Genomic DNA, 41,975 nt, shown 5'->3' with positions numbered 1-41,975 from the left:
ATGTCAGCTTTAATTAAGTTCGTGAGGTAAGCTTCGAAGGATAATGGTGAGCTCAGTTTTCTAGTTTCCTTAGATAGGACCTTGACTGCTGTTGGTCTTAATAAGGAAAAAATATCAAATACGCGTCCACGCTTCGTAGAGATTAATGTGGATAAAAGTAGCAATGAAATCAAGATTGCGAGTGTATATACGACGCGTCTCTCTCGAGATAAAGAGTTAGCTGAATGGTGGGCGTCTCTACCTTCGAGTGGGAGGTATATTTCCGCGAGAAGTTTAATTTTTATGGGGATTCACTTAGTACGGATGAGCTTTATAAGATAGCGAATTTGGATTCACTCATCATCCGTGAAAACCCGTTAATAACTTCCTTAGCGCCTATTTCTGTTCTGCGAGAGCTGAAATACATCGACATGAGTCGTACGGAGATCGAAGATTTAGGCCCTATTAGTAATGTGACCTATCTGGAGTACTTAGATATTTCTGGAGCACAGGTGCGTGATCTTCAATTTTTAAAATACTCTGACCGATTAAAAGCGCTTAACATTTCGGATACGCGCGTAGACGATATTTCGGAGTTGGGAAATTTAAAGAATTTAGAGGTATTGCGTGCAGAGCGAACGCCTGTGGTGTCATTTTCTGTGCTGAATTCCTTTACCGCATTACGCAAGTTATACTTGCGTGAGTCAGGTTTCAATAACTTCGAGCACATTCAAGAGCTCAAGCAGCTTGAGATTTTAGACGCCGGGAAAAATTTTCTAATCAATTTTGATTTGATCGCGAGTTTAGAAGGCCTGCAGGAGTTGGATCTACGTGAAACCAATTTAGTGGATTTGGATCCTTTGCGTAATCTGGACAAGCTGCGTATTCTTATTATTAATGCAACTGACGTGGCCTCCCTCGATCCTATTTCAGGAAAGTCGAGCTTGCAGCGTGTTTATGCAGATAGAACACGTATTCCCGAGCGTGAGGCAGACGGATTCGTACGTAAAAACCGCAGAGTTCTACTGATTCATAATGTGGAGAATCTACAGAACTGGTGGGCTGAGCTTCCTTCGTCTTGGAGAAAGGTGCTTTCGGAGCGTTATGAAGGGTTAGATAGTGATATGCCAAGCGTAGAGCGTTTATCCAGCTTAGTGGGAATGGATTCCCTCAATCTCTCTGAGTCATCTCTCGCTGTTTTAAGCCCTATCACGCGCTTTAAAAAGCTAAACTATTTAAATATTAGTGGCACGCAGGTTGAAGATTTAAATCCAGTGGCGCAGTTGGGTACACTTACGCACTTGCTCGCTAATGATACAGAGGTTCGCACTATTCAAATGCTTATTAGTTTGGTTAATTTAGAGCATTTAGAGTTAAATCGCACTGCTGTCCGAAACATCAATTTCTTGTCGCGCTTAGAGAAGCTTAAGCGTATAGAGGCTGACGGCACTGAGGTTAGAGCAGAGGAGACGCCGACCTTTTATATGGAGCGGCCAGATGTCGATTTAATTTACCGTACGGAAGAGTTAACGGCCTGGTATGAGGGTTTGAGTAGTGAATGGAGAGGCTTACTTTTTCAGGGGGACGCTGTGCAGACCTTACCGTCTAGTACGCATTTGCATCGGATAACTGCGCAGCATAAGTTGCAGATCGAAAGAACGCGTGTAGAGGATTTAGCTCCTTTGGAGGTGTTTAATAATTTGCGTTCGCTGCATGTGTTTGATGCTCCTTTATATGATTTGAGTCATTTGCAGCATTTCACACTTTTAGAAGAGTTGCAGCTTTCTCAGGTGCCTTTGCAAGATTTAAGTCCCTTATTAAGTTTAGGTCGCTTAAAGTCTTTGGATCTGTCGAATACGGGGATCAGTGATCTTCGGGAGCTGACGGCTTTTCCTCAGCTGGAGAGGTTGAATATTTCGGGCACGAATGTCAAGAACTTGCGTGGAGTGGAGAGTTTGCTTGAATTACGTGAAATCGATTTGGCGAACACGACGGTACGTTCGATTAAGCAGTTGGAGAAGTTGCCGGAGTTAAGCAGTGTGATTTGTTTTAACACGAAGATTAGCAGTCGTGTGGTGGATCGCTTTAAGTCGAGCAATCCACAGATTACGGTGAGGTTTTTCTAGGATTTTCGTCATAAAAGGGGTAAATTTAAATTACCCCTTTTTTTATGGACCTTCATACCCGCATAACATCAGCTTCCTCCTACAAACTAACGTCAGAAGCCTGCTGCCCAGACTTTATCAGTAACTGCCGCAAGCTCTCACGCAGGATCTGACCCATATTCTGACATTTTAAAAAACGTGGTTCCTTATAATGCTTCGCCAGCTCGTCCCGAAGTGAATAAATGTTCGTCTGCGTACTAATTGTATCCGCCTCCATAGCCGCTAAAATATCCTCAATCTCAATCTTCGAACTCTTTACACGATTCGCAATCAACGCCCGCTCCTCACGCTGATACTGCACCATACTCTCTGGCGTCATGTATTTCATCCCCAACTGAATAAGCGCATTGTTCTGCTTAAAATACTGGGGCAGATAAATAGACTTCTTGCCCTCATACGACTGCTGATCAAAATCAATCGCCCGAATACGGTAATGCGTTTCCTCAAAATCAGGTGTGACGTCCACCACAAAGTTAGAAGAATGCATGTCGCCCAACAAGCGGACAAAACAGCGTTCATTAAACTTAACAAACTCCTTAGCCAGTCGAATCGGATTCAAATTAGGATCGTGAATATGCTGGCGCATGAACTGCTCGCCCGGAATTCCGGCGATGTGCTCCTCGATTAGCGTATTCTCATGGACGAGATAATTGATTCGATTAGGAGAAAGCAAATGCTCCAACTCCAACCCATACACACGTGAGGCATCCGCATGCTTCACATAATAATAATCGAAGTTGTCATTTATACGATTCACGATGCGTACCCGAAAGGGCTGCGTATTCCCATAAATGCAGAGATCGATCCGATCTACATACAAGTGGGACATCACACTCATATCGCCCTCAGCCTTCAGAAGCGCATATATTTTCTTAACATTATGGTGGATTTCCTCGCGATCTGACTCAGCAAAAAATACCGTCTCCCATAAAGTATCATTCCCCTTATAATCATATAAAGGAATGGATCCTGTGTACCGCAAGAGGTCACTGTAGTGAATCGGAAAGTTTACCTGACGCCCATATTTTATCAAATAGTTGCGCAACGGCTTCCCGATGGGATAGGTGATTTTCTTTTTGCTGATTAAGGCCATAGACAAAGGGCTATGCTTGTATAAATTCTTTTTCTTCCTGCGTCATATTGCGGTCGAAAATAAAAGGTCCAAAAGGCAGTAATGAAGCTACCAATGCGAAAAAAGTTTTCGAAAAGCTCCACTGCATAATACGCGCGGCAGGAAACACGACATAAATATAGGCCACAAACAGCACACCATGGGCCCAACCTACATATTTGACGGCCAAAGGCCAGTCCCATACATATTTTAAAGGCATCGCGATAAATAGGAGTAAAAGAAAGGAAATTCCTTCGGCGATACCCACTACCCGGAAGGTTTTTAATCGCTTGCTCTTTTTGCTGTCTACACTCATGAACTTATAAATTAAATTGCTCTTTTAAAACATTCCATAAAGAACGTTTAAGCGCCTTATCAAGTTCTAAATCTCGTAAATCATCCGCCCAGACATAGCTCGACAGGCTGTTGGTCACACGTTTGTATTTGGCCTCAAAGCCACCCAAATAGGGATGATTGATGCCAAAACTCAGAATGAATGCAGGGTTAAGCTTTTCCATGGCTTCTTTGCTGCTGGCAGCCAAATTATTCTCATCCAAAACCGCTACATCTTTAAGACTCAGCTGGCAGGCAGCGATGAGATTACGAAGCATCAAGTCCTCAGCATCCGAAAGCCTACCACCGCGATGAACGATAAGCACCTGCCGCTCAAATGCACCACGGTAGGAGGGAAGTAAGACCTCGGAAGGCCGCTCTTCTTCCATCTGCTGTTGAACCGCTACAGGTGGTGGGCTAGAAGTAGGTGTGGGAGCGATAGGGACCGTCTGCGAAGGTTTTGTCTGAGGAGTCGCGGCCTGGGGAGTCACGCTTTTGTCAGCAACAGGAACAGGTGCCACTTGTGCCGATTTAGGGGCGGTGGTTTCTGCTACTTGCGGCTGCGCCACATGCGCATATTTGGCCTGCAAGGCCTGAGCCTGAATCACTTGCTCGAATTTTGCGACATCCTCCTGTGTTAAAAAGAGCATGTCTTGTGCATACAAGGTGGCATGCGCCTGGGGAGATACTGCTTCCATATCCTTAAAAATCTTTAAAAATTGGGACAATAAAAAATAAAAAGGAGAGATTAACCCTCCTTTTCGTCTGTAAGATTGAAAATAGATTTTAGCTCCACCGCATCTTTTGGATCCATACGCTTGGCGAGGACAAGTCGCAACTGTCTTCTGCGTAGGCGCCTCGTAAAGCTCTACTTCCTCAGCTGTTTCGGGTTCTACTTCAGGAACCTCTATCGGACGACCGTTTTGATCCACCGCGACGAAAGTAAAAAATGCACGATGGGTCATTATTTTTTTATTGGCAGGAATATCCTCAGCCGATACCTCGATAAACACCTCCATAGAGCTATTAAAAGCACGCGTAACCTGCGCCTTTAGCGTGACGACATTTCCTAGTGCGATGGGATGCTTAAAAGAAATACTGTCCGCCGATGCCGTTACGACGATACGATTCGAATGCTTCTGTGCCGCGATCGCTGCCACGATATCCATCCAGTGCATCAACTTACCGCCCATTAAATTATGAAGCGTGTTGGTGTCGTTTGGCAGGACCATTTCAGTCATGACCACTGCACTGTCTTTAGCTTTCTTTTTTACTAACATACGTTTATTTTTAGCAAAAATACAAAACTTTTATCTAATCAACCTTAAAATATAGCCGTCAAAGCAAATATAATTTCAAAAATAGTGCGTTGACTTGCTTTATTCTGTGGCGCTTAAGCATAGCCTTTCAACATGCGCTGTATATACTTTCCGACGATATCAAATTCTAAATTGACTGTGTCTCCTTCGGCCAACTGATGAAAAACAGTATTTTCATAGGTATACGGAATGATGGCCACCCGAAAAGTCCCTGGCCCACTGTTAAAACAAGTTAGACTCGTTCCGTTTATCGTAATGCTGCCTTTTTCGACTGTTACATGTGCTGTGCTGGCGTCATACCGGAAGTCATACAACCAAGAGCCATCTTGTTCCTGAATCCGCTCCACAGTTCCCGTCAGATCCACGTGGCCCTGTACGATATGCCCATCGAAGCGGCCATTTGCGGGCATGCAGCGCTCCAAATTCACTTTGCGGCCCGGCCGCCAAGAGGCCAAATTCGTTTTTTCTAATGTCTCCTGAATGGCCGTGACCACATGCGTGTTTCCCGACACCTGCACCACCGTAAGACATACCCCATCATGGGCGAGGGACTGGTCGATTTTCAGCTCCGGACCGAGTGGCGAGCTGATATGAAAATGCAGATTCGTGCCCTCCGATTCGATGGCCGTAATCTCTCCTAAACATTCTATAATACCCGTAAACATGCGATTTTTATTGTTTATATATAACGTGTTATTTGCGAAATTAAGCTGATTTTAGGACTTTAGCAGGCTCATTTTTGCTCTAATTCCTTATGCCCACATTTACAGACAGCTACAAACATAAAGGCCTGCGCCGTGCACTTATTCGTTCCATTCGCGAACGGGGCATCCGTGATGAGCGTGTCTTGCAGGTAATGGCCGAAATACCGCGTCACCTCTTTTTAGACTCCGCTTTCGAGCTGCAGGCCTATGAGGACCGCCCTTTTCCCATCGGGGAGGGGCAGACCATTTCGCAGCCCTACACCGTGGCTTTTCAGACGAGCCTGCTGGAGGTCGAGGCGGGTCATAAAGTACTGGAAATCGGCACTGGCTCTGGTTATCAGGCTACGGTGCTTCAACTTATCGGTGCGGAAGTGCATAGCATCGAATACCAGAAGAAGCTGTACACACGCACCCGGCAGCTGCTCGCGCGCTTCGGTATCCATCCGCATTTGTATCAGGGCGATGGCTCTCTGGGCCTACCCGAGGAGGCACCCTTCGATCGGATTTTAGTGACTGCAGGGGCACCTGTGGTACCAGATGCGCTGCTGCGCCAGCTCGCCATCGGTGGGGTTTTAGTCATCCCCGTCGGCGATCGAGAGCGTCAGGAAATGCTGCGGCTGCGTCGCGTTTCGGCGCAGGAAATCGAGCGGGAGGCGTTTCCGTCCTTCTCCTTCGTCCCGCTAAAAGGGGCCTCCGGATGGGAACGGTAGGCGCTACACCTCACATAGGACTCGGGGACGGCGCAGATTGTTTTGGCCCCTGGCCAAAATATCCTAAAAGCAGCCATACCAAGCCAGCAGCCAGAACTCCGACTGCAGCGCCTACGATGATGTCTCCTAAATAATGGACACCCAGATACACGCGAGTATAGGAAAAAAAGGCCGCCCAGACCCACAGCAGGCGCATGAGACCTTGTTTTTTAGCGAAGCCAAAAATAAAGAAAGCTGCGATACCAAAGCTGTTCGAGGCATGAGAGGAGGCAAAGCCATACATGCCGCCACACTTGCCATAATTATGTAAAACGTCTACCCAGCGCTCGTCGTGGCAGGGTCGGAGCCGCTCGAAATAGGGCTTCATAAGCGAAGAGGTGCCCTGATCTGCTAGTGTGATGACCAGGGCTAAGCCTACAAAATATACCCAAGAACCTAGCCCATAGCTTCGAATTAGGTACCCGCTCAGCAGGACATACAGAGGGATCCAAGGCCACGTGTGGGTGGCGGTGAAAAGAATCGGGTCGAGCCACTCCTGGTGATACTGGTTCAGCCACAAGCTCGCCTGCTCGTCCCAAGCGATTAATTTTTCCATGACACTCTCCCTACTAGCCGACCCAGTCGATGCCTTTTTTCAGTAAAGATAGGGTCTCCGCTTCCCTAGAGCCGATTTCCACCGGGTGCATGTAGGCCCAGTTCGCCTCTGGTGGCATGCTCATCAAAATGCTTTCCGTGCGCCCGTTCGTGTCCAGGCCGAACTTGGTGCCTGCATCCCAAACCAAATTAAATTCCACGTAGCGCCCTCTTCGGATTCCCTGCCAGGATTTTTCTGCCGGCCCATAGGGCAAAAGGCTATTTTTCCGCATAAAGTGCGTGTACACCTTTGGGAAGAGGTAGCCCACACCTTTTACGAAATCAAAAAGCTCGGCCTTTTTATCAGGAGCCTCTTCGTGCAGCCGGTCAAAGAAAATACCGCCCACGCCACGTGTTTCCTGCCTGTGCTTGAGGTAAAAATAATCATCCGCCCAGGTTTTGAACTTGGGGTAGTAGCTCGGATCGTACTGGTCACAGTGGGCCTTCACCTCCTGATGGAAGTAACGGGCATCCTCACGGTCCACGTAGTGGGGAGTCAGGTCAATGCCGCCACCGAACCAGTTCACGCCATTACTCATCTCAAAGTAGCGGATGTTCATGTGAATGATCGGCACCATGGGACTGTTCGGGTGAATCACGATGGATACTCCTGTCGCGAAAAAATCCGCTTCCTTCAGCTGCAACTTGTTTAAAATTTTCTGTGGCGTGGGGCCGTGCACTGCCGAGAAGGCCACGCCACCCTTTTCGATGATCGCTCCACCTGTCAGGGTGCGTGTACGCCCGCCACCCCCTTCCGGACGATCCCAAAGGTCCTCCTTAAAGCGCCCTTGGCCATCTGCTCCCTCGAGTTCGGCACAAATATGATCTTGGATGGCCTTAAAGTCGGCCACGATAGTTTCTTTAGTCAGCATGTTAATCTTCTTGTTCTAAGGCCTCTAAAATATCCGCCAGTTCATCGAAATCCTTTAATCCCGGGGCGATTTCCTGCCCGCCGCTGAGCGCGATACCCTTCACCTGGAGCTCAGCTAAGGTGCCCTCCAGTGTTTCTGCCTGCAAGTCAAAGCCCAGAAGAACGGGGACTTTGGCCGCCAGGCCCTGAATCGCCTCACGAACTGCCGCATCCGCTAAAGAAAGCGTCTCACTTTCGAGAAGCAGCAGCATCTCCTGATTCTCAAAACTCTGCGCCTTCGCATTTAATGCCTCGATTTCGGCGGCGGCTTCCACCTTTTGGGCGAAAATGAGCGTGTAGCTGCTCCCCGCCAGCAGCGGCAAGTGATGGGCCTCGCGCACCTGAATATGCGTCACCTGGGGCAGGGACTGCACCTTGGCTAAGATGGAATCCGGATGTGAGACAGTGAACTCGGCCACGAAGCCCACGCCAGAAACCCAACCGGCAATCTCCTGAAAGGTCTCCGGGCTCACATAATTTTCTTGCCCTTCCTCCATGCAGAAGCCCAAGAGGTCTACATACATGCCTGAACAGTAGCGCGCATCGCTAAGGTTACTGACTTGATTTATTTTTACGAAGGTTTTTAAGGCCATAGTTTCTCTTTTAAGGCTGCTAAATTAAGGAAAAGCCCTTAAAATCGCGAATGTGTAAAAATATGTCCGAAATTTTCTATTTTAGTGCTCGATTTGGATGCTGTGTACATGGTTTTATCTCGCTTTTCTTTAGGGCGTGTGAGCACCCTCTACTTGTTCCTACTTGTAGTGGTAGGGGGGACTGCACCGGGCCTTTTACAGGCCCAAAACCGCTATGCCGTCTATTTTACGGATAAAGCGGGCAGCTCCTTTCGGCTGGACGCTCCGGAGGATTTTTTAAGTCCGGTCGCTTTACGGCGCAAGGCCCACTTCCGCATCCCCGTCGATAGCTTAGATCTTCCGGTGTCTGCCCATTATTTGGATAGCCTTCACCGACTGGGGCCGCAAGTGCTCCTGCAGTCTCGCTGGATGAATGCCGCCTTGGTGGTAGCAGATAGCACGGATATAGCGTCCTTGCAGGCGCTTTCTTTCGTTCGAGAAGTCACCCTTTTAGCTCCTGGGGGAATTCCCGCTTCGGGACAGCGTTTGCTTTGGCCGGAAGGCCAAAATGCCCGAAAAACAGGAATCCAAGAGCATTTTAGCCCTTATTCCTCCATGTAAATACGGATGTGCAACTCGTCGCGATGCAAAATAGCCTCTTGGGCATTCCTGTCATGCATGCGGAGGGCTTTCGAGGTGAGGGGATGCGTGTGGCGGTTTTTGACGCGGGCTTTCCTGGGGTGCTGGAGCTACCGAATTTAGCCCATTTAGGCGGTCCTGGACGCATAGTGGGGACACGGGATTTTGTGTCAGGAGGGCAAGCTGAGGTCTTTCATCGGCATCCACATGGGACTCAGGTGCTCTCTCTTATCGCCTCGGCGGATGAAGAAGGCCTGCTGGCAGGTGCGCCCGACGCTTCGTATGTGCTTTGTATTACTGAGGATGTGGGTAGTGAGTACAGGATAGAGGAATTCAACTGGCTACTGGCAGCGGAGTATGCGGATAGCCTCGGGGTGGATGTGATTAACAGCTCGCTGGGCTACTGGGACTTCGATGATCCGCGCATGGATTACCGTATTTCGGACATGGATGGACAGACAGCACTCATTACGCGTGCTGCGGCACTGGCGGCTAAAAAAGGGATTCTCGTCGTAACCAGCGCAGGGAATTACGGTGGGCGCGGGGCGCAAAGTATCACGGCCCCGGCAGATGCTGCGGGGATAATCAGTGTGGGTGCGCTCACACGAAGTCAGGAGCGTGCAATTTTTAGTTCTTTTGGACCCACTGCGGATGGGCGTACCAAGCCAGAGGTAGTGGCTATAGGGGAGCGGGTAGCACTCACACGGCCGGGACTACAGGGTACCATCGGATTCGGAAATGGCACTAGCTTTAGTGCTCCTCAAGTGGCCGCTTTGGCCGCAGGCCTCTGGCAGGCCTTACCGGAAACCTCTTTAGACACACTTATTCAGAGGCTTTTGGACAGTGGAAACTTGGTCGATCGTGTATCGGCTGAACTCGGATTCGGGGTACCTAACTTCGAGCGGGCCTACTTTGGGGTGGTAACCCATGTGGCGGAAAAGGAGCTCGTACCCATTACCTTATTTCCCAATCCAGTAGCGCAAGGGCAGGTGCTGCAGGTGCGGATACCAACAGACGCGAGGCAGTTTACCTGGCGCATTTGGAATAGTTTGGGTCAAGAAGTGCTAGCAGGTGAAGTAGAGCGGGGGATAGGAGCGTCTACCCTGCAGCTTGCAGTGGAGCCATTAAGAGCAGGCATTTACGTGCTCGAATTAGAAGGTTCTGCGGGAACCGTTCGTAAGAAATTCATCAAACAATAAGGGGTATAGGCAGAATTTTCTTTTCTTTGCCTAAAAATTTATTGTTATGGCCGTTCAGATCGCCCCTTCCGTACTTGCTTGTGATTTCGCGAACATTCAGCGTGAAATCGAAATGTTAAACCGTTCTGCTTGCGATTACATCCATGTGGATATCATGGACGGGGTATTTGTGCCCAACATTTCCTTTGGTCTGCCCGTGACTGCAGCCATGCATGCTCATGCGCGCAAGCCCCTCGATGTCCATTTAATGATCGTGAACCCGGACCAGTATGTGGCCGCCTTCCGGGAAGCGGGAGCAGCAATAATTACCGTGCATGCCGAAGCTTGCACCCACTTGCATCGCAGCATTCAGGGTATTAAGCAGACAGGCTCTCAGGCGGGCGTGGCCCTTAATCCACATACCCCGGTATCTTTTTTAGAGGATATCATCGAAGACATCGACTTGGTATGCATCATGTCGGTCAATCCAGGTTTTGGGGGACAGAAGTTTATTCCGCGCACCTATGATAAAGTGCGCGCCCTGAAAGAGTTAATCGTAAAAAGAGGCAGTCAGGCGAAGATAGAAATTGACGGTGGCGTACAAAGTGGGAATGCGGCGGCACTTATCGAAGCGGGAGCAGATATTTTGGTGGCGGGGAGTTTTGTTTTCCAATCCGAAGATCCGATCGCAACCATAGCCCAGTTGAAAGCGTTGGGATAAGTATGCAGTGTTAAAGTGATAAAATCATTTTCTTTTTGGAAAAAAGTTTTATTTCTATTTAATTAGTATTCTTAACTACCAAGATTAAATATAAAACCATGAAAAAGTTATTCTTATTTGCGTTTCTCCTTGTGGGAATGCTAAGTATGAGCGCCCAGGCGCAAGAGGCCGCTGCTGAAGATGAAATCACCGAAGAGGAGATGACGAAGTTCGCTTCTATGGAGGCCGCGGTAGCAGTGTATTTGGCTGAGAAACAAGCGACCTTAGAAGAAATGATTAAATCGGATGAGGTAATCGGTGGTGCTGCGCGCTATAACGAATTGAAGAGAGCTTGGGGTAACGAAGAAAAGCTAGCAGAAATCGAAGCTACTGAAGAGGAGAAAAACGCTTTTCAGGCAATCCAAGATTATATCGATTCTTTAGGAAAGGATGTAGTAGAATACAAAAAAGAGCTCATCATGGACAATGAGGTCCTTGGAGCTGCTACCTACAACAAAGTGAAAAAAGCGATGGATAGCGATCCTGCGGTTAAAGAGCAGATTGACAACTTAATCGCTGAAATCAAGGAAGGCAGTTCTTCTGAAGATAAGACGGTAGAAGAAGCTACAGAGGGTGACAACCTTTAATATGCTTCTTTTTCGATAAGTTTAACGGGCTTCCTAAAATCGGGAAGCCCTTTTTTTCGTTACTTTGTAAAAACATAAGCCATGCGCCAGCTCACGCGAATTCCTTTTTCACTCACCATGAGTATCGGCTTTTGCCTTCTTTTTTTGGGTACCCTCGTGCAGGTGCACGCGCAGGGAGAGGACATTTTCGGGATAGAGCGCAAGTTAAAACCTAGTCGGAAAGCAAAAAGCAATTTGGGTAATGGTGCCCGAAACTTTATAGAGGCATTAAGCATAGAGTTCTCAGCGGGAGGTGCGCAGTATCAGCTTACGAATCAGTTTATCCTTCAGGATCCCAGTCAATTTCCCGTTGTGCTGGACCGATCGGCGCCTTTCCAACCGAGTTTTACAAGCCTAATCCAGAGGTTGATATTTTGCCGAATACATCACAAACCTTTTTAGCTGATACTACATTAGGAACGGTTCCTTTTAGCGGCCGAGGTAGGGCGATACCGATCAATGCGGGGCTTCGCGTAGACTTTTTTAACATGCTGATTTTAGGTGCAGGATACGGAAGAAATGTAGGGCGTATCGGTTCCTTGAGCAGTTCCCCAGTTTTCATGAGCGAGGAATTAGCCGATGGTTTTGGTGTAGATCCAGGTATTTTGATTCACGATCCTCATCAGTTTGTTTTCGAGCAGGAGGAATTTGTGATGGATAAAATTTATGGAACTGTAGGACTGGTACTGTGGGACGCTAACAGACGTGCCTCTTTTATTAATCGGCGTTACCGCAAGTATGACCCGAACAACTACATGATGCAGAGTACGCGGAATCAGTTGCTCCGACAGTGGTATCCGTTTAAGGTGGTAACAGAGGCAGAGATTGGTACCATCACTTTTCGGCAGCCTATCGATAGTCGTTTTATCGTGCAAGAGACCAACTTTTTCGCGCTTCATTTGCGGTTTGAATACTTATTAGGAGAGTATTTCCGACTTTTTTTAAAGGGCGGAGCGGAATTTTCTAATTTGCAGTTTGAGCCGAGGAGAGAACCTTTTTTACCTCCGGGTATCCCCAGCCCTAATCAGGTCGGTGGTGATCCTCTCGTAGAACCACAGGATTTTCGCCAGCGCTTTCTAACGGCTCAAATTGGCCTTGCCATCAACTTGCCAGGCTCCAAACGCTGTAAAACTCCCGGTTGTGGTGTGAAGATGAGGCATTTACATGATGGGGTAGAGTACAGAGGGAGCTCCATATTCAATTTGCAGAACCGACGGATCGGGCAGCACTTCTAAGGATATCCTTTCCCAGGCTTTCTGTGGGGCAATACGTCTTTTAAAAGCCTAATCTTTTTATTAACTTGCAAGCTTATTGAGAAAATGAAATATGGCTCAAGGAGAAAACGAAAACATTATCCCTATTAACATCGAGGATGAAATGCGTGGAGCCTACATCGATTATTCGATGTCGGTAATCGTATCTCGCGCACTTCCAGATGTTCGCGACGGATTAAAGCCGGTACACAGAAGAATATTATTTGGTATGCAAGAACTCGGTGTTTTGCATAACCGTCCTTATAAAAAATCTGCCAGAATCGTGGGAGAGGTTCTCGGTAAGTATCACCCGCATGGTGACTCTGCCGTTTACGAAACCATGGTTCGAATGGCACAGCCTTGGTCTTTACGCTACCCTTTAGTGGATGGACAGGGTAACTTTGGCTCCATCGATGGAGACAATGCTGCGGCCATGCGATACACAGAGGCCCGCCTGAAGCGAATAGCGGAAGAGCTCCTAGTGGATATCAACAAGGAAACAGTAGATTTCCAGTTTAACTTCGACGACTCATTAAAGGAGCCCGTCGTTCTCCCCGCTAAAATCCCTGCTCTCCTTTTAAATGGTGCTTCAGGAATCGCGGTCGGTATGGCCACGAATATGGCACCACATAATTTAGCAGAAGTAGTCGATGGGATTACGGCCTACATCGATAATCCGGACATCAGCATTGCAGACCTAATGCAGTACGTGTTGGCCCCTGATTTCCCTACGGGAGGCATTATTTACGGCTACACAGGGGTTAAAAATGCTTTTGAGACAGGGCGAGGTAGAGTCGTAGTGCGTGGAAAAGCTGAGGTAGAGACGAAAGACAATGGTCGTGAAATGATCATCATTACGGAAATTCCGTACTTGGTGAATAAGGCGAGCATGATCGAAAAGACGGCAGCACTTATTAACGAGAAAAAAATAGATGGTATTTCTGCTATCCGCGATGAGTCGGATCGTCAAGGGATGCGCATTGTGTATGAGTTGAAAAAAGATGCCGTGGCCAGTGTTGTCTTAAACAACTTATACAAACAAACACAGCTACAAACCTCATTTTCAGTTAATAATGTAGCCTTAGTAAAGGGGCGTCCTCAAACCTTAAATTTAAAAGACCTCATCAAGCATTATGTACATCACCGGCATGAGGTAATTTTTAGAAGGACAACGTATGAATTGCGCGAAGCGGAAAAAAGAGCGCATATCTTACAGGGCTATCTTATCGCGTTAGACCATTTAGATGAGGTGATTACACTGATTCGTAGTTCAAGGGATCCCGAAACGGCCAGAAATGGCTTGATGGAACGTTTTGAGCTAAGTGAGATTCAGGCTAGGGCCATTCTCGACATGCGTTTGCAGCGCCTAACGGGTATGGAACGCGAAAAAATACAGGCGGAGTATGACGAAATCATGAAATTAATCGAGGAGTTGAAAGATATTCTCGAGCATGAAGAGCGTCGTATGCAGCTGATTAAGGATGAGCTTCAAGAGATGAAAGAGCGCTATGCGGACGAGCGTCGCACGGTAATCGAGCATAATGCGGAGGACTTTAGCTATGAGGACATGATCCCGAATGAAGAGGTGGTCATTACCGTTTCTCATCAGGGTTATGTGAAACGCACCGCGCTGACTGAATACAGAACACAAAGTAGAGGAGGAGTGGGCTCTAAAGGAGTGAGCACCAAAGAAGATGACTGGACAGAGTATATTTTCTCCGCATCCACACACAACTACCTCCTGATATTTACGGATCTGGGCAAATTGTTTTGGCTGAAAGCCTATGCTATTCCAGAGGGCTCCAAGACGGCGAAAGGAAGACCCATTCAAAACCTTATTAACATCAGCGCGGATGATAAGATTCGCTCTATTATTCAGGTCGCCAACCTAGAGGATGAAGATTATGTGAAAAATAATTTCTTGATCATGGTAACCAAAGAAGGGGTAATCAAGAAAACCTCTCTGGAATTATACGCCCGACCAAGAACGAACGGTATCATCGCTTTAAATATCCGTGAAGGGGATCAGCTTATCCGAGTGGAAAAAACCAATGGGGATTCGCATGTGATTATCGCGGCTAAGTCGGGGAGAGCCATACACTTCCATGAGTCCACGGTACGTCCGATGGGACGAACTGCCACAGGGGTAAAAGCCATCAGTTTACAGGATGAGCAGGACGAAGTTATTGGCATGGTATGTGCAGAGAGAGAAGAAGCGACCCTTTTAGTTGTTTCTGAAAAAGGTTATGGCAAACGTACCCTATTAGATGCTTACCGAATCACTAATCGGGGTGGCAAGGGTGTGAAAGCAATGAGTGTGACCGAAAAAACAGGTAATTTGGTGGCGATTAAAGAAGTGGTGGATTCGGATGATTTGATGATTATTAATAAATCTGGCATCACGATTCGCACGCCTGTTTCTGATCTTCGTGTGATGGGTCGAGCTACTCAGGGTGTTCGTCTGATCAAGTTAAGTGAAACGGATGAGATCAGTTCGGTAGAAAAGATCACACGTGAAGACGTCGTGGAAACCGAAAACACGCAATTAGAGGATAGTGCGCATAGACCGGATCACGAGGATCCAGGCAGCGCAGATACACCGCAAACAGATTCAGAACCAGGTACCCCTCAAGCATAAAAAGACTAAACTATAAAAACCAAATCAATTCAAACTAAAATGAAAAAGTTACTCTTATCCCTTGCCATTGTCGTGCTCTCCACAGCGGCATTTGCGCAAAAAAAGGTAGTTCGCTCTGCCAATAAGAATTTCAAAAAGGACAACTTAGAGGTGGCCCTTGAGGAAATTCAGGAGGCAGCTGCACATGAAGATACCAAAGATGATCCAGGAACATATCTCCTAAAGGCTCAAATCTTAACCAAGATGTTTGATCAGTACGAGGAGTATGATATGCAAAGTGTGGAGAAAGGTCGCAATGCATTTAACGCTTTCATGGAGACCATGAAAATGGTGGACAATGATAAAAACAGCAAAATCGGTAAAGATGTGTACAAGGAAGAAATTCCAGGTATGCCCGACAACCTACGTCCTTACTCATTAGTTTCTGTGAAGCTAGGGGCCTTCCAGCGTGCCATCGATACCTATGAAGAAGATGACTTCGAAATGGCATACGAATACTTCGCATTAGCTGCAGATATCGAGCCTACAGACACCACGTTAAACTTCAATGCTGGATTCTTAGCTAATGATTTAGGCAAGCCAGAAGAAGCAAAAAAATTCTTTAACCGTCTGTTAGAAGTAGATGGATATGATAAGTTGAACGCGTATTACTTCCTCATCCAGATGGCTGTTAACGATAACGATACCGAAGGTGCCTACGATGTCGTGTCACAAGCGAGAACGCTTTATCCAGAGGACAAAACCTTAACGGAATTCGAAATTCAGCTACTTCTTCAAATGGATAAACTGGATGACGCTGTGAAGTCTGTAGAAGCTGCTTTAGTGGATGACCCTGATAATGTGAACATTCGTTTACGTTATGGCTACTTAAAAGAGCAGTCTGGTGATATCGACGGTGCCTTAGAGCAATACAAAAAAACAGTAGAATCTCAGCCTGATTTCTTTGAAGGTAACTTCTACACAGGTGCGCTTTACCTAGACAAAGCACGTCAGATTCTTTCTGAAATAAATGATCTATCGGATGAAGAGTGGGAGAAGCGTGCACCTGAAATGACAGAGCAAGCTGAAAACCTATACAAAGAAGCCGTACCTTACTTCGAGCGTGCTGTGGCACAAAGAGAAGACAATACAGAGATCTTAGAAATCCTGTATAATATTCACTCTCGTCTAAAAAATGACGCTGAAGCGGAGAAATACAACAAGCGCTTAGTGGAATTACTTGGTCCTGATTGGTTAGAAGGTTAAGTTGTTTCTCACAAAATAAAAAAGGGAGCCGCGGGCTCCCTTTTTTATTTGCTTGCTTTTTGATGAGTGGCGCAACCTTTACCTGTAAGAGCGGTTAAATTTGGCATGGATTTATACGCAGGACATGCACAAAACACCTGCGATCGCCGATAAACATACGCTATGAACATCTCTCGACAGAGTATCGTATTACTCGTTTTGTTAGTATGCTGCCACGGAGCTCTTTTGGCGCAAGCCAGCTACCAGCCGCTTCCATCCTGTATCATGATCTGGAAAGGGTAAAAGAAACCAAACGTGTGCTGTACGTCGCCGCACACCCCGATGATGAAAATACCCGTCTGATCGCTTTTCTGGCTAATGAAGAAAAAGCGGATATTCATTACCTCTCCCTCACAAGAGGAGATGGGGGCCAAAACCTAATCGGAAAGGAGCTTGGCATCGGTTTAGGCTATATTCGAACACATGAACTCTTAAAAGCCCGTGCCACAGACGGTGGAGAACAACTCTTTTCGCGCGCCTTGGACTTCGGGTTTAGTAAAAATCCGGATGAAACATTTCAAAACTGGGATAAGGAGACACTCCTCGGTGACGTGGTCTTTTTAATTCGCAAATATCAGCCGGACATCATTATCAATCGCTTCAATACGACTCCAGGCATCACGCATGGACATCACACCGCGTCCGCTATATTGGCAATAGAGGCCTTTAGGTTAGCAGCAGATCAAAACGCTTATCCCGAACAGCTGGATCAGGTGGAGCCTTGGCAGGCAAAGCGGGTGTTTTGGAATGCTTACAACTGGGGTGGGCAGTACGAGCCCAAAGAAGACATTCCGTATCACCGCTACGAGGTGGGCATGCAAAACCCCTTACTGGGTGCCACTTATTCGCAAATCGCGGCCGATAGCCGCACCATGCATAAGTCCCAAGGTTTCGGAGCTACTCCTCAAAAAGGGGCAGCGGCTGATTTCTTGGAATTTATAACGGGAGAAGCCTTCGAGAAGGACCCCTTCGATGGCGTAGCTAGCCGATGGGAGCTTTTGCCGAACGGCAAAACCATAGAAGAAGGCCTTAAAAAAGCCCTTGCTGCTTTTGATTTCCGTCAGCCTAGCCAAAATGTTCCCGCCCTGGTAGAACTTTACACCGAAATGAGCACTGCATACGAGCAGGTGCCTGCGTTTTGGTTGCAGGAGAAGCGTAAAAGGCTGCAGTCGATCATCGAGCGTTCCCTGCATTTCCAAGCAGAATTCCTCGCAAAAAAAGAAATTGGCTACGCTGGAGAAAGCCTGACCGTGAACTTAGAGGTCAATCAACACGGGTCCTTTCCGTTTCAGCTGGAGGGCTTTGTGGGCAAAGGGTTTAATGAAAACTTAAGCCAACCCCTGCGAGCGAATCGCGCCATCAATCAAGAAATTAACCTGAAGCTCGCAGCAGATCATCCCATCTCGCAGCCGTACTGGTTGGCAAATCCTATAGAAGAAAATTTATTTCAGTTATCAGATCCTTTGGCCGTAGGCCCGCCGGTGAACCCACCCGCAGTATCGGGGACACTGACGTACACGCTTCTGGGACAGCGTTTCGAGAAAGAACTGGGGCTGTATTTCAGGTATAACGATCAGGTGGACGGAGAGGTGCAGCAACCTTTCACGGTCATTCCCGATGTCCTGTTAAGTTTAAATCAGAACCTCGTCTTCACCCAAAAGCCCGCCAGGCCTGAGCTAAAGGTGACGGTGAGCTTCCGCTCAGGCATTCGTGATGGAGCGCTAAAGGTAGAAGGGCTTCATGAAAACCACTACCGCGCCAGGCTAACAGCAGAGGACAAACGTCGCCAGACGCGTACCTATACCGTTCGATTTGAGCCGAATACTGCCGAGCCAGTACAGGAGGTGCTCGTCTATTACCAAACAAGCTCCGGAGCGCGCTTCGCACAAAACATGCAGCGGATCAGCTACCCCCATATTCCAAATTTAACCTATTTCCAGCCCACACAGATTAAACTTCTGCATGATAATTTTCATGTTGGCAACCAGCGTATCGGTTATGTAGCAGGTGCAGGAGACGATGTGGCAGAAGTCTTGAGCATGCTCGGCTACCAGGTAGAGCTCCTCGACCTGGATAAACTGGATGGTGCAGCACTCCAAAATTATGGCAGTATCGTTACCGGTATTCGTAGCTTAAATGTGAACCAGAGCCTGGCCGATCACATGGACAAATTACTGGCCTACGTGGAAGCAGGCGGGAACTTGGTTCTCCAGTACAATACGCTCTCGCCACTGCTTACGCGGGAATTTGGCCCCTATCCGCTTCAGATTTCCCGTGCCCGTGTCACGGTAGAAGGCTCTCCAGTGCGCTTTGATGCGGAGCATCCCCTCCTGAAAGGCCCAAATCCGATCCAGGAGGAGGATTCGCCGGATGGGTACAGGAGCGCGGCCTTTATTTCTTAGGGGAGTGGGATGAGCGCTATGCCGCTCCACTGCTTCTGGCCGACCCAGGAGAGGAAGAGACCCGAGGAGCTTTAGTGACGGCGCCTTACGGCAAAGGACACTATACCTACAGTGGGATTTCCTGGTTCCGACAGCTTCCTGCTGGGGTGCCCGGAGCGCTTAAACTATTCATTAACAGCTTAGAGGTTCATGGAAGATAAGGTCAACTGGAAGGCTGGTACATCGCCCTAGTGCTCACACTGCTGGTACTTATCGGCTTGTTTTATTGGATGTCAGCCCACTACGCATGAGTCAGTTAGATTGGATTGTTTTATTCGGCACCCTGGCTCTGATCGTGGGATATGGAGTCTATAAAACCTATGGCCCGAAGGACATGGACAGCTACCTGCGGGGGCGTTCGGACATGAACTGGTGGACCATCGGGCTTTCCATCATGGCTACACAGGCTTCAGCGATAACCTTTCTGAGTACCCCCGGACAGGCCTATGAGGATGGCATGCGCTTTCTGCAGTTTTATTTCGGGCTGCCCATCGCCATGATCATTCTTTCGGTGACCTTCGTGCCGATGTACTACCGTCTAAAAGTCTACACGGCCTATGAGTTCTTAGAGAGTCGCTTTGATTTAAAAACGCGCACCCTCGCCGCCAGCCTTTTTCTGATCCAGCGTGGCCTCGCCGCCGGCATTACCATCTACGCCCCGGCCATCATTCTGTCCACCCTGCTGGGCTGGAACCTTACCTTTACCAATGTCTTTATCGGAATTCTCGTGATCATCTACACTGTTTCTGGTGGAACCAAGGCAGTGAGTATCACGCAGAAGCAACAGATGATGGTCATGATGGGCGGAATGATCCTGGCGGGTATTCTGGTCGTCCGCATGCTGCCCGTCAGCTTTCAGGAGGCCTTCACGTGGCGGGAAAGATGGAGCGCTTGAACTTGATCAACTTGGAATTTGACCTAGCCGATCGCTATAACATTTGGTCGGGTATGACCGCAGCACTCTTCCTGTTTTTGTCTTATTTCGGAACTTGGCAGTCTCAGGTGCAGCGCTACCTTGGCGGCAGTTCACTTACCCAAAGCCGTATGGGATTGATCATGAATGGTCTGTTAAAGGTGCCTATGCAGTTCATTATCCTCTTTATCGGGGTGATGGTCTTCGTCTTTTATCAGTATTTTCAGCCCCCACTTCTTTTTAATGAAGTGCAGCGGAGCGAGGTGTTGAACTCCAACCTTAGTGATTCCTTTTTGGAATTGGAAGCAGCTCATGATGCGCTGTTCGCGCAAAAGCAGGAGCGTCTGGGAGCCCTTCTAAATGCCGTAGAAGCAGGGGAGGAGAGCGCCATTCGCAGTCACCAAGCAGAAATTCAGGCCCTACATCAGCAGGAAAACGCGCTACGGCAGGAAGGCAAGGCCATAGTCCTACAAGTTCGCCCCAGCGCGGAAACACGCGATACCGATTACATCTTTATGCGCTTCGTGATGGACTATTTGCCGAAAGGCATCGTCGGCCTACTTTTCGCCGTTATTTTCAGTGCGGCCATGTCCAGCACTGCCTCTGAGCTGAATGCATTAGGGTCCACGAGCACAGTAGATATCTACCGCAGGTCGCTAGTGACAAAAAGAGAAGATAACCACTATCTGGCAGCCTCTAAGTGGCTCACCGCGATCTGGGGGGGCTTCGCGATCTTGTTTGCCACCTATGCCAGCCTGTTTGAAAACCTGATCCAAGCAGTTAATTTACTCGGATCTCTTTTTTATGGAACTATCTTGGGTATTTTTATTGTAGCCTTTTATGTGAAGGTAGTGCAGCGAAATGCCGTTTTCTTTGCTGCCCTGCTATCCCAAGCACTGATTTTGGCCCTTCACTTCGTAAATGGCGGGGAAGTGGCCGGAATACCCGTTAACATCGGCTTCCTATGGTATAATGTGATAGGTTGTCTGGCGGTGGTGATTTTTGGTTTATGTTTACAATTTTTCTTGCCCACGTCCACGACCGCGGCAGGAGAAAAAAATAGTTAAGATCTGATGGATACTTTATTACGACCGGAAGCCGGTGAATACCCAGCCTATTACACCCCCTATGTGGCGCGTGTCCTGCACAAAGACCTCTTTAAACTGCTCCTCGCTCAGGTGGATGAGCTCCGCATGTATTACGAGGAAGCAGGCGAAGAAAAAGCCTTAAAAGCCTATGCTCCCGGAAAATGGAGCCCGAAGGAGCTTTTGGGCCACCTGATCGACACCGAAAGAGTCATGCTCTATCGGGCCATGGCGATCGCTCGGGGCGATCAAACGGAACTGCCCGGCTTCGATGAGAATGCCTACGTAGCAGCTGCTGATTTTAACGAGGTGCCGCTAGTGAGCCTTCTGGAAGAGTTCGAAATGCTACGTTATCACGTGCTTTCTTTCTTTAAAAACCTGCGCATCGGGCACTTCGAGCGAAAAGGGCATGCGAATGGCGGGCAGGTTAGTGTACGAGCGATTTTCCACATGATCCCCGGACATATCGCCCACCACATGGAAATTCTAAAAGAAAGGTACTGAGCCTTTCTTCTTTTTTTAGTATATTTGCCGAATTTTATCCGACATAAAAGACGAAATATGAAAAGAACACGAGCACATGAATCCCGTGCAGCCATCGAACGCCTCTACATCACCATGCGTCACCTTTTTATGCGCGGCTCCTATAAGCCTATGGGCGTCTCGGGGGAATCCCTAGTGAGCAGCCTCTTGATGCTTAGCCCTGAAATTTATGGACTGGTGACTGATGACGAGAAAGTGGAACTGGACGGTCTTCTCTATGTGATGGAACGTCTGCCCCGCGGTATCGAAGAGTGTCGCTATGTGCGTCTCATCAGCCGTGAAGGATATGAAAATGCTCATTTTCCGAATCTTGTACCCGCTAAGCGCCGGCGCAACTGTTACCGCGTGGATGAAGAGCAAATGTATGTGGAAATGACCCGTGGCAAGTCTGATATTTACGATATCCTGACGCACCTGACCTTTTTATACATCGAATCTGAAAAATTCGTACGAATTCCACCGATCATAAGGGCCGCATCAGCCTAAACTGGAGCATGCTGGAGCGCCTGGTCGAAAAGGAGCAAAACGGAGAGGATTTCGATAAAGAAGCCGCTTGCAGCTACCTCAGCCACATCACAGGCCGCACCTTCGAAGAAACGCACGATGCCGTACTAAAATTCGAGCAGTCTTCGAATAGCAATAGCCTTTTCCATATCATCTACCATCTCGGAAAGCTGGCCATAGATGAACGTAACCATCAGCTTGACCGCGAAATTTCTTTCAGCGCCACACTTCGAGAGCGTGTAGGGCATCACGTCTACGGAGAGCTATGGGCCACACGCATCAAGCAAGTGCTCTATGATAATGGCCTCATCGAACGTCCGCTACATGTGATTTCTGCCAACCTACACAGCGTAGTTAACACCATTTACGGGTTCCAGTTGCTCGGACTAAAAGACTTCGAGGGCGTAGAAAAGGTGGCCCTAGACATCTCCATGAAAACCAAAGGCCATAAAGCAAAAGAAATTTTGCACTATGCACAGAAAAATGGCTTTATCGACTTGCCTGATCTCTCAGGCACAAACATCGGCGTTCAGCTTATCGATACGGCCAAAATGAGCCATTCCCACTTACTCCCAGGGGTGCCATTACCGGAAAACGAGGCAGATAGACCCGTTATATTCGTAATGGACTATGCCTTCGGTGAACAAGCTTACGAATGCTTCGATGAACTACTAAAGCCATTCGAAGTTAACGGAGAAAGTATTCCGCTTCATGTGGCATCCGCTTCGATCATGGGAAAAGCAGGCATCTTAGAGGGAAACAAAGGGGACCTAATGATTCCAAATGCCCACGTATTCGAGGGGACAGCGGACAATTACCCCTTTGAGAACGTCCTGAAAGGAGAAGACTTTACAGGTTATGGCCTCGGTGTTTACGAGGGTCCGATGATCACCGTACTAGGCACTTCGCTCCAAAATAAGGATGTCCTCCGCTATTTTATGGAGTCCTCTTGGAAAGCGGCAGGCCTAGAAATGGAAGGCGCACATTACCAAAAAGCCATTCAGTCCGCCAGCAAAATCCGGCATAGCATCTCCGCTGACATTAAGGTGCTCTACGCTTACTATGCTTCGGATAATCCGCTGGAAACAGGCTCTACCCTCGCTTCCGGTGCCCTCGGCATGGAAGGGGTGCGCCCGACGTACCTAATCACCTATAAAATTTTAGAGAAAATTTTCTCTTAAGTATTCGCTTTGGCCCGCGGCCAAAATTATTCTGGATGCCAAGCCCCCTGTACTGCCTGAAAAGGTCTGCAGGGGGCTTTTTTTAGCGACTAAAATACCTCATAGCTTCACCCAAAAATAAGGAGGACCATCGTGGCAACTTCGAGACAACGCTACTGCACTTCCCTTCTGTTCAGTCGACTCAGACGGAGCGTGCAGCCGATTTTATGAGCCAAATCAGCTCCGTTGCTGTCAAAATCAATCTTTTTCCGCCGATAGAAACGCTACTTTTGAGCTTGTAAGAAATTTTATTCACCTTTTTACTGCTTATATGTCTCTTATTTCTGCCTCCCCACACACCTTTCATATCCCTGTCATGGGTCTAGGCTTTACTCTCGAAACCCCCTTAAAAGTAGCCCATCTGGGCATCGACTCGGTCATGTCGATCATGGATGATGGCCTGCTGGAGTCCCTGCGCCGCGTGTGGCACGAAAAATATGGAAGCCCCTACACAGAAATTCCTGAAACAGCCACAGACTCCCGCGCCAAAAGAATTACAGCTTACCTAGATACCTTACAGGGCCTCGTACAAGAAAAAGTGACGCGCCTACGCACAAATGGCCAGCACTTTTCCCGCGAACTGGAACAGTACATGGACTTGCTCCCCGATCGCTCTACCCTGAAGGCCGAGTTTACGGCCTCCGGGCCAAAGGCAAAGCGCTGAGTGCTTCCCACTGGCAGCGGTTTACCGAGCAGCTTCCAGTAGGCAGCCTAGACGTGAATATCATGACCAAAGTAGATAAACCCAACTTCGACAAAGCCGGAAACCCGCTTGGCCGTGAATTTAGCGATGCCATGGCTGCACTTCGGGGGTTTGCGCAGTCCAGCCTGCAGAGCGCGGTCGTGTTTTCTGCTGGCCTGAACCCTGGACTCTACAGCTACTGTGCCCAGTTTCCTGATTTTCTGCCCGATGCTTATGGCCAACTGAAAAAACGCATCATTCTAAAGGTCAGCGACTACCGTTCTGCTCTCATCCAAGGACGCTTTTTGGCGAAAAAAGGGCTTTGGGTGGATGAATTTCGAGTGGAGTCGGGGCTCAACTGTGGCGGACATGCCTTCGCTACGCCTGGCCATCTTTTAGGACCTATACTGGCTGAGTTCGCTGAAAAAAGGACAGAACTGGCCGAAACGCTTCGCAGCTCCTGTGAAACCGCCTGGGAACAACTCGGACTTCCTGCCTTGAGACAGGAGTATCAGTTGAAGCTCAGTGCGCCAAGGAGGCGTCGGCACAGCTGAAGAGCACGCATGGCTGATGGAAACCTACGGCCTAAAGCGCATCGGCTGGGGATCACCCTTTTTGCTCGTGCCTGAGGCCACACAGGTGGATGCACGCACACGAGAAGCACTCACGCAAGCCAAAGCCAGTGACTTTTACCTATCCCACGCCTCCCCGCTAGGTGTGCCCTTTAACAATTTTCGCAACAGTTCAGGTGAACAGCAGCGTCTTGCGCGGATCGAAAAAAACCGTCCCGGTTCTCCATGCTATAAAAAGTTCTTGTCCTTCGATACGCGGTACACCGAAAAAGCGATTTGCACCGCATCCCGACAGTATCAGCGACTCAAGTTGCAGGAATTAGAAGTCGCTAGTCAGCAAGCGCTTCCTCAGTGTGGAGAGAAGCAAGATGTGCTCGCCAAAGACTGTCTCTGTGAGGGTCTTGGTGCCTCTGCCTTGCTGGAGCATGGCGTAAGCCCGGCGCGTGGCCTGACGGCCGTGTCCATCTGCCCCGGACCGAATAGCGCCTATTTCCGATCTACCTACACCTTAGCGGAACTGGTTGGACATATTTACGGACGAAATAATGTCCTGGAAGGGGTAAAAAGACCACATCTCTTCGTTAAGGAGCTTTCCCTATATGTGGATTACTGGAAAAAGGAATTAGCCAAGTCCCTCCGCCATAGCCCCGAGAAAATTCAGGCCAGCTCGGAAACCTTTCGCAAGCATCTGCTTGATGGGATTCAGTACTACAAACAGCTTTTGACTAAAGGTCAACTCTGGCTTTCTGCGGAAGACCGCGCCATCTTGCAAGAATTCGAAGCGCAGCTCCAGCCGACTTGCAGCGCGGTAAGGGGAGAAAAAATGATACTCCCTAGCTAAAATAACAGAGAACTGTCAGAAAAATCATAGAAAATGGAGGGATTAGGGTTGTTTCCAAATCAAAGGACCGATAATTTCGTTCTGTAATCAAACAGCTTTATATCCCCCCATGATTTCTGTACAAGAAGCCAAATCACGCATAAGAACCTTTTTAGCGGACAAGCGCAGTGTGGAGCAGCTCCCCATAGCTGAAGCACATGGACATCATATCGCCGAAACGCTTTATGCCCCGATCGCTGTCCCCATGTTTGATAACGCCGCCATGGACGGGTATGCCGTTCGCTTGGCAGAATTTCAGGCTGGCCCACTTCAGGTGCAGGGAGAAATTCCCGCAGGCATCGATCATGTTCCCGATTTAGCACCCGGTACGGCAGCACGCATTTTTACAGGTGCTCCGATTCCGAAAGGCGCTGACACTGTGTCATGCAAGAATGGGTGGCCCTTCAAGACGGCCAAGTTTCTCCAGGAGAGCAGCCCCCCAAACCTTTGTTTACAGGCCAACATATCCGCTTAGCAGGCAGTCAGACCGAAAAAGGAGCCTTGGTAGCCACGCCCGGAATGCCTCTGCACGCTGCTATGGTTGGTTTTTTAGCCGGCATGGGGCTAGCCACTATTCCAGTGTATAAAAAGCCCAGTATCCAGCTGATGCAGTCTGGAGAAGAGCTTGTTACACCCGGAAAACCTTTGAACTTTGGTCAAATTTACGAAAGCAATTCTTACACCATACAAGCAGCCTTACGGGAAGCACACTTCGATGTAAGCGCCCTGCCCACCCTGCCCGATCACTTCGAAACGATCCGGGATAGCATTAGTGCGGGCCTAGATACTCACGATGTTCTTCTGATTATGGGCGGCATTTCCGTTGGCGACCATGACCACGTCTACCGCGCCCTGCAGGAAAACGGCGTAGAAACACTATTTTATAAAGTCAAGCAGCGTCCGGGGAAGCCCTTTTATGCGGGGACAAGAGGAAGTAAACTGGTTTTTGCCCTTCCGGGCAATCCCGCCTCTACACTTACCTGCTTTTACACCTACGTGCTGCCCGCACTCCAGCTCTTAAGTGGTCAGCGGGAGGATTTTCCAGAAGGGAGGATGCTCACCGCCAGCGAGGCCTTCGTAAAGAAAGTACCGCTTACTCTGCTGCTAAAGGGAATTTACGCAGAGGGGGAGGTCCGCATTTTAGGAGGACAGGAATCCTATAAAATGGATGCCTTCGCACAGGCAAACTGCATCGTGGAAGTGCCCGAAAGTCAAGAGAAGGTCGAAGCAGGCAGTCACGTACGCGTGTATCCCTTTCGCTACAAACCTATAAACTGAACACACATGGAGATCCATTTCTTCGGACAGCTGGCTGAACTCACCGGTCAAGAAACACTGACGCTTACCCCCGATCAAGCCGCTGATACAGCAGCGCTGCTGGCGCACTTATATGCAATCTATCCGCTTTTACAAGCGAAAACCTTTAAACTAGCCGTAAATGAGACCTTGGTTCAGGACACGCAGCCGCTCCAAAACGGAGATCGTGTGGCCCTTTTACCACCGTTTTCAGGAGGATAAAATGGAAGATAACCGTTACAGCAGACAGCAGTTGGTGCCGGGTTTTGGGCCCGAGGCCCAAAAAAAACTCAGTCAGTCGCGTGTCCTCGTCGTCGGCGCGGGTGGTCTAGGGCTTCCCGTGCTCTTGGCCTTAGCAGGTGCTGGGGTGGGGACCCTCGGCGTATGCGATTTCGATACGGTTTCACTGAGTAACCTACACCGCCAAACCGTTTTTAAGACAGCTGAGGTGGGCCAGCCCAAAGCGGAGCTTGCAGCGGCCTATCTTCGCGCGCTCAACCCAGAAGTCCGCATTCAGGTGCATGCCAGCGGCCTCAAACCGGATGAGCACCTCCGCGATCTGCTAACCGATTATGAGCTGATCGTAGATGGGAGTGACAATTTTGAAACCCGTTACTTGGTAAATGATAGTTGCGCTCTACTCGGCTTGCCATTGGTTTTCGGTGCCATTTTTCGAGACAGTGGGCATGCCGTATTACTGCATCATCCGGATGCTCAGGGCTATGCAGCTAATTACCGCGACCTGTTTCCCAACCTTCCTGCCCCGGGAGAGGTACCTAACTGTGCAGAGGCGGGCGTCCTCGGTGTACTGCCCGGCATCATTGGCAATATGATGGCAGCGGAAGCCTCGCGTTCCTTGTGGGAAGGGCACTGCATCTACACAATACGCTTTGTATGTTTTCGCTAAATGGATACCGCACGCAAGCTATTCGCTTGGTAGCAGATCCGAAAGGAAGGGAAGCAGCCCCCGCCACCTGGGAGGCCCTATTAGCGGAGAACTATGCTGTTCCCTGCAGCTTAGAGGAAGAGGAAATCCCTTGGGAAACGGCCTTACGTCAGGCCAAAACACAGCAAACACTCCTGCTGGATGTGCGGGAGAAAGAGGAGCAACCCAAATTAGGGATTAACCCGAAAAGACTTTTGGAACTTCCCCTCAGTAGGCTGGAAAAGGAAGCAGCGCGTATCTTTGGACCAGAAATAGCGCCGCGTAAGGTGGCTGTTTTTTGCCAGTCTGGAGTACGCAGTAAACGGGCAGTAATTGCTTTAAAATCACAATTCCCTGCACATGAATTTATAGGCATAGCAGGAGGAATAAATGCTTGGATAAATCACAACAACGATGGCCAGTAGTTTAGAATTTCAGTCGGGACCTATTCCCGCCACACGTGTGGGCAGCTTAGTAGCCGCTTATGAGCAACAAGGGGGAATCGGTGCACATGCGATTTTCTTAGGGCGCATCCGAGGGGATGCCAAAGCTGGCGGACGTGTACGTGCGATTCAGTTTAGCACGTATAAGGAAATGGCGTATAAGGAATTCGAATCCATCGCTAAGGACCTGTCGGCACGCTACGAGATTCAAGATTTAACCGTGATCCACAGTGAAGGCGAAGTGGCGGTGGGACAGCTGTGTATGGTGATTTTTGTGGCCGGCGCCCGTCGAGATGCCACCCTTTCCGCAGAACGTGAGCTGGTGGAGCGTGTCAAGTTTGATCTTCCCATTTGGGGAAAAGAAGTGTTAGAAGATGGAGGGGATGTTTGGAAAGTAAATACATAAAACCTAATACAGAACGATGATCAAAATAGGTGTAATCACATCTTCGGACCGCGCGGCGGCGAAAATTTATGAAGACATTTCGGGAAAGGGAATTCTGACAGTACTGGATGAGTACTTGAGTAGCCCTTATGAACCCGTCTATCGCGTCGTTCCTGACGAGCAGGACCTTTTAGAAGCTACGATGAAAGCTTTAGCGGATGAGGAGGGCTGTTGTTTAATCATTACCACGGGGGGTACGGGCCCTGCCGTACGAGATGTGACACCTGAAGCTACAGAGGCGGTATGCGATAAAATGCTGCCCGGTTTCGGGGAGCTGATGCGCGCGGTCAGCTTAAGGTCGGTACCTACCGCGATCCTATCGCGCCAGACGGCCGGAATTCGAGGCAAGAGCTTGATACTCAATCTTCCCGGAAAGCCCGCGGCGATTCGCGAGTGTTTGGAGGCCGTCTTTCCGGCCATTCCCTACTGTATCGACCTGATCGAGGGTCCCTACTTGGAGGGAAATCCAGAAGCCATCCAAGTTTTCCGCCCGAAGAAAAAGTAATTTGTGCTGCGCACAAATTAATGCAAAAGGCCGCCACCTATCAGCAGGTGCGGCCCGTTTCCTTTAACCTGACTTCCTACTCTGGCTTGGAGCTAAATTAATTCGAAATGATCGCATGAGGTGAACGTGTATGCATTGTTCACGCTCTTATTCCTCCTGTGATTCGAAGTCCATCGAAGCAGAATTGATGCAGTATCGAATGCCACCCCGATCTGAAGGTCCATCCGGAAAGCGATGACCCAGATGCCCACCGCAGTTCGCACACAGTATTTCCTCTCGGATCATAAAATGACTATAATCCATCTCCACACGGATCGCCTCGGGGCGTACAGGGGCAGTGAAAGAGGGCCAGCCGCAGCCACTATCGTACTTGGCAGCAGAGTGAAAAATCTCATTTCCGCAGCCCTTACACTGGTAGATCCCCGTTTCTTTATTCAGGTAATACGTCCCCGTAAAAGGCCTTTCCGTACCTTTCTCTCGTAAAATATGGTAACTTTTAGCGTCAAGCAGTTGCTTCCATTCTTCCTCAGACTTTTGATGGGGATAGGAATGGGGAACACGATTTTTTTTCATAAGTCAAGCGTTAAGACATTCGGTCTTGGTCACGGTTGTAAAACCAATTTCGAGCGAGATTGGTTTTGAATGCGCTCTCGGTTCATGTCCATCGGGCGGTACGCACCTTCCACGAAGAGCTTCACCTGATCTGCATAGTGAGGGCTAAAACGATTACCACTTTGGCCGGTAGGCAAAACCGAAATCGCTTCCTCGACATCTCCAAAATCCAATAAAATACGCATAGCAGGCCCAGAGCGTACGGAAAAGGCGCCCGTTCCATTTAAATCAAATGCCAACTTGTTAACGGCCTCCTCATTCGCGGGCACCACTGGCGCACGTACCGAAAACACCTTATCTAAGGGCGCCACCGCCCCCAGGGGATGCGGATGCTCCAGTGAAACGGCGCGTCCCCAGGTCCAGGTCTCCGCCTTCCCATACCGCTCTAAAAGAACTTTTTGAGCTTTTTCGAGCCCACGCCGAATAATGTCCTCATGGGTCTGCGTACCTGCTTCATCCACCCGATTCCACCAAGGATGCGTAGGATCGAGGACCAACTTCCCGACACTTCGGATATGCATAAAGGTCTTCAGATAACTCTCGAAGAAGTCAGGGCCAAGCTCATCTTCCATCATTTCCTGCAAGGTGTAATACAGCCAGGTATAGTAGAGAAGGGGTGCACTGCTGTCCAGGTCATGGTCACCATCCCAGGCGGCTAAGACCTCAAGGGCTGGGGCGAGGGCACTGAAATCTGCCGTAGACACAGCGGCTAAGAGACCCGCCGCATAGGCTGGAAACTGTTTGTTTTTCACATCCAGGTGAATCGCCTTCATCCCGGATAGCGTCCATTTCTCTTGTGACTCGAGTAGCTCTGCGATCCGAGCCCAGCGGTCTCCTGGGTAGTAGTAGCCGGGGTAGAGGAGGCCGTTAGCCAAGGTATCCGGTTGATTATTCGCCGAAATGACATACCCGGAGGGCGGATTTATACTTTGGGGATTTAAGGAAAAAGGCAGGTACTCATGTGCTGCTTCCTCTGGGGTACTGCCATCACGGAAAATTTTCGAATCGACGCCCTCTGGACGCTCGTAAAGTTGAGCAGCAGCCCACCAAGCGATGTTTCCAGCGGCATCTCCATACATGATGTTTAACCCGGGGGCATGAATTAGCGCTGCGGCCGCGGCCACATCCTCTGGGCTCTCGGCATGGTTCATGCGAAAGAGTGCCTCTAAGGCTCGCGTCTCCTGCTTGGTGTATATCCACCAGGTGCTCACGGGCTGCTCTGTTACTGCCTGTAATTCAGGAAGCACCTCTTGCATAAGGGGTCCGTGACGGCTTTCCAACACCTGGAAATGGACGGAGTCGGCATCTTTGACCGCCAGGGCCACCTCCCGCACACGCAGCGGCTCCCAAGCCTCGCCGTAACGCACTTCAAGCGGATTTTCTGGATGAAGCGTCTCGACGAAAAAGTCCTGATCATCGTTTTCGAACATGGTTAGCCCGAATGCATGCGTCCGACTGTGTCCCACCAGACCGAAAGGTACCCCAGCCAGATGATTCCCGTAAAACTGTAGTTCTGGAGTCTCTAAATGCGCCTCATACCAGACAGCAGGCTGCGCAAAACCGATATGCGTGTCATTCGCAAACACTACCTGCCCCGATGCACTGCGCTCCCCTGAAATCACCCATGCATTACTGCCCATAAGCAGCGGAACGGGTAGCTTGTCGAGTAAATCGGCCAAAGCCGCCTGAGGAAGACGTGGATCGGCGCTCTGTAACCAGCGTCCTTTAGAGTGGTTTGGGATTCGGGTATGTTCAGCTCCTGTATGCACATGGAGAGCGGCCAGATAGTCGGGCCCCAGTCGCTCGGCGATATAGGTAACCAGTGGGTCTGTTTTCATCGCCATCGCAAAGGTAAAGGACATATAGCCGATGATACCATGCATATCCTCCAGCGTGTATGGCCGCGGTGTATGGCCGAGAAGCCGGTACTCTAGTGGCAGCTTGCCCTCACGAATAAACGCATTCACCCCTTCGATATAAGCGGTGACGGCATCTTGAACAGGGGCGGGGGCATTTTTCCGGAAGGCCTCCGCACTTTCTCGCGCATGGGCAGGAATCCCCAGGGTATGAAAAAAGCGGTCGATTTCCACTAAATCCTCCCCTAGCAGCTCCGCTAATGACCCCGTTCCGACACGTCGCATCATTTCCAGTTGAAAAAGCCGATCCTGCGCATGGACCCAGCCGAAAGCCTGATAAACATCATGCAGATTTTCAGCATACAAGTGGGGAATGCCATAGGTGTCGTAATGCACCGTTACGGGGGCTGTAAACTGCTGAGGCGCAGTGTGCCCGAATAGGCCGGTAGGTGGCTTTGGCGCAGCCAAAAAAAGCCAATCAGTATCAGGACCAAAAGGCTGAGGGGAACTATCCAAAGGAGCTTTTTCATAGGAGCGGTTATGGGGTTTAAAAGGGGTTCGCTGCATTTAGCGCAGCGCCTGTCCGGCGGGGCTTTCGTTAATGGCTTCCAGTAGGATGGAACAAGCTTCAGCGATTTCTTCCTCACTGATCGTCAGTGGGGGAGCGATCCGCATGGCATCGTCACAGAAAAGAAACCAGTCGGTGATGACGCCCTTAGCGATCGCCAGGTCGATGATAGGTTTCAGGATGGCAAAGCTCTCGAATTGTACGGCCATCAGCAGGCCTTTATTGCGGATGCCTTTGATAAGAGGGTGCTTCAGCAGCTCGTGAAAACGTCGCGCTTTGCGGTGCACCGCATCCACTAAGCCGCCCTCTCGAATCAGCTTCAGGGTCGCTAAGGAGGCTGCCGCACTTACGGGATGTCCGCCGAAAGTCGTGATGTGGCCTAAAATCGGATTGTTAGCGAATACCTTCATCTTCTCTTTAGAGCTGATAAAGGCCGCGATGGGCATGCCGCCCCCCATGCCTTTCGCGCAGACAAGAATATCTGGCACGATGCCGAAGTCTTCGAAGGCCCAGAAACTGCCAGTCCGCCCGAATCCAGCTTGAATTTCGTCTAAAATGAGTAGGGTTCCTGTTTCATCACAGCGGCGCCGAAGGGCCTGAAAATACTGGCTGCAGGCGACGCGCACGCCCGCTTCACCCTGCACGGTTTCGATGATAACGGCTGCCGTATCAGTGGTGATACGCTCGAGATGCGAATAAGCCCCGTACACGATATGGCGCACACCAGGTAGAAGTGGGCGATAGGCGCGTTTAAAGCGCTCATTCCCGCCCACCGAAAGGGCACCCTGTGAGGAACCATGGTAGGCATCTACGCAGGAAATCAACTCCCGGCGATTGGTATAGCGCTTGGCGAGCTTTAAGGCTCCTTCCACGGCCTCGCTCCCGGAATTCATCAGGTACACATTATCGAGCGGAGCGGGCAGGGTCTCCACGAGCGCCTGTGCCAGTAAAGTTTGGGGGCTTTGCACATATTCTCCGTACACCATGGTGTGCAGGTACTTATCCAGCTGCCCCTGAATGGCCGCTAACACTTTCGGGTGGCGATGCCCCACATTCGATACCCCGATACCCGAAATCAAATCCAGATAGCGCTTTCCATCCGGCCCATACAGATACACGCCCTCTGCGCGTTCGATGTCGATCAGCAGTGGAAAGTCAGTAGTCTGGGCCATATACGATAGGAATAGCTGGCGATGCTGCATGGTTTTTTAGGATGTTTTCGTGTGAAAGCGATAGAATATGCCTAAAGGGAGCTTCTTTTTGAACTCATCCTGAAGAAAGAGCTCGCCATAGTTGAAATCCCCCTGATCTGGCTTGATTTGTTGGACTAAGTTAGCAGCGATAAGCGCACTGAAACTCAGCGAATACATGTTAAGCAGAAAAAAATGATGCTCCGGTTCGAGCAAGCTGATCGCGGTCTTCAGCAGTTCATTCACCTGCTCCTCGAGCACCCATTTTTCCCCGTCTGGACCACGCCCATAAGCTGGCGGATCCAAAATAATCCCATGATAGGTATTGCCTCTGCGCTGCTCTCGCTTGATAAACTTCATGGCATCGTCCACGATCCAGCGAATGTCCTGGAGGCCACTTGACTCCATATTGTGCCGGCTCCAGGTCACCACTTGCTTTACTGCATCTAAGTGCGTCACCTCTGCGCCGGCTGCTTTGGCCGCCAGGCTCGCCGCTCCCGTGTAGGCAAACAAATTCAAGACCCGCGGATTTTCAACGGGCATAGCCTTCACCTGCCGGTAAATGTAGTCCCAGTTGACCGCCTGCTCTGGAAAAAGTCCGATATGCTTGAAAGAGGTCGTGGCCAGGTTCAGCACCAGCTTGAGCCCCTCCTTGTTCTGATAGGGAATCTGCCAGTTGTGGGCGAGCTTCTGCTTAAATTCCCACTGCCCCTTCTCCGGATTATGTTTTTCCTTTCGAAAGGAAGCAACAGCTAGCCGGTTCCATTCGGCTTCGGATAGGCTTTTATCCCAGATGGCTTGGGGCTCCGGCCGGCGCATGACGCGATCCCCGAACCGTTCTAATTTTTCGAATCCACCGCAGTCGATCAGGCATAAGCATCCCAATTTTCCGGGTGGAGCAGTTGTATGTCGTGCTTCATAAAGGCGTAATTCAGTACAAAGAAAGCGCTTTTTACGGGCATACGCAATCGACCCCGTCAGCGCCCCCTTTAGCCTACTTGCTCAACCAAGGCCCTAGCAGCTCCATGCTGGCCTCCCACAGCCGCTGTCTTGCTTTTTCACTATTCGCCAGGGAAGAACAAGAGGCCGCGCGCTCTTTTTTTAAAATAGGCACCATTATAGGCAGGTGGAATTTTTTCCTTTGCGAGTTTCACCGTGGTTTTTGCCCCTTGTTCGGCCGTAATCATAAAAGGTCCCGCCAGTTTCCAAAAGAACTTAAAAATTCCTTTTGTTTCCGCCGCAAAATTCGTTTTCACCACCCCCGGATGCAGCGAGAAGGCCTGCAGCCCCTGCGCTCCGTACTGGTCCACGAGTGATTTGGCTAACAGAATATTATAGAGCTTGACGTTGGCATAGGCCTGAAAGCCTTTGTAATTTCGTTTGGAGTAGCTAAGGTCATCCCAGCGGGGTGAGGCCCCCTTATGTGCTTCTGAAGCCACTTGAATCACTTTTTTCAGTTGGCTGCGGAGCAGCAAAGGAAGGAGCTTGAGCGTCAGCAGCATGTGTCCCAAGTGGTTCACACTCAGCGACTGCTCGAAACCATCTACTGTAATCGTTTTTTCGTCGAATATCCCGCCTGCATTATTTATAAGTACATCCAAATGGGGAATTTCCTGAGCCAGCGTATCCGCCGCTGCCAGCACACTGTCCATACGCATGAGGTCGCAAGCGACAAAACCCAATTTCTCCTGCTCCGCCAGCGTAAAACTGCCGATAAGCTGCTGTGCTTTCTTTTCATCACGCGCTAAAAGTAGGATGCGCTGGAAGTGGGGGAGAAGTGCCCGCACGGTTTCTTTTCCGATACCTGAAGTAGGTCCTGTTATGGCTAAAGTTTTCATGCCCTTTTTACTTTTACCAACGTTCCCCGCGGGTACTTTGTTCTAAGCTTTCAGTTTCCTAAAGATGGGGATAAGCGGCTGCCCGCCGCAAAAAGAACAGGAATTTTGCATTTAATTTCGTATGTTTGAATTTAATTAAGTAGTAGAAAATCGAAAAAGTCTGCACTTCTTTTTAGTAGCATCTTGTAAATCAATAGCTTACATGCCCTTTCCTTTAACACTAGGGTACCATCACGCATGCAAAAGAAATTTATCGATATCGAGCAGGTCTTAAAGGAAAAAAATCCTTCCCTGCATCGTTGGTTGCCGAGATTTGTTCTCTCCTATATCAAACATATCGTGCATGAAGACGAAATCAATGCGGTCATGGCGAAAACAGGCCATTTGCATGGCCTAGCATTTACAGATGCCTTGATAGAGGAGTTTGGCGTTACCGTAAAATTAGAAGGAGCAGAAAATATACCGCTTGATCGCCCTGTAATTTTCGCCGCCAATCACCCACTGGGAGGTATGGATGGGATCGCCTTTATGCATGCGCTGGGCAAGTATCGCACTGATATTCGTTTTTTGGTGAATGATATTTTAACGCATATCAAGAACTTCGAGCCGCTATTTATTCCTGTCAATAAGCATGGAGCGAATAGCAGGGCTGTAAGCAAGCTGATCAGTGACACCTATGCCGGTCCGCATGCAGTGCTCATTTTTCCTGCAGGATTGGTTTCACGTAAGCAAAAAGGAGGTATCCAAGACCTAGAATGGAAGAAAAGCTTTATCAGTTATGCTAGACGCTATAAAAAAGATGTGGTTCCCGTTTACATAGCAGGTAAAAACTCTTCTTTTTTTTATAATTTAGCAAAAATTAGAAAGTTAATTGGCATTCAGGCAAATATCGAAATGTTTTATTTGGCTGATGAGCTGTTTTCACAAAGAGGAAAGACCGTTACCATACATATCGGTAAACCGATCGCTTACAATCACTTCGATAAGCAGAAGACGGAATTGGAGTGGGCAGCAGAAGTGAAGCGAGTCGTTTACGAAATGGTTTAAAAAAATAGTTATGCAAGAGATTATAGCGCCTATTGATCGAGCTATTTTAAAAAAAGAATTAAGTCCGGAGCGTTTTCTGCGCTACACCAATAATGGCAATAACCACATTTATCTCGTCGATCATCATAATGCACCCGAAACGGTGCGTGAGATAGGGCGTTTACGTGAGCTCACCTTTCGTGGAGCAGGGGGGGGGACGGGCCTCGCCTTGGATTTAGATGAAAACGATACCTGTGAAGACTGCTACCAGCAGCTGATCACCTGGAACCCGATCGACGAAGAAATCGTGGCGGGCTATCGCTTGATTTACTGCAAGCATGCTACAGAAGTAAACGGTGTCTTAAATCTTTCTACCACACATTTATTTTCTTTTTCGGATAAGTTTGTCCAAGAATACATCCCTTACACCATCGAACTCGGCCGTTCTTTTGTACAGCCGAAATACCAGCCTTCAAAAGATAATCGTAAAGGGCTTTTTTCACTGGACAACTTGTGGGACGGTCTGGGTGCAGTGGTTATGCTGCATCCCGAAGTCAAGTATTTGTTTGGAAAAGTGACCATGTACCCGCATTACAACCAGGAAGCACGCGATTTACTTTTGTATTTTATGCAGCACTATTTCCCTGATAAAGAGGAGCTTGTACGCCCACTTCCTGATTTAGCATTAGATTATCATCAGGATGTGAGCGCTTTTGGTGCGCTCTTTGAAGGGAAGGAATATAAGGAGGGATATAAACTATTAAATGCGCGTGTTCGTGCTTTAGGCGAAAACATTCCTCCTTTGATTAATACCTACATGAATCTTTCGCCGAGTATGAAAACATTCGGTACTGCCCTAAATGATGAGTTTGGCGCAGTAGAGGAAACAGGAATCTTAATTACGATTTCTGACATTTATGAAAGTAAAAAACATCGGCACATGGATACCTTTGAGCGGGATCGTGCGTTCGGCTCCAGAGCATAAGTCGGAGCGGGACCAGAACCAGAACCGAAAAAGCCTATCCGCACACCCGTAACTGTATGAAAAAAACCGTAATTCTAGGCGCATCGCCCAATCCCATCCGCTACTCGTATATGGCAGCGGAACTGTTAAAAGAAAAAGAAATCCCTTTTGTCCCGGTAGGGATAAAACCAGGGGAGGTTTTCGGAGAAGAAATTTTAGATATCCGTGAGTTTCCCGAAATTCCGGATGTACACACCGTAACGCTCTACATGTCGGCTAAAAACCAGGAGCCCTACTACGACTACATTCGCTCATTAAAGCCCAAGCGTGTGATTTTTAATCCAGGAGCGGAAAATAAAGAGTTCGCGGCGGAGCTGGAAAAAGAGAACATAGAAGCCAGAAACTACTGCAACCTCGTCATGCTACGAACCGGCCTCTTTTAGCTTTAAATTCTTTTTCGATATAGGTGTCCATCACGAGTACATGGGGTGCAGTGATGAGGGAAACCAAAATAAAGAAAAGGAGCATGAGCTGATTCGGCTCTAGGTACCGCATGCCGGCCACAAGCAAGATACCGATGCCTAGCAGGCTAAGCAGGCTAAAAGGCAGTAGATTTCGGATAAAATTGGTGTAATCGCCTACATTTCCTTTGGCCTTTAGGCCGATGTATTCTATTTTTAAAGAGGGTAGGCTATGCCAAAATCCAAAATATAGCGCAAAACTTAGGTAGAGGGGGAGTACCCACAGACTGATGGCAAGTGCGCTTATAGCCAACCAAATCCTGGGATTTTTAGGATAGTGTGCGTAGAGGGGAATCAGAAGTAGCATACTGCCCACCCCGATCCAATTTCGATACGGAAAGAGATCCGGTAGGGTAAAAAAACTGGACAATAGGGCGGCGGACGCTTGCCAATCCCCGAAAACGATTAATCCTAAAAAGCCAAAGCCGATGCTGCTATACGTGATTTTTTGAACCAGGCCCTGCGCCTGCGTCTCCAGATGCATCTGTCCAAAATGATAGGCCGACACGAACAGAAAAAGAAACAGCGCCAGGAGGGGAGCCAGCACCCAAAGCAGGGTGTATGCGGCCATAATGCCCAAATAGCGCAGATAAAATTTCCATGGAGAGGCTGTGGTGCTGGACGCCAAAAGATGGTCCACCGCCCCATGGGGGATGCCCACTGTCACCATCACCAGTGCGAAAACAAGCAACTGAAAATTTCCATTCGGTGCACTGAAGGCCCCAAAAAGCAGAAATATTCCGGTAGCGATCCAGCGTAAGCTCGGGCTAATAGCGTGCATAGGCGAGCAGGGATTGGATGTAGGGCTTAAAGGTTAGAGAGGCTAAGAGTTTCACTTCCTCTCCGAGGTGGCTCTGCTCGTCCAGAAAGCGTAAAATGCTATCCCCATCGTTTTTATCGAACATTTCATGGAGTAGCTCATCCAGGGGGGCGATGCCTTTCACGGCGGCATTCAGCAGAATATTATCGTAAAAGCCAAAGCGGGCGATTTTACGCAGGCGTACTGGGCGGTCGAAATCTTGATGTAACGCAAAGACCACTTGCTGGCTGAAACGCTGTACATTCATAAAGGTAAATCCAGTGGAAGCTTCGTACATGCACCCGCAGTACCCGTGTAGATGACCTGTGGATGGCTCTCGCTTCGGGCAGGCGCTAGCGTGCTCATCGGAATGGCGCCTTGCTCCTCGAATTCCAGCGTATAGGGCTCATCTGGGTAGGTGCTGTCGAGATATTCCTTCAGTTTTTGATGGAAAAAGGCTTTCTCAGGTGGTGTTTTCGCATAAATGGTGTACTCGATTAACGCAGTATCGGAGCTGTACGGCAGCACATAGTAAAAACCTAACATGTGGGCGTCTTGCTTGTCGAAAGCCATAAAGGTAACGGCTTCTGGGTTGACGACCTGCCGGTCAAAGGTCACTTTCCACCCCACAAATACCTGCTTGAGGGTGGGCTGCTTAGGCTTCTCGGGAATAGACCAAATGATCTTACGGGCCTCTATACGCTGATTTTCTGTCTGTACACAAACGCTATTTTGGGGCAGTGGCGCCCAGTTTTCTACTTTTTCGTACAGGAAATGCACATTAGGAAACTGTGTGACCTGCTCAAAGATAGCGTCATAGAAATCGCTACCTTTGATATGGTAATAGTTGAAATCCTGAAGCGTACGTGTCACCTGCCCATGTTCGGGATGGGAAACCTTAAACGTATTCCAAGAGATTAAAGGCGTGTTTTTGGGGTGAATTTCGAGGGGTTCTTCGGCCCAGTAGCACCAGGTGCGGTCATTTTCCCTCGTTTTTTGGGGGTCGATAACCAGTATATTTAGATGATTTAGCCTTGTGGATTGAAGGGCATAAAAAAGAAAGCTCATACCCGCACAACCAAACCCACAGATGACGATGTCGTATTTCATAGTTACAATTGCTAGGGTAGAAAAAAGGTATTCCCCTAGTGGAGAATACCTTTAGAAATTAATTAAACCGTTGCAGCTACATTTTTCTTCGCTCTAGCAGTTTCAGTTACCGCCACGTAGTAGATCACGAGACCAAAACCGATTTTGTTAATCGCATCCGCTAAGTTGTAGAAGAGGTCGATGCTGCTCACCTCAAAGGCACCTGATAGCAAGTTGCCAGGAAGTACCATGTATCCGATTGGATAGATAGACCAGCCTAATGTGATAAAGATTTTCAATAAGAACATCGCTCTGCCTAGGGCAGGAGAGTCTGACTGTTTTGCTAATTTAGCTACATCACCTGCGAATACTTCATACACGATGTAGAGATAACCAATGGTAGAGAATATACCCCACATCACGTTGTTATCGATCCCCGAAGTCTCACCGATGTACCCAGTCACTAGCATCACTAAAGAAGCGATAATCAACTTAAATAGTGTTCCACCTTTAGCTCCGAAAGGCTTGGTTAATAGGTAGAACTCCACGCACATCAAAGGAACGGTTAGCGTCCAGTCCACATAACGGAAAGCTGTAGGACTTTCGCCGGTTTGTAGGTAAAAGTCCCGCATGTAATAGTAATGGACCGCTGCGATACCCGTGATCAAACCTGATACGAGTAAGGACATTTTCCATTTCCCTTCCACAGAACTTCTTTCTACAAAGAAGAATACTGCTGAAGCAAACATTGCCATGTATCCAATGAAGAATGTAATGGCGATTGGATCAGTGTTGATGATCCGGTCGAGTCCGACCATTTCGGCTGTGAGCACTGTGTTCATTGTTGATTGATTTTAGATGAGTGTTGATTTGTAAAATAAATTTTGGTGTATACATCCATAAAGCCAAAAGGCCTCCATTTTGTTTAACTTAAAGTTTTAAAAATTAAACATACCATTCCGAAATCGATTCCAATTGGTACCAACAGCTTAAAAATGTAAATTATATGCACCCTACCAATTGGATAGAATTTTACGTTTTCGCTTCCAGCGAAGAGGCTGCTGTCTTTTGGACTTCCCCTTAAATATTGCGGCTTTTCAGCGGTTTATTCAGTAAATTTGCGTAATATTACACTTTGAATACAACCTTTTTAAAACACTCTCAACGCGTTAATTGCCCGATTAAACAGAGATTATGAGCGAAGAAATTAAGGAGAATAATAAAGATTATTCTGCAGGGAATATTACAGTATTAGAAGGATTAGAAGCTGTTCGAAAAAGGCCTGCGATGTACATCGGTGACATTGGAATAAAAGGCTTACATCACCTGATTTGGGAAGTAGTCGATAACTCTGTAGATGAGGCACTTGCGGGGCACTGTGATACCATACACGTTACCGTAAATGAAGATAATTCTGTTACAGTAGAAGATAATGGAAGGGGAATTCCTACAGATTATCACCCGAAAGAAAAAAAATCTGCCTTAGAGGTCGTGATGACGGTTCTTCACGCCGGAGGTAAGTTTGATAAGGATACCTATAAAGTTTCAGGCGGACTACACGGCGTAGGGGTATCCTGCGTAAATGCGCTTTCGACCCATTTACGTGCCGAAATCCATAGAGGCGGAAAGATCTACGAGCAAAGCTATGCGATAGGCGTTCCCCAGCACGAGGTGCGTGAAATCGGTACGACAGATAAGCGAGGAACTATCATTCATTTTGTTCCAGATGCCAGTATTTTCACTGTCACGGAATATAAGTATGAAACGATAGCCAATAGGCTGCGCGAAATGGCTTTTCTCAATGCAGGTATTCGCATTACGCTGACGGATTTACGTGAAATCGACGAAGACGGTCAGCCGAGAAAAGATGAATTTTTTTCAGAAGGCGGTTTAGTAGAGTTTGTACAATACCTCGATGCTACGCGTGAAAAAATTATCGCAGAACCGATCTACATCGAGTCTGAACGAAATGGAGTGCCTGTTCAGGTGGCCATGTCTTATAATAATTCCTACACGGAAAATGTGGTCTCCTACGTAAACACCATCAATACGTACGAAGGAGGAACACACGTATCGGGCTTCCGCCGCGCACTCACTCGGACATTAAAAAGTTATGCCGATAAATCTGGCATGCTCGATAAACTGAAAATTGAAGTTTCAGGAGATGACTTTCGAGAAGGTTTAACCGCAGTCGTTTCCGTAAAWGYGGAGCACAATTTGAAGGACAGACCAAACCAAACTTGG

40 protein-coding genes and 4 pseudogenes are annotated in these 41,975 nt (G+C 48.6%); 27 read left to right on the top strand and 17 right to left on the bottom strand.

What is annotated here, in order from left to right:
- Window positions 1-224: 224 nt before the first annotated feature.
- Window positions 225-2,105, top strand: a complete 1,881-nt coding sequence (locus A3SI_RS04665) for a leucine-rich repeat domain-containing protein (protein WP_009053923.1) — start codon at window positions 225-227, stop codon at window positions 2,103-2,105.
- A gap of 79 nt (window positions 2,106-2,184) precedes the next feature.
- Here A3SI_RS04665 and A3SI_RS04660 read toward each other — a convergent pair whose 3' ends face one another.
- From A3SI_RS04660 to A3SI_RS04640, 5 genes and pseudogenes are all read right to left on the bottom strand, one after another.
- Window positions 2,185-3,237 carry a hypothetical protein gene (locus A3SI_RS04660; protein ID WP_009053921.1) on the bottom strand — a complete coding sequence of 351 codons (1,053 nt, stop codon included), beginning with the start codon at window positions 3,235-3,237 and terminating at the stop codon, window positions 2,185-2,187.
- A 10-nt stretch (window positions 3,238-3,247) separates the two neighbouring features.
- Window positions 3,248-3,571 carry a DUF3817 domain-containing protein gene (locus A3SI_RS04655; RefSeq protein WP_009053918.1) on the bottom strand — a complete coding sequence of 108 codons (324 nt, stop codon included), beginning with the start codon at window positions 3,569-3,571 and terminating at the stop codon, window positions 3,248-3,250.
- Window positions 3,572-3,575: 4 nt separating this feature from the next.
- Window positions 3,576-4,286, bottom strand: coding sequence for a hypothetical protein (locus A3SI_RS04650; protein WP_156810166.1), 711 nt, complete (start codon window positions 4,284-4,286; stop codon window positions 3,576-3,578).
- A 50-nt stretch (window positions 4,287-4,336) separates the two neighbouring features.
- Window positions 4,337-4,868 (bottom strand): annotated as a pseudogene (locus A3SI_RS04645) (acyl-CoA thioesterase).
- 113 nt (window positions 4,869-4,981) lie between these two features.
- Window positions 4,982-5,572, bottom strand: a complete 591-nt coding sequence (locus tag A3SI_RS04640; protein WP_009053914.1) for a riboflavin synthase — start codon at window positions 5,570-5,572, stop codon at window positions 4,982-4,984.
- Window positions 5,573-5,661: 89 nt separating this feature from the next.
- On the opposite strand from A3SI_RS04640, the gene A3SI_RS04635 reads away from it, so the two are divergent.
- Window positions 5,662-6,321 (top strand): protein-L-isoaspartate(D-aspartate) O-methyltransferase, encoded by a 660-nt coding sequence (locus tag A3SI_RS04635; protein WP_009053912.1) that lies wholly within the window; start codon window positions 5,662-5,664, stop codon window positions 6,319-6,321.
- A gap of 10 nt (window positions 6,322-6,331) precedes the next feature.
- Here A3SI_RS04635 and A3SI_RS04630 read toward each other — a convergent pair whose 3' ends face one another.
- Genes A3SI_RS04630 through A3SI_RS04620 form a run of 3 tightly spaced genes read right to left on the bottom strand, consistent with a single transcriptional unit; the run spans window position 6,332 to window position 8,457 of the window.
- Window positions 6,332-6,916, bottom strand: a complete 585-nt coding sequence (locus A3SI_RS04630; protein ID WP_009053910.1) for a phosphatase PAP2 family protein — start codon at window positions 6,914-6,916, stop codon at window positions 6,332-6,334.
- Between the two features lie 13 nt (window positions 6,917-6,929).
- The gene (gene hemF, locus A3SI_RS04625) at window positions 6,930-7,826 is read right to left on the bottom strand and encodes an oxygen-dependent coproporphyrinogen oxidase (protein WP_009053909.1); all 897 of its coding nucleotides are present in this window, start codon (window positions 7,824-7,826) and stop codon (window positions 6,930-6,932) included.
- A 1-nt stretch (window position 7,827) separates the two neighbouring features.
- Window positions 7,828-8,457, bottom strand: coding sequence for a beta/alpha barrel domain-containing protein (locus A3SI_RS04620; protein WP_009053908.1), 630 nt, complete (start codon window positions 8,455-8,457; stop codon window positions 7,828-7,830).
- 84 nt (window positions 8,458-8,541) lie between these two features.
- Between A3SI_RS04620 and A3SI_RS04615 the strand changes: the two genes are divergently transcribed.
- The 21 genes and pseudogenes from A3SI_RS04615 (at window position 8,542) to mog (ending at window position 29,268) form a co-directional block, all read left to right on the top strand.
- The gene (locus A3SI_RS04615; RefSeq protein WP_009053907.1) at window positions 8,542-9,057 is read left to right on the top strand and encodes a hypothetical protein; all 516 of its coding nucleotides are present in this window, start codon (window positions 8,542-8,544) and stop codon (window positions 9,055-9,057) included.
- Window positions 9,058-9,065: 8 nt separating this feature from the next.
- Window positions 9,066-10,274 (top strand): S8 family peptidase, encoded by a 1,209-nt coding sequence (locus tag A3SI_RS04610; RefSeq protein WP_050977383.1) that lies wholly within the window; start codon window positions 9,066-9,068, stop codon window positions 10,272-10,274.
- Between the two features lie 46 nt (window positions 10,275-10,320).
- Window positions 10,321-10,974, top strand: coding sequence for a ribulose-phosphate 3-epimerase (gene rpe, locus A3SI_RS04605; RefSeq protein WP_009053904.1), 654 nt, complete (start codon window positions 10,321-10,323; stop codon window positions 10,972-10,974).
- A 98-nt stretch (window positions 10,975-11,072) separates the two neighbouring features.
- Entirely contained in the window at window positions 11,073-11,600 is a 528-nt protein-coding gene (locus A3SI_RS04600) for a hypothetical protein (protein ID WP_009053902.1), read from the top strand.
- A 413-nt stretch (window positions 11,601-12,013) separates the two neighbouring features.
- Window positions 12,014-12,874, top strand: a complete 861-nt coding sequence (locus A3SI_RS04590; protein WP_009053899.1) for a hypothetical protein — start codon at window positions 12,014-12,016, stop codon at window positions 12,872-12,874.
- A 91-nt stretch (window positions 12,875-12,965) separates the two neighbouring features.
- Window positions 12,966-15,530: a DNA gyrase subunit A gene (gyrA, locus tag A3SI_RS04585; protein WP_009053896.1), complete on the top strand. Its 2,565-nt coding sequence runs from the start codon at window positions 12,966-12,968 to the stop codon at window positions 15,528-15,530.
- A gap of 39 nt (window positions 15,531-15,569) precedes the next feature.
- Window positions 15,570-16,775 carry a tetratricopeptide repeat protein gene (locus tag A3SI_RS04580; RefSeq protein WP_009053894.1) on the top strand — a complete coding sequence of 402 codons (1,206 nt, stop codon included), beginning with the start codon at window positions 15,570-15,572 and terminating at the stop codon, window positions 16,773-16,775.
- A 206-nt stretch (window positions 16,776-16,981) separates the two neighbouring features.
- Window positions 16,982-19,216 (top strand): PIG-L family deacetylase, encoded by a 2,235-nt coding sequence (locus A3SI_RS04575; RefSeq protein WP_009053892.1) that lies wholly within the window; start codon window positions 16,982-16,984, stop codon window positions 19,214-19,216.
- A gap of 286 nt (window positions 19,217-19,502) precedes the next feature.
- Window positions 19,503-21,235: pseudogene (locus tag A3SI_RS04570) on the top strand (sodium:solute symporter).
- A 6-nt stretch (window positions 21,236-21,241) separates the two neighbouring features.
- The gene (locus A3SI_RS04565) at window positions 21,242-21,757 is read left to right on the top strand and encodes a DinB family protein (RefSeq protein WP_009053887.1); all 516 of its coding nucleotides are present in this window, start codon (window positions 21,242-21,244) and stop codon (window positions 21,755-21,757) included.
- Between the two features lie 57 nt (window positions 21,758-21,814).
- A pseudogene (locus A3SI_RS04560) lies at window positions 21,815-23,481 on the top strand (DUF6909 family protein).
- A 310-nt stretch (window positions 23,482-23,791) separates the two neighbouring features.
- The gene (locus tag A3SI_RS20225) at window positions 23,792-24,184 is read left to right on the top strand and encodes a hypothetical protein (protein ID WP_238531599.1); all 393 of its coding nucleotides are present in this window, start codon (window positions 23,792-23,794) and stop codon (window positions 24,182-24,184) included.
- Between the two features lie 62 nt (window positions 24,185-24,246).
- Window positions 24,247-24,756 carry a hypothetical protein gene (locus A3SI_RS20220; RefSeq protein ID WP_238531598.1) on the top strand — a complete coding sequence of 170 codons (510 nt, stop codon included), beginning with the start codon at window positions 24,247-24,249 and terminating at the stop codon, window positions 24,754-24,756.
- Between the two features lie 16 nt (window positions 24,757-24,772).
- Window positions 24,773-25,615, top strand: coding sequence for a hypothetical protein (locus A3SI_RS20215; protein ID WP_238531597.1), 843 nt, complete (start codon window positions 24,773-24,775; stop codon window positions 25,613-25,615).
- Between the two features lie 109 nt (window positions 25,616-25,724).
- A complete protein-coding gene (locus tag A3SI_RS17145; protein ID WP_009053886.1) occupies window positions 25,725-26,129 on the top strand; it encodes a MoeA family protein in 405 nt (134 codons plus the stop codon).
- A complete protein-coding gene (locus tag A3SI_RS04550; protein ID WP_009053885.1) occupies window positions 26,102-26,932 on the top strand; it encodes a molybdopterin molybdotransferase MoeA in 831 nt (276 codons plus the stop codon). Before A3SI_RS17145 ends, A3SI_RS04550 begins: the two co-directional genes overlap by 28 nt.
- A 6-nt stretch (window positions 26,933-26,938) precedes the next feature.
- Complete coding sequence (locus A3SI_RS04545; RefSeq protein WP_009053884.1) at window positions 26,939-27,172, top strand: MoaD/ThiS family protein; 234 nt, start codon at window positions 26,939-26,941, stop codon at window positions 27,170-27,172.
- Window positions 27,138-27,857, top strand: a complete 720-nt coding sequence (locus A3SI_RS04540) for a HesA/MoeB/ThiF family protein (RefSeq protein ID WP_009053883.1) — start codon at window positions 27,138-27,140, stop codon at window positions 27,855-27,857. The genes A3SI_RS04545 and A3SI_RS04540 overlap by 35 nt, the downstream gene beginning before the upstream one ends.
- Window positions 27,845-28,300 carry a rhodanese-like domain-containing protein gene (locus A3SI_RS04535; protein ID WP_009053882.1) on the top strand — a complete coding sequence of 152 codons (456 nt, stop codon included), beginning with the start codon at window positions 27,845-27,847 and terminating at the stop codon, window positions 28,298-28,300. The genes A3SI_RS04540 and A3SI_RS04535 overlap by 13 nt, the downstream gene beginning before the upstream one ends.
- A complete protein-coding gene (locus A3SI_RS04530) occupies window positions 28,290-28,724 on the top strand; it encodes a molybdenum cofactor biosynthesis protein MoaE (protein ID WP_009053881.1) in 435 nt (144 codons plus the stop codon). Before A3SI_RS04535 ends, A3SI_RS04530 begins: the two co-directional genes overlap by 11 nt.
- Window positions 28,725-28,740: 16 nt before the next feature.
- A complete protein-coding gene (mog, locus tag A3SI_RS04525) occupies window positions 28,741-29,268 on the top strand; it encodes a molybdopterin adenylyltransferase (protein WP_009053880.1) in 528 nt (175 codons plus the stop codon).
- A 147-nt stretch (window positions 29,269-29,415) separates the two neighbouring features.
- Here mog and msrB read toward each other — a convergent pair whose 3' ends face one another.
- The 5 genes from msrB to A3SI_RS04500 form a co-directional block, all read right to left on the bottom strand.
- The gene (msrB, locus tag A3SI_RS04520; RefSeq protein ID WP_009053879.1) at window positions 29,416-29,841 is read right to left on the bottom strand and encodes a peptide-methionine (R)-S-oxide reductase MsrB; all 426 of its coding nucleotides are present in this window, start codon (window positions 29,839-29,841) and stop codon (window positions 29,416-29,418) included.
- A gap of 29 nt (window positions 29,842-29,870) precedes the next feature.
- The gene (locus tag A3SI_RS04515) at window positions 29,871-32,303 is read right to left on the bottom strand and encodes a penicillin acylase family protein (protein WP_009053878.1); all 2,433 of its coding nucleotides are present in this window, start codon (window positions 32,301-32,303) and stop codon (window positions 29,871-29,873) included.
- Entirely contained in the window at window positions 32,304-33,506 is a 1,203-nt protein-coding gene (locus A3SI_RS04510) for an aspartate aminotransferase family protein (protein ID WP_009053877.1), read from the bottom strand.
- A 6-nt stretch (window positions 33,507-33,512) separates the two neighbouring features.
- Window positions 33,513-34,379: a class I SAM-dependent methyltransferase gene (locus A3SI_RS04505; RefSeq protein WP_040670154.1), complete on the bottom strand. Its 867-nt coding sequence runs from the start codon at window positions 34,377-34,379 to the stop codon at window positions 33,513-33,515.
- Between the two features lie 176 nt (window positions 34,380-34,555).
- Window positions 34,556-35,332, bottom strand: a complete 777-nt coding sequence (locus A3SI_RS04500) for an SDR family NAD(P)-dependent oxidoreductase (protein WP_009053875.1) — start codon at window positions 35,330-35,332, stop codon at window positions 34,556-34,558.
- 237 nt (window positions 35,333-35,569) lie between these two features.
- On the opposite strand from A3SI_RS04500, the gene A3SI_RS04495 reads away from it, so the two are divergent.
- The 3 genes from A3SI_RS04495 to A3SI_RS04485 are packed head-to-tail and all read left to right on the top strand — an operon-like array spanning window position 35,570 to window position 37,765.
- Entirely contained in the window at window positions 35,570-36,379 is an 810-nt protein-coding gene (locus A3SI_RS04495; RefSeq protein WP_009053874.1) for a 1-acyl-sn-glycerol-3-phosphate acyltransferase, read from the top strand.
- Window positions 36,380-36,389: 10 nt separating this feature from the next.
- Window positions 36,390-37,343 (top strand): GNAT family N-acyltransferase, encoded by a 954-nt coding sequence (locus tag A3SI_RS04490; RefSeq protein ID WP_009053872.1) that lies wholly within the window; start codon window positions 36,390-36,392, stop codon window positions 37,341-37,343.
- Window positions 37,344-37,399: 56 nt separating this feature from the next.
- Entirely contained in the window at window positions 37,400-37,765 is a 366-nt protein-coding gene (locus A3SI_RS04485) for a CoA-binding protein (protein ID WP_009053870.1), read from the top strand.
- Here the strand turns inward: A3SI_RS04485 and A3SI_RS17140 are convergent.
- The 4 genes from A3SI_RS17140 to A3SI_RS04465 all read right to left on the bottom strand — a co-directional run bounded on the left by A3SI_RS17140 (window position 37,740) and on the right by A3SI_RS04465 (window position 40,573).
- Window positions 37,740-38,624: a beta-carotene 15,15'-dioxygenase, Brp/Blh family gene (locus tag A3SI_RS17140; RefSeq protein WP_009053867.1), complete on the bottom strand. Its 885-nt coding sequence runs from the start codon at window positions 38,622-38,624 to the stop codon at window positions 37,740-37,742. The genes A3SI_RS04485 and A3SI_RS17140 overlap by 26 nt on opposite strands.
- Window positions 38,611-38,910 carry a hypothetical protein gene (locus A3SI_RS04475; protein ID WP_009053865.1) on the bottom strand — a complete coding sequence of 100 codons (300 nt, stop codon included), beginning with the start codon at window positions 38,908-38,910 and terminating at the stop codon, window positions 38,611-38,613. Before A3SI_RS04475 ends, A3SI_RS17140 begins: the two co-directional genes overlap by 14 nt.
- Complete coding sequence (locus A3SI_RS04470; protein WP_040670152.1) at window positions 38,907-39,752, bottom strand: lycopene cyclase family protein; 846 nt, start codon at window positions 39,750-39,752, stop codon at window positions 38,907-38,909. The genes A3SI_RS04475 and A3SI_RS04470 overlap by 4 nt, the downstream gene beginning before the upstream one ends.
- A gap of 62 nt (window positions 39,753-39,814) precedes the next feature.
- Complete coding sequence (locus tag A3SI_RS04465; protein WP_009053862.1) at window positions 39,815-40,573, bottom strand: bacteriorhodopsin; 759 nt, start codon at window positions 40,571-40,573, stop codon at window positions 39,815-39,817.
- A gap of 352 nt (window positions 40,574-40,925) precedes the next feature.
- On the opposite strand from A3SI_RS04465, the pseudogene A3SI_RS04460 reads away from it, so the two are divergent.
- Window positions 40,926-41,975 (top strand): annotated as a pseudogene (locus A3SI_RS04460) (ATP-binding protein); the annotation flags it as partial.

It is taken from the genome of Nitritalea halalkaliphila LW7, assembly GCF_000265075.1.
Taxonomy (GTDB): Bacteria; Bacteroidota; Bacteroidia; order Cytophagales; family Cyclobacteriaceae; genus Nitritalea; species Nitritalea halalkaliphila.
Note: the sequence above shows the minus strand (reverse complement) of the source record. Positions and strands in the feature narration are given on the sequence as shown.

Excerpts from the sequence above, each read along its gene's own strand:
- A3SI_RS04665 (WP_009053923.1), top strand. The coding sequence starts at position 225 with ATGGTGGGCGTCTCTACCTTCGAGTGGGAGGTATATTTCCGCGAGAAG.
- A3SI_RS04660 (WP_009053921.1), bottom strand. The coding sequence starts at position 3,237 with ATGGCCTTAATCAGCAAAAAGAAAATCACCTATCCCATCGGGAAGCCG.
- A3SI_RS04655 (WP_009053918.1), bottom strand. The coding sequence starts at position 3,571 with ATGAGTGTAGACAGCAAAAAGAGCAAGCGATTAAAAACCTTCCGGGTA.
- A3SI_RS04650 (WP_156810166.1), bottom strand. The coding sequence starts at position 4,286 with ATGGAAGCAGTATCTCCCCAGGCGCATGCCACCTTGTATGCACAAGAC.
- A3SI_RS04640 (WP_009053914.1), bottom strand. The coding sequence starts at position 5,572 with ATGTTTACGGGTATTATAGAATGTTTAGGAGAGATTACGGCCATCGAA.
- A3SI_RS04635 (WP_009053912.1), top strand. The coding sequence starts at position 5,662 with ATGCCCACATTTACAGACAGCTACAAACATAAAGGCCTGCGCCGTGCA.
- A3SI_RS04630 (WP_009053910.1), bottom strand. The coding sequence starts at position 6,916 with ATGGAAAAATTAATCGCTTGGGACGAGCAGGCGAGCTTGTGGCTGAAC.
- hemF (WP_009053909.1), bottom strand. The coding sequence starts at position 7,826 with ATGCTGACTAAAGAAACTATCGTGGCCGACTTTAAGGCCATCCAAGAT.
- A3SI_RS04620 (WP_009053908.1), bottom strand. The coding sequence starts at position 8,457 with ATGGCCTTAAAAACCTTCGTAAAAATAAATCAAGTCAGTAACCTTAGC.
- rpe (WP_009053904.1), top strand. The coding sequence starts at position 10,321 with ATGGCCGTTCAGATCGCCCCTTCCGTACTTGCTTGTGATTTCGCGAAC.
- A3SI_RS04600 (WP_009053902.1), top strand. The coding sequence starts at position 11,073 with ATGAAAAAGTTATTCTTATTTGCGTTTCTCCTTGTGGGAATGCTAAGT.
- gyrA (WP_009053896.1), top strand. The coding sequence starts at position 12,966 with ATGGCTCAAGGAGAAAACGAAAACATTATCCCTATTAACATCGAGGAT.
- A3SI_RS04580 (WP_009053894.1), top strand. The coding sequence starts at position 15,570 with ATGAAAAAGTTACTCTTATCCCTTGCCATTGTCGTGCTCTCCACAGCG.
- A3SI_RS04575 (WP_009053892.1), top strand. The coding sequence starts at position 16,982 with ATGCTGCCACGGAGCTCTTTTGGCGCAAGCCAGCTACCAGCCGCTTCC.
- A3SI_RS04565 (WP_009053887.1), top strand. The coding sequence starts at position 21,242 with ATGGATACTTTATTACGACCGGAAGCCGGTGAATACCCAGCCTATTAC.
- A3SI_RS20225 (WP_238531599.1), top strand. The coding sequence starts at position 23,792 with ATGTCTCTTATTTCTGCCTCCCCACACACCTTTCATATCCCTGTCATG.
- A3SI_RS20220 (WP_238531598.1), top strand. The coding sequence starts at position 24,247 with ATGACCAAAGTAGATAAACCCAACTTCGACAAAGCCGGAAACCCGCTT.
- A3SI_RS20215 (WP_238531597.1), top strand. The coding sequence starts at position 24,773 with ATGGAAACCTACGGCCTAAAGCGCATCGGCTGGGGATCACCCTTTTTG.
- A3SI_RS17145 (WP_009053886.1), top strand. The coding sequence starts at position 25,725 with ATGATTTCTGTACAAGAAGCCAAATCACGCATAAGAACCTTTTTAGCG.
- A3SI_RS04545 (WP_009053884.1), top strand. The coding sequence starts at position 26,939 with ATGGAGATCCATTTCTTCGGACAGCTGGCTGAACTCACCGGTCAAGAA.
- A3SI_RS04535 (WP_009053882.1), top strand. The coding sequence starts at position 27,845 with ATGTTTTCGCTAAATGGATACCGCACGCAAGCTATTCGCTTGGTAGCA.
- A3SI_RS04530 (WP_009053881.1), top strand. The coding sequence starts at position 28,290 with ATGGCCAGTAGTTTAGAATTTCAGTCGGGACCTATTCCCGCCACACGT.
- mog (WP_009053880.1), top strand. The coding sequence starts at position 28,741 with ATGATCAAAATAGGTGTAATCACATCTTCGGACCGCGCGGCGGCGAAA.
- msrB (WP_009053879.1), bottom strand. The coding sequence starts at position 29,841 with ATGAAAAAAAATCGTGTTCCCCATTCCTATCCCCATCAAAAGTCTGAG.
- A3SI_RS04515 (WP_009053878.1), bottom strand. The coding sequence starts at position 32,303 with ATGCAGCGAACCCCTTTTAAACCCCATAACCGCTCCTATGAAAAAGCT.
- A3SI_RS04510 (WP_009053877.1), bottom strand. The coding sequence starts at position 33,506 with ATGCAGCATCGCCAGCTATTCCTATCGTATATGGCCCAGACTACTGAC.
- A3SI_RS04500 (WP_009053875.1), bottom strand. The coding sequence starts at position 35,332 with ATGAAAACTTTAGCCATAACAGGACCTACTTCAGGTATCGGAAAAGAA.
- A3SI_RS04495 (WP_009053874.1), top strand. The coding sequence starts at position 35,570 with ATGCAAAAGAAATTTATCGATATCGAGCAGGTCTTAAAGGAAAAAAAT.
- A3SI_RS04490 (WP_009053872.1), top strand. The coding sequence starts at position 36,390 with ATGCAAGAGATTATAGCGCCTATTGATCGAGCTATTTTAAAAAAAGAA.
- A3SI_RS04485 (WP_009053870.1), top strand. The coding sequence starts at position 37,400 with ATGAAAAAAACCGTAATTCTAGGCGCATCGCCCAATCCCATCCGCTAC.
- A3SI_RS17140 (WP_009053867.1), bottom strand. The coding sequence starts at position 38,624 with ATGCACGCTATTAGCCCGAGCTTACGCTGGATCGCTACCGGAATATTT.
- A3SI_RS04475 (WP_009053865.1), bottom strand. The coding sequence starts at position 38,910 with ATGAATGTACAGCGTTTCAGCCAGCAAGTGGTCTTTGCGTTACATCAA.
- A3SI_RS04470 (WP_040670152.1), bottom strand. The coding sequence starts at position 39,752 with ATGAAATACGACATCGTCATCTGTGGGTTTGGTTGTGCGGGTATGAGC.
- A3SI_RS04465 (WP_009053862.1), bottom strand. The coding sequence starts at position 40,573 with ATGAACACAGTGCTCACAGCCGAAATGGTCGGACTCGACCGGATCATC.